Here is a 40,849-nt window from a genome sequence, read left to right as displayed (position 1 = left end):
AGCGAGCGCAGGACCTCGTCGGTGTGTTCCGCGAACTGCGGTGCCCTGGTGAGCTCGGCCGGGGTCTCGTCTAACTGGACCGGACTGGCGACGAGACGCGGGAGGGCCATTGTGTCGTCCTCCGCGGTGAGATCGACGGTGATCCCGTCAGAGCCACCCTTGCGGACGGGCTGCAGCGACGGCCGGGAGCGCACGGGCAGCGGTTCCGGCGCCGGTATGGCGGGCTCCGCGGTGGTCTGGCCGGAGGCCCGCTCCAGGGCCTGCGGCTCCGGCCGGCCGCCCCGGCCGACGAACCCGCGGTGGCCCCGGCTGATCGCCTTGAGCTGGGCACGCTCCAGACGGTCGGCCTCCCGGCGGCGCAGGCGGTCCTGCTCCTTCTGCCGCTTGTCCTCGCGCACCTCGTCGACCGCCTCGTCCAGGCTGCGCACGTTCTCCAGGAGCATGAGCGACCAGGCCTTGTAGGTCTCGCGGGGAGCCCGCAGCCAGCGCACGATCCGGATCTGCGGCAGCGGACGCGGCACCAGACCCTGCTCGCGCAGGGCGGCCCGGCGGGTCTGCTTCAGCGCGCGGTCGAACAGCACGGCGGCGGACAGGGACATGCCGGAGAAGAACTGCGGGGCGCCCGCGTGGTCGATACCCCTGGGCGCGTGCACCCAGTTGAACCAGGCCGCCGCACCCGCGAACGTCCACACCAGTATCCGGGAGCCGAGCGCCGCGTCACCGTGGCTGGCCTCGCGCACCGCGAGCACGGAGCAGAACATGGCGGCGCCGTCCAGGCCGAACGGCACCAGGTACTCCCAGCCGTCGGTGAGGCCGAGGTTCTGCTGGCCGAAGCCGACCAGGCCGTGGAAGGAGAGGGCGGCGGCCACCGCCGCACAGCAGAACAGCAGCACATAGGAGGCGGTGCCGTATATGGCCTCCTTGCGCCTACGGCGCTCCTCGCTGCGCTCCCACGAGTCGTCCTTCGCGTGCTCCCCGCCGGACCGCTTGCTGCGCGCGAGCACCGCCACCGCCGCCAGCATGCCCAGGAGCAGTACGGCGCCCGGAAGCAGCCAGTTCAGCGATATGTCGGTCAGTCTCATCTAGGGGTCCCTTGCATTGGGATAGGGCGTAACGCCCGCCATAGTGGCCCAATCCCAACGGCCCTCAGGCGTTTTCGGGGCAAGAGGCCGCCAAGGAAGTGCAAGGGGATGCCCAGGGCGGCGTTCTGCTCGAACTGCCGCTTGAGGGGCGGGAGTTGAGTTCGAATAAGAGTACCCGTACGGGTGGTTCTTCGGAAAGTTCCTGCGACGCGTGAGGAAGTTGTGAAGCAACCGTAACCAAGGGCGGTCCCTTTCGCCAGTGATCTTACGGGACGGCTTTTCGGGCCCGCGCGCGAGGGTCCCTCAACTGGCGGCACCGGCCAGCAGCTTGGCCACCCGGTCCGCGGCACAGGTGCGCGGGCAGGTGGCGCAGGTGTCCTCGGGGCGCACCGTGTAGAACATGCAGCAGCTGGCCCGGTCCCGGGTGGGCAGCGACTCCCCGTCCGGACCGGTGAGCTCCCGGAAGGCGGCCGACCCGACGTACGGCCGGGTGGCCCCCGGCAGCAGCAGCTCCAATTCCCGCGTCGCGCGCCGCTGTTCGCCGAGCAGATGGGCGACGTACCAGAGCCCTTCCACCAGTTCGTCGGTCGCCATGCCCCACAGCGCCCGCCCGCGCCGCCGCATGCGCGGCCCGAACCCGCCGAGCACGGGCTCGAGATGCTCGGCGACGGCGGCCCGCACCTGGGCCCGCAGCGCCTCCTCGTCGTCGACCACGCGAGCGCCGGGCAGCGCGGCGGCCGGGTCGCCCGGCAGGCAGGCGAAACCCGCGGGCCGCACGGCCAGGCGGCCGAGGGAGAGACCGGGGACCGTGCGGTCGTAGGCGACGTGGCTCACGGGGAAGCGGGGGACGCGCCGGTGCAGGAACCAGGGGACGGTGATGAGCAGACAGGCGGGCCAGGCGTACCGGTGCAGCCCGAAACTCGCGACGACGTCCGGGCGGGCCCGGTGTCCGTAGTCGCGCAGGACCTGGGCGTCGTCCCAGGAGAGAAACGACTCGAGCTCCGGCCCGTCCTCCGCCAGTGAGGCGGCACGGACCCAGCCGCCGGTGTGGGGAAACGGTTCCCGGGCGTCGATCTCCGTGATCTCCAGACCGGGAAACACCTCGGTGAGACGGGTGTAAGCGTCTTCCAGGGGCGAGCGGGGCACGGGTATGTGCGCGGGCATACGGGTACCGCCGATCCGGGCTCGATTGAAGGTAAGGCTAACCTTACCCAAGATTATCGGGATTTGAACTGACGGCTTATCCGCTTATGGTGCTTGACGGGCGAGTAACAACCCGCCGTAATGACCCCAAGTACCGACACGTCCGGAGGAGGACCCGTGAGGCAGAGCGCGCACGGCTCGGCGGAGACGGGGATTCCTCAGGTGCGGCCGACGGCGTCGCGGGTGCCGCCGCAGCCGGTGGCGGCGGACGTCGACCGGGAGCGGGGTGTCGCCGCGGGCGGCGCCACGCGGGGCGAGCACACCCACAGTGAGCAGCCGATCCCGGGCCCGCGCCCGGTCCAGCGGGCCTCGGTGCGGGGTCAGATCCTAGCGGCGCTGCGGACCGCCCTGGTGGCGGGCGAGCTCAAGCCCGGCGAGGTGTACTCGGCGCCGGCGCTGGGCGACCGCTTCGGGGTCTCGGCGACCCCGGTGCGGGAGGCCATGCAGCAGCTGGCGCTGGAGGGCGCGGTCGAGGTCGTTCCCAACAGGGGCTTCCGGGTGGTGGAGCGCGGAACCCGTGAACTGGCCGAACTGTCCGAGGTGCGGGCGCTGATCGAGGTGCCGGTGATGCTGCGCCTGGCGCGCGCGGTCCCGGTCGAACGCTGGGCGGAGCTCAGGCCGTCGGCGGAGGCGACGGTGCGTGCCGCGTCGACGGGCTGCCGGGCGACGTACGCCGAGTCGGACCGGGCGTTCCACCGGGCGATGCTGTCCCTCTCCGGCAACGAGCAACTCGTCCGCATTTCCGACGACCTCCACCGCCGCGCCCAGTGGCCCCTGGTCGGCGGGGCGGCCGGCCGGGGCGAGCTGATGGCGGACGCGGCCGAGCACACGGCGCTGCTGGACGCGCTGGTCGCGCACGACCTGGACCTGGTGCGGGCGCTGGTGGGGCGGCACTTCGCGGGCGCGTCCTGAGCTTGTGACGGCGGTCACAGAATCGTAGGTTCCCGGTGACGGTTCCCGACGCCGGGAACGCCCGCCGCCCGCCTCCGCGTGGCATCCCGTACGAATCCGGCACACCACGGTGCCGTACGTCGGAGGTGACACCGATGCCCGACCCGTCCTTCATGGCGCAGCAGCAGGCCCAGCAGGCCGCCCAACAGGCCCACCGCGCCCACCAGCAGGCCCATCACCAGGCCATGCGGCACCACATGAACCACGTCCACCAGGCCGGTCACCGCCCGCCCCCGCCGCACGCCGGCACGTCCCACCGGGGCCGCGGCGGAGGCGTCGTCTCCTTCCTGGTGGTCGCCGTGGTGGCGCTCGCCCTGGCCCGCGACACGGCGCTGCGCGACTCCATACTGGGTTCGATCGAGCACCTGTGGACCAGCGTCCGCAAGAACTAGCGCAGTTGCGTCCACCCGCCGCCTGCCCCCCCGTCAGTTGCCGCTCGCCGCTCGCCGCCCGAGGGGCGCGGTCCGCGGGGCCGGCAGCCTCGGTCCGGGGCCGCAAGACCGTCCGCGGGCCGGGGCGGAGTGGGAGCGTGGTGCGCAGGCCCGGGGCGGGAGCGCCGTGCGCAGGCACGGAGGCGGGATGCGCGAGATCATGCGCGGGCCCCGGGGCGGGAGCACAAGACGGAACGCGGGCCTGGCGCGGCAGCAAGGGCGTGCGGACCCGGTGCGCGGTGGGCAGGACCGTCCGCGGGCCCGGAAGTGAGCCCCCGTGGCGCCTCACGGCCGGGTCGGCACCCGGCGGAGGGCTAGGCCGTCGCGGCGTCCGGGGTCGGGGGGCTCAGTTGGCGGGAGAGCCAGGTGGGGACTCCTCCGAGGAGGCGGAACAGACGGCGTGCCTCCTCGCGCAGCCGAGAGGCCTCCGGTTCCGTCTCCGCGTCCGCCAGGGACGCCAGAGCCGGGGCCGTACCCACCAGGTACCCCAACTCCTCCCGGATCCGCAGCGATTCGGTGAACCCGTGCCGCGCCTCCGCCAACTCCCCGTCCCGCAGCGCGAGTCCGGCGAGATGCCGCCAGGTGAAGGAGAGCAGCAGCGGGTCCGACTGCGCCGTCGCCCCCGCGTGCGCCCGCCGATAGGCGGCCCGGGCCGCCTGCGGGGAGCGGGTCAGGTTCTCGGCGAGCAGCCCGCGCCGGAAGTCCAGCAGGGCCCGCCCCGCGGCCCCCGGAGGGATCAGCGCGGCCGCCCGCCCGAGCGCGGCCCGCGCCTCGTCGGCCCGGTCGCGCACGCCGTGCAGGGTCGCCGCGTAGGCAAGCTGCCCGCGTTCACAAGCGGCCGCTCCGCGCTCCTCGTCGTCGTGGGCGAGCGCCTCCGCCGTGCGCAGCGCGTCCTCCGCCTCCTCCCACCCCTGCTCCGTGTACAGGCATTTCTCGACGAGGAGAGCCGTCCGTTGCAGCGCGAACGCGGCCGTAACCGGTTCCAGCAGCGCGGCCGCGTCGGTCCAGCAGGCGCGTGAGCGCAGCCGCCACACCGCGGTCTGGAGGGGATCGTCACCTGCGGTCGTTCCGGTACCAGACATGGCGGTATGCGCCACGTTGCCCTCCCCGAGCACGCCATCGAGCTATGAGTGGTGGCCGCATCTCAGCACGAATCTCCGCGCCCGGCCAAGGGGGTGGGTGAAGGATTTCACAAAGTCGTGGGACCCGGGGCCTCAGCTCATGCGCAACGCCAGGAAGAAATCCAGCTTGTCCTCCAGTCGGGACAGGTCACGACTCGTCAACTGCTCGATTCGCCCCACGCGGTAGCGCAGCGTGTTGACGTGCAGGTGCAGCCGGGTCGCGCACCGCGTCCAGGAGCCGTCGCAGTCCAGGAAGGCCTCCAGGGTCGGGATCAGCTCGGCGCGGTGCCGGCGGTCGTAGTCGCGCAGCGGGTCGAGCAGACGCGCGGTGAACGCCCGCCGTACGTCGTCCGGGACGAAGGGGAGCAGCAGCACGTGCGAGGCCAGCTCCTGATGCCCCGCCGCGCTGACCCGCCCCGGCCGCGCGGCGGCGACCCGCCGGGCGTGCCGAGCCTCCTCCAGCGCCCCGCGCAGCCCCTCCGCCGAGTGCACCGCCGCGCTCACGCCCAGCGTGATCTGCCCGTCGTCGTCGAGACCGGCCGACAGCGGGTCCCGTACGGACTCCAGGAGCGCGTCGGCGAGGATCCCGGACTCGGAGCCGTCGTGCTCGGAGGAGACCGCGGGAAGCGGTACCAGGGCGATCGCCTCGTCCCCCGTGTGCGCGACAGCGATCCGGTCGGAGGGCTCCGGACCGGTCGCGAGGGGGTCGACCAGGATCTCCTCCAGCAGCGACTGCGCGACCGGCCCCGCCTCGATGTCGGCGCCCCGCCAGTCGACCCGGGCGACGACCACCTGCCAGTGCGGGGCCGCGCCGAGACCCGGCAGCAGCACCGGGGCGGCCACCCTCAGGCGCGCCGCGATCTCGGCGGGCGCCGCGCCCGTCTGGACCAGTTCGAGGACCTCCTGGGCGAGCCGGCGGCGGACCGTGCGGGAGGCGTCCCGGCGGTCCCGCTCGACGGAGATCAGCTGGGTGACGCCCTGGAGGAGGTCGAGCCGCTCGGCGGGCCAGTCGCCCGCGTCCGCCTCCACGGCCAGCAGCCAGTCCGACAGGACCGTCTCCCGCACGTCCCGGGAGGCCTGCGCGGAGCGGCCGCTGCTGCGGATCGGGAAGAGGCTGTACGTCGTCGGGCCGAGCGCCGGCCGGTGCGGGCCCCGGCGTCCGGAGCGGGCGGCGGAGAGGTGCTCGGCGGCCAGCCGGGCGCAGATGTCGGCGGGAAGGGCGGGGCCCGCGACCTTGGAGCCGGCGATGAGCCGTCCGGTGGGGGAGAGCACCCAGGCCCGCAGGTCCAGGTCGGAGCCGAGCAGGTCCAGGACCACGTCCGGGCCGCCGCCCGCCGGGCCCGAGGTCATCATCCGCCGGTGCCGGTCGACCACGGCCGCGAGGTCCCCGGCGCGCTCGCCGCTGACCTGCCGTACGACATGCTCGGTGATCGTCGCGAACGCCACCGACTCGTGCACCGCGAACAGCGGGAGGCGGTTGCGGGCGCAGGCCAGCACGATGTCGTCCGGGATGTCCCCGAGCTCCGCCTCGCCGGCCGCCAGCGCGGCCACCCCGGCCTGCACCAGGATCCGTACGAAAGGCTCCGAGTCGTCGGCGTCCCGGCGCCAGGCCAGACCCGTGAGCACCAGCTCGCCGCCCGAGAGATAGCGGCTGGGATCGCGGAGGTCGGTGGTCATCACACCCCGCACGGTGCGGTCCAGCTCGTCCTCGCCACCGAGCAGCCTGAGGCCCAGCGCATCGGTGTCCAGAAGTGCGCGCAGCCGCATTCTCGTCGCCGCCGTTCTTTGTCTCGAAATCTACGATGAGTCCTGAGGGTGCTCTCAGGCAGGAGCCCGCCGGACGGTGCGGGAGCCGCACTCTTCTACTGCCAGGCTGTTTCCCGCGTTTCTACAGGAAAACAGGGAGGTTACTGATGACCTCCGTTCATACGAATCTACAAGATGCCGGGCCTGGCCAGCCAACTCCTTCATGGTTTCGGTGACTGACCCCGGTGGAGTACGGCGCTGTGTACTGACCTCACTCCGCGTAAACAGCACATGAACGAGCCGGTCCCGCCGCACCCGATCTGGCTCGATCCGTACCACTCACGAGACGAAGAAGAGAGCCGGTCATGGACTTCCTTCGCCCCGCCAGCTGGGAGGAGGCGCTCGCCGCCAAGGCCGAGCACCCCACCGCTGTGCCCATTGCGGGCGGCACCGACGTGATGGTCGAGATCAACTTCGACCACCGGCGGCCCGAGTACCTGCTCGACCTGAACCGCGTCACCGAACTGACCGAATGGGAGATCGGCCAGGAAACGGTGCGCCTGGGCGCCTCCGTCCCGTACACGAAGATCATGGAGAACCTCCGTGCCGAGCTGCCGGGTCTCGCCCTGGCCTCGCACACCGTGGCCTCCCCGCAGATCCGCAACCGCGGCGGCGTCGGCGGCAACCTGGGAACCGCTTCCCCGGCCGGTGACGCCCACCCCGCCCTGCTGGCCGCCGGCGCCGAGGTCGAGGTCGAGTCGGTGCGCGGCACCCGCCTGATCCCGATCGACACGTTCTACACCGGCGTGAAGCGCAACGCGCTCGCCGCCGACGAACTCATCAAGAGCGTGCACATCAAGAAGGCGGACGGCCCCCAGCAGTACTCCAAGGTCGGCACGCGCAACGCGATGGTGATCGCCGTGTGCGCCTTCGGCCTCGCGCTGCACCCCGAGACCCGTACGGTCCGCACCGGCATCGGCTCGGCGGCCCCCACCCCCGTCCGGGCGAAGACCGCGGAGGAGTTCCTGAACGCCGCGCTGGAAGAAGGCGGGTTCTGGGACAGCGGAAAGATCATCACCCCGTCGGTCGCCAAGCAGTTCGCCGAGCTGTGCTCCGGCGCCTGCAACCCGATCGACGACGTCCGGGGCACCGCGAGCTACCGCCGCCACGCGGTGGGCGTCATGGCCCGCCGCACGCTGACCTGGACCTGGGAGTCGTACCGCGGCGCCCGCCGCCTCACGGAGGGAGCCGCGTAATGCGCGTCAACTTCACTGTCAACGGACGTCCGCAGGAGGCCGACGACGTGTGGGAGGGCGAGTCCCTGCTGTACGTGCTGCGCGAGCGGCTCGGTCTTCCCGGCTCCAAGAACGCCTGCGAACAGGGCGAGTGCGGGTCGTGCACGGTCCGTCTGGACGGTGTGCCGGTGTGTTCCTGCCTGGTCGCCGCAGGCCAGGTGGAGGGCCGCGAGGTCGTCACCGTCGAGGGGCTGGCCGACTACGCCGAGCAGCGCGCACAACAGGGGGGCTGTGCCACCGGCGCCTGCGGCACCTCGCTCCAGGACGCCCGGAAGTGGGCCGCCGCGGGACAGGACTCGCAGACCGGCGAGGGCACCCGACTCGCCCCCGTCCAGCAGGCGTTCATCGACGCCGGCGCCGTCCAGTGCGGCTTCTGCACCCCGGGTCTCCTGGTCGCCGCCGACGAGATGCTGGAGCGCAACCCGAACCCGAGCGACGCGGACATCCGCGAGGCCCTCTCGGGCAACCTGTGCCGCTGCACGGGCTACGAGAAGATCATGGACGCGGTCCGCCTGGCGGCCGCCCGGCAGGGAGAGGCGGTCTGACGATGCCAAGCAACGGCGCTCCCCTCGGCACCCCCGCCAAGGTCACCCAGGGTTCGCAGACCAAGGGCGGCATCGGCGAGTCCACGCTCCGCCCGGACGGCACCCTCAAGGTCACCGGCGAGTTCGCGTACTCGTCCGACATGTGGCACGAGGACATGCTGTGGGGCCAGATCCTGCGCTCCACCGTCGCGCACGCGGAGATCGTCTCCATCGACACGGCCGAGGCGCTGAAGACCCCCGGGGTCTACGCGGTCCTCACCTACGACGACCTGCCGACCGACGTGAAGAACTACGGCCTGGAGATCCAGGACACCCCGGTCCTCGCCCACGGCAAGGTGCGCCACCACGGCGAACCGGTCGCGCTGGTGGCCGCCGACCATCCGGAGACCGCGCGCCGCGCGGCCGCCAAGATCAGGGTCGAGTACCGCGAACTGCCCGTCATCACCGACGAGGCCTCCGCGACCGCGCCGGACGCGATCCTCGTCCACGAGAACCGCGACGACCACCACATCGGGCACGTCCCGCACCCGAACATCGTCCACCGCCAGCCGATCGTCCGCGGCGACGTGGCGGCGGCCCGCGCGCGGGCGGACGTGATCGTGACGGGCGAGTACACCTTCGGCATGCAGGACCAGGCGTTCCTCGGCCCCGAGTCGGGCCTCGCCGTGCCGGAGGAGGACGGCGGTGTCCACCTGTACATCGCCACCCAGTGGCTCCACTCCGACCTGCGCCAGATCGCACCCGTCCTCGGCCTGCCCGAGGAGAAGGTCCGTATGACGCTCTCCGGCGTCGGCGGCGCCTTCGGCGGCCGCGAGGACCTGTCGATGCAGATCCACGCCTGTCTGCTCGCCCTGCGCACCGGCAAGCCGGTGAAGATCGTCTACAACCGTTTCGAGTCCTTCTTCGGTCACGTCCACCGCCACCCGGCCAAGCTCCACTACGAGCACGGCGCCACCAAGGACGGCAGGCTCACCCACCTGAAGTGCCGGATCGTCCTGGACGGCGGCGCCTACGCCTCCGCCTCCCCGGCGGTCGTCGGCAACGCCTCCTCCCTCTCCGTCGGCCCCTACGTCGTCGAGGACGTCGACATCGAGGCCATCGCCCTCTACACCAACAACCCGCCCTGCGGCGCGATGCGCGGCTTCGGCGCGGTCCAGGCCTGCTTCGCCTACGAGGCGCAGATGGACAAGCTGGCGAAGAGGCTGGGCATGGACCCGGTGGAGTTCAGGCAGCTCAACGCCATGGAGCAGGGCACGATCATGCCGACCGGGCAACCGGTCGACTCGCCGGCCCCGGTCGCCGAACTCCTGCGCCGCGTCAAGGCGATGCCCCTGCCACCGGAGCGCCAGTGGGAGTCCAGCGAGGGCGCGGACGTACGGCAGCTGCCGGGCGGTCTGTCCAACACCACCCACGGCGAAGGCGTCGTGCGCGGTGTCGGCTACGCGGTCGGCATCAAGAACGTCGGCTTCTCCGAGGGCTTCGACGACTACTCCACGGCCAGGGTGCGCATGGAGGTCGTCGGCGGCGAGCCCGTCGCCACCGTCCACACCGCGATGGCGGAGGTCGGCCAGGGTGGTGTCACCGTCCACGCGCAGATCGCCCGCACCGAGCTCGGCGTGGCGCAGGTGACGATCCACCCGGCCGACACCCAGGTGGGTTCGGCGGGTTCGACCTCGGCCTCCCGACAGACGTACGTCACCGGTGGCGCCGTCAAGAACGCCTGCGAACTCGTCCGGGAGCGGGTGCTGGAGATCGGCCGCCGCAAGTTCGGCACCTACCACCCCGCCTGGGCCGGCGCGGAGCTGCTCCTGGAGGGCGGCAAGGTCGTCACCGACGGCGGCGAGGTCCTCGCCGACCTGGTGGACGTGCTGGAGGGCGAGGCGGTCGAGGTGGAGGAGGAGTGGCGGCACCGGCCGACCGAGGCCTTCGACCTGCGCACCGGTCAGGGCAACGGCCATGTCCAGTACTCGTTCGCCGCGCACCGCGCCGTCGTCGAGGTCGACACCGAGCTCGGCCTGGTCAAGGTCATCGAACTGGCCTGCGCCCAGGACGTCGGCAAGGCGCTCAACCCGCTCTCCGTGGTCGGCCAGATCCAGGGCGGCACGACCCAGGGCCTGGGCATCGCGGTGATGGAGGAGATCATCGTCGACCCGAAGACGGCGAAGGTCAGAAACCCCTCGTTCACCGACTATCTGATCCCCACGATCCTCGACACGCCGACCATCCCCGTCGACGTGCTCGAACTCGCCGACGACCACGCACCCTACGGGCTGCGCGGCATCGGTGAGGCGCCCACCCTGTCGTCGACCCCGGCCGTCCTCGCGGCGATCCGGGAGGCGACCGGGCTGGAACTCGACCGCACGCCGGTCCGTCCGGAACACCTCACCGGCATGTGACCCGCGCGGGTCTCCACCGGCGAAGCGTCCGGGGGGAGTTCACCCCCCCCGGACCCCCGATTGTTCGTCTCGGGCCGTCCCCCGGGTCGTCCATTCCCAAATCCCGCACCTCGCCGCAGGCGATGGCGGGTGTCCCTTTGAACCTTGGGAGATGGCCCCATGACCCAGCAGTCAGTGGAGCCGAGGACCACGGCCGAGGACGCGGGCGAAGGAACCCGCGTCCCGGCCGGCAGGTCCTGGCTCGACCGGTACTTCCACATATCCCGGCGGGGATCCACGCTCGCGCGCGAGGTGCGCGGAGGCGTCACCACCTTCATGGCGATGGCGTACATCCTCCTGCTCAACCCCCTGATCCTGTCCGGCAAGGACGCGGCGGGGGACACGCTCGGCCAGAAGGCCCTCATCACGGCGACCGCCTTCGCCGCGGCCTTCACCACCCTGCTGATGGGCTTCGTCGGCAAGGTCCCGCTCGCGCTCGCCGCCGGCCTCTCGGTCTCCGGCGTGCTGTCCTCGCAGGTCGCCCCGCAGATGACCTGGCCGCAGGCGATGGGCATGTGTGTGATGTACGGCGTGGTGATCATGCTGCTCGTCGTCACCGGCCTGCGCGAGATGATCATGAACGCGATTCCACTGGCGCTCAAGCACGGCATCACGATGGGCATCGGCCTGTTCATCGCGCTCATCGGTTTCTACAAGTCCGGCTTCGTGCACCAGGGCAGGGCCACCCCGGTCACCCTCGGCCCCGCGGGCGAACTCGCCGGCTGGCCGGTGCTGTTGTTCGCCGGCACACTGCTGCTGATCTTCATGCTCCAGGCCCGGGGCATCCCCGGAGCGATCCTGATCGGAATCATCAGCGGAACCGTTGTCGCCGCGATCCTCAACACCGCCGGCGTCATCGACCCCAAGGCCTGGGCGAACGGCGCTCCCGAACTGCACGGCAGCGCGGTCTCGATGCCCGACTTCTCCCTCATGGGCCATGTCGAGTTCGGGGGCTGGGGCAAGGTCGGCGCGATGACCGTCGGCATGATCGTCTTCACACTCGTGCTGGCCGGCTTCTTCGACGCGATGGCCACCATCATCGGCGTCGGCACCGAGGCCCGACTGGCCGACGACAAGGGCCGGATGCCGGGCCTGTCCAAGGCGCTGTTCATCGACGGCGCGGGCGGCGCGATCGGCGGGGTGGCCGGCGGCTCCGGCCAGACGGTGTTCATCGAGTCGGCGACCGGCGTAGGCGAGGGCGCCCGTACCGGACTCGCGTCGGTCGTCACCGGCCTCTTCTTCGCCGCCTGTCTCTTCTTCACGCCGCTGACGGCGATCGTGCCGCAGGAGGTCGCGTCCGCCGCCCTGGTGGTCATCGGCGCCATGATGCTGATGAACGCCCGGCACGTGGACTGGGCCGACCGCGCCACCGCCATCCCGGTCTTCCTGACGGTCGTCCTGATGCCCTTCACCTACACCATCACCACGGGGGTCGCGGCCGGTGTCGTCTCCTACGTCGCCATCAAGGCCGCGCAGGGCAGGGCGCGGGAGATCGGTGCCTTCATGTGGGGCCTGACGGTGATCTTCCTGATCTACTTCGCGCTCCACCCCGTCGAGAGCTGGCTGGGCGTCCACTAGCCAGCGCCGTATCCAACCGCTGTGAGGAGACCGAGAGATGCTGGACATCGCCGAGGAGCTGAACCGGTGGGCCGGGCAGGGGCGCGACTTCGCCGTGGCCACCGTGGTGGCCGTCGGCGGCAGCGCCCCGCGTCAGCCGGGAGCCGCCCTCGCGGTGGACGCCGACGGCACGGCGATCGGCTCGGTCTCCGGCGGCTGTGTGGAGGGCGCCGTGTACGAGCTGTGCCGGCAGGCGCTCGAGGACGGCGAAACCGTTCTCGAGCGTTTCGGCTACAGCGATGAGGACGCCTTCGCCGTCGGTCTGACCTGCGGCGGCATCATCGACATCCTCGTCACTCCGGTGCGGGCCGGTGACCCCGCCCGCCCGGTGCTCGCGTCCGCGCTGACCGCCGCCGCCCGGGGGGAGGCGGCGGCGGTGGCGCGGATCGTGTCGGGACCGGCCGAACTGCTGGGCCGCGCCCTGCTGGTGAGCCCCGAGGGCTCCCACGAGGGTGGCTTCGGCGCCCACCCGGAACTGGACCGTGCGGTCGCCGCCGAGGCCCGCGCCTACCTGGACGCCGGCCGTACCGGCACCCTGGAGATCGGAGAGCAGGGCTCTCGTTGCGGAGCGCCGCTCACGATCCTGGTCGAGTCCTCCGTCCCCCCGCCCCGGATGATCGTCTTCGGCGCGATCGACTTCGCGTCGGCCCTGGTCCGGATGGGAAAGTTCCTCAACTACCACGTGACGGTGTGCGACGCCCGCCCCGTCTTCGCGACGAGGGCCCGCTTCCCGGACGCGGACGAGATCGTCGTCGAGTGGCCGCACACCTACCTGGAGCGCACCCAGGTCGACGCCCGGACCGTCCTGTGCGTCCTCACCCACGACGCCAAGTTCGACGTCCCCCTGCTCCAGCGGGCCCTGCGCCTCCCGGTCGCCTACGTCGGCGCCATGGGCTCCCGCCGCACCCACCTCGACCGCAACGAGCGCCTGCGCGAAGTCGGCGTCACAGAGCTGGAGCTGGCCCGGCTGCGCTCCCCGATCGGCCTGGACCTCGGTGCCCGTACCCCCGAGGAGACGGCGCTGTCGATCGCCTCGGAGATCGTCGCGGGCCGCCGCGGCGGCAGCGGGGTCTCCCTCACCGGCGCCCACACCCCGATCCACCACGACGCGGCCTCGCTCCCGGCCCGGCGCATCGGTTCGGTGGCCTGAGAGGTACGACGGCCATCAGCCCGAGGCCGGGTCCGCGGCCGGCGTCGGCACCACGGTCCCCGCGCCCGACGACTTCCCCGTCCCGCCCGAGCCGGGCGAGGAGCCCGGCGTGGTCGAGACCGAGGCGCCGTCGCTCGTACCGGAGCCGGGCGACTCGTCGCTCGTGCCCGGACCCGGTGACTTGTCGGTCGCGCCCGAGCCGCCCGGCGCCACGACCGCGGGCCGGTCCGGACGCACCGAGAAAGCGGTGTCGCCCGCGACCGCCACGATCGCGTCCCGGACCCGCACCACGAAGGGCACCGTCTGGGAGGCCGAGTCGCCCGGGTCGGGGAGCGCGGCCGTGCGCCAGCGCACCGCCCCCGTCGCCCGGTCGAGGGCCAGCAGACGGCCGTACTCGTTCGACAGGTACAGCGTGTCGAACGTCGCGGACCCCACCGGCGTCGACAGGTTCTCGACGTCCGTGGTGCGCTGCCACAGCCGCGCGCCGTCGGTTCCACGGACGGCGGTGACCGTGCCGTTGGGCCGGACGAAGTAGACGACCCCGTCGATCAGGGTGGCCGTGCCGCGCGCCCCGTCCCGCAGCGGCAGCCGCTGCACCCGGCCGGTGCCGGGGTCCACACGCAGCAGCGCCGAGAACGGACGGTCGCCGTCCGGGGCCGACTGGTACCGCTGCGCGTCCGGTGCGGCGAGCAGCGGTCGTCCGCCCACCACGCCCAACGCCTGGGCACGCACCGGGAGATGGGCGATCTCCTCGGCGGTGCCGTGCGCCGGGTCGAGACGCAGCAGGCTGTCCGTGCCGGAGCCGGGGTCGTCGGCGTCCGAACACAGGCCGTACGGGGCGCCGCCGAACACGGCGGGGACGCAGTAGGTCCCGGACGACGACTTCGACGGCGCGGTCCACAGCTGCCGGCCCGTCCCGTCGTAGGCGACGAACTCCGTCTTGTCGTTGTTCAGCGTCAGGATTCCCCTGCCGAACAGCAGGGCCGGCTCGTCCTCGGTGACCGGGCGGGCCCACAGCTCCTTGCCGGTGGCCGCGTCCAGGGCGACCAGCCGGCGGGCGACGTAGGTCTCGGTCGAGTCCGGTTTGCGGTAGGTGTAGACGTGGCCGTCCCGGACGCCGATGGGCCGCGAGGTCTCCGGGCTGGTGCCATGACGCCAGACCACGCGGCCGGACGAGGCGTCGAGCCTGGCGACCGTGAAACCGGTTCCGGCGCAGTACACGGCGGTCGAACCGCTCGGCACACAGCCGGACTCCAGATAGTCCAGCGGATCGCCCCGCTTGTCGGTGAGCAGGCTCGTCCGCCAGGGTTTCCAGCCGGCCGGCAGGCCGGGTGCGGGGGCGCCGGTGGAGCTCGTGTGCGGAGAGGGCGACGCCTCGGACGGGGTGGCCCGGGAGATGTAGTGCAGCGTCGTGAGGCCGCCGAGACCCACGGCCAGGGCCGTACCGACGCCGACGAGGATCCGCCGTACCCGCCGGCCGCCGCCGCTGCCGCGTCCTGCCCCGTTCGCCGGCGGTGCGCCGCGCGGGCCCGAACGCGGTTTGCGGGACCGCCCGTCGCCCGCCCCAGTGAGGCCGGGCACGGTGTGGGCGCTCGCGTACTCGGGCACGGCGAAGGAGCCGGCGTCGTCCGGCAGCGTCCGCAACAGCTCGTGCAACTCGGCCAGTCGGGGACGCGCCTCGGGGTCCTTGTCGAGACAGCGCGCGGCGATACCGCGCAGCGGCTGGGCGACCCCGTCCAGTTTCGGCTGCTCGTGCATGACCTGATAGCCCGTCATATACGGGCTCCCGCCGTCGAAGGGACGGTTCCCGGTCGCCGCGTACACCAGCAGCGAGCCCAGCGAGAACACGTCCGAGGCGCCGGTCACCTCCTTCGGCGCCGCGAACTGCTCGGGGGACATGAAGGGCGGGGTGCCGATGAGCCGGCCGGTGACCGTGAGGTCCTCGTTGTCGGCGGCGCGCGAGATGCCGAAGTCGATGACGCGCGGCCCGTCCTCGGCCATCAGGACGTTGCTCGGCTTCAGGTCCCGGTGGACCATGCCGACCCGGTGGATGTCCCGCAGCGCCTCGACGAGCCCCAGCGCCAGGGTGCGCAACGCCCGCCCGCCGAGCGGCCCCTCCTCGGCCACCAGCTCGGCCAGCGTCCGCCCCGGCACGTACAGCGTCGCCATCCACGGCTGCTCGGCATCCGGATCGGCGTCCACCACCGGCGCGGTGAACGCCCCGCTCACCCGCCGCGCCGCCGCGACCTCCTGCCGGAACCGCGCCCGGAACTCCTCGTCCAGCGCGTACTGCGCGTGCACGACCTTGATCGCGACCTGCCGCCCGGAGGCGGAGAGCCCGAGGTGTACGACGCCCATGCCGCCGCTGCCGAGCCGGTCGAGCAGCCTGTAGCCGCCTATGGACCCAGCGTCCCCGGAGCTCAGCGACATACGGCCGGTCACCTTCCCGAATAGCGGTGCCTGGACGGAGAGTTCAGGGACCTCACCCTAGCCCGCGGCCCTCACCCCCTCCTCAGCAGCCGGTTCACCGCCCGCCCGAACACCAGCCGCGCCGCCCGCTCCAGCACCGGATCGAACAGCCCCGGCAGCCACCGGACCCCCAGCTCCTCCCGCCACACCACCCGGCTGCGCCCGCCCGGCCCCGGCCGCACCTCGATCTCCGCCCAGCCCCGCACCACGCGCCCCCGCTTCTCCAGACGGCACATGCCGGGCCCGTCGTCCGTCGGTGGACGCCAGACGGTGACCTCCATCCGGTCGTCGAAGGCGAACGGACCGAGCCCCGAGCGGGCGACGACGACGGTGCCCTCGCCGGTGGGCGGAGGCGTGAGCACGGTGACCCGGGTGAGCGGGACCACCTCGCCGTGGCGGTGCCACTCGGTGAGGCGGCGCCAGGCCTCGGCCAGGGGGAGCGGCACCGTGCGTTCGAGGAGGAAGTTGACCACGTGACGAATCGTAGGGAATCCGGGCCGCTCGGAACCGTTTTCATGTAGCTGTCACGCAGTTGGCGCAGTGGTGTGACCGGCGGGACCTCTTCCGCCCCGGACGGGGCCCCGGGCCGGTGTGTGAAGACACCTACCGCATGCGCGCATCCGTACGGCACCATGAGCGCGACCCGCACCACCGCCGGCCGGAGGGCGCTCATGGACCGTCAACTGCACGGCTCACTCGACGAGTTGCAGCGCGATCCGTACCCGCACTACGAACGGGCCCGGGCCGCCGACGGCCTGACCCATGTCGCCGAGCTGGACGCCTGGCTGGTGGCCCGCGACGCCGACGTACGCGAGGTCCTGCGCCGACCGGAGGACTTCTCGTCGGCGAACGCCCTCGTCCCCGACGTCATGCCCGCGCCGGCCGCGCTCGCCGTTCTCGGCGGCGGGTTCGGCGGGCGGCCGGTCGTCGTCACCTCCGACGGCTCCCACCACCAGCGGCTGCGCGCGCCGATCGTGCGCGGGCTCTCGCCGGCGAGGGTCGCGGCCGTCCTGCCGTACGCAGCCGAGCGGGCCGCCGCTCTGGTCGACGGGTTCGTGAAGGACGGGCACGTCGAGCTGATGTCCGCGTACGCCCGCAGACTCCCGGGCGAGGTCATCGGTCGGATCGCCGGTCTCGACCCCGCCGATGTGCCGGTCGTCGTGCACGGCGGTCATCGCGCCGAGGAACTGCTCTTCCGCCCGCTGGAGGAGGCCGAGCAGATCGCCGCGGCCGAGGACGCGGTCGCGATGCAGCTCGTCCTGGACCGGTACGCCCGTGAACGGCACGCCGACCCCCGCGACGACCTGTGCACGGAACTCGTCCACTCGGTCGTCGGCGAGGGCGAGTTGACCCTGGAACACCGCCATGAACTCGTCGCCCACCTCCAGAACCTGTTCATCGCCGGGCATCTGACCACCACCGCCCTGATCGGCACGACCGTCCTGCACCTCCTCAGGCACCCGTCCCAGTGGGAGCTGCTCCGTGCCGAACCCGAGCGGATTCCCGCCGCCGTCGAGGAGGCCGCCCGCTACGACGGCGCCCTGCAGGGCTTCCGCCGGGTCACCACCCGTCCCCTCACCCTGGCGGGCACCGAACTCCCGGCCGGTGCAACGCTGTTCCTGGCCTTCGGCGGCGCCAACCGGGACCCGGCCCGGCATCCCCGCCCCGACGAGTTCGACATCACCCGGCCTCCGGTGCGCCACCTCGCCTTCGGTCTCGGCGTCCACGGCTGCCCCGGCTCACAACTGGCCCGCGAGCAACTCCGCCTCACCCTGGAGGAGTTGACCCGCCGCCTCCCGGGCCTGCGGCTCGCGGCAAACCGTCCGGTCGTCATGCGGCCCACGATGATCCACCGCTCGCCGGAGGAACTGCATCTGACCTGGTGAGTCGCCGGACGGCCGGTGGTGTGTCCGGGCGCTACGGCCGGTACACCTTTCCGGGCTCGGGCTTCCCGGGCGCGAGCAGCTGGGGCACGGTCACGAACACGTACCCGCGCTCCTTGAGCGCGTCGATGATGCCCGGTACCGCGGGCACGGTGCCCCGGTAGATGTCGTGCAGCAGGATGATCCCGTCCCGGGAGGCCTGCGCCAGGACGCGCCGGGTGATGAGGGCGGAGTCGGTGGTCGTGTAGTCCTTGGCGGTCACGCTCCACAGCACCTCGGACATGCCCAGCTCCTTGCAGATCTTCTGCACGGTGGCGTCCGTACGGCCCTGCGGCGGGCGCATGAGGGTGGGGCGGTGTCCGATGAGGCGCTCTATCGCCTCGTTCGGGCGCTCCAGCTCGTCGCGTATCTGCTCGGGTCCTATCCGGGTCAGGATCTTGTGGTCCCAGGTGTGGCTGGCCACCTCGTGGCCCTCGGCCGCCATCCGTCTGACCAGCTCCGGGTACTTCTCGATGTGGCGCTTGCCGAGGAGGAAGAAGGTCGCGGGAACGTGTTTCTCCTTCAGGATGTCGAGCAGCCGTGCCGAGTTCTCGCTGGGCCCCGCGTCGAAGGTCAGCGCGATGCACTTGGCCTCACGGCAGTCCACGGTCCCGAACCGCGCCTGCGCCGAGACATGGGAGCGGGCGGCGCTGGGCGCGGTGGTGTCGACCTTCGCGCACCCCGTGATCGCCAGGGAGGCGGCGGCGGAAATCACGGCGACGGCACGCAACCCGTGCGCCCTTTTCCTCATCTTGTTGGTCAGAGACATGTCAGGACTATACATAGCGATTATACATACTATGTATAGCTGATGGCCATGCCGTCGGCGGCCGGCCGGCGCGGCTTTACACCCGCTTGGCCCTCCGCCGGGGTGGCCTGACGCGCAGGTGGCGGGAACCTCGCTGTCATGGGCCTCATGTCCACGAACGACTCCGTCCCCGGCCTCGGCGAGCCGCTCGGCTACCGCCTCAAGCGCCTGCTGCTGGGCCCGCCGCTGGCGAGCGCGCGCATCCGTCACGAGAAACTCGGCAACCGCACCGCCCTCGGCGTCCTGGCCTCCGACTGCATCAGCTCCTCGGCGTACGGCAGCGAGGAGATGCTGCGCGTGCTGGTCCCGGTCGTCGGGGTCGCCGCGTTCACGCTGCTGATGCCGGTGACGGGCGCCGTGCTGTGCGTCCTCGTACTGCTGACGCTCTGTTACAGCGATGTCGTCATGATCTACACCCGGGCCGGCGGCTCGTACGTGGTCGCCCGGGAGAACCTGGGCCCCGACATCGCCCAGGTCGCGGCCGTCGCGCTGCTCGTCGACTACGTCGTCACGGTCGCCGTCCAGGTCTCGGCCGGCACCAACGCGCTGATCTCCCTCGCACATCTGGCCGGCGGCGGCTGGACCGGCCTCGACCACCTCCAACTCCCGGTCAGCGCGGTGGTCGTGGTGTTTCTGGCGTACGGCAATCTGCGCGGGCTGCGGGAGGCGGGCCGGATGTTCGCGGCGCCCGCGTATCTGTTCATCGGCTCGGTCGGCCTGGTGCTCGCCGTCGGTGTCGCCCGCTGGGCGTTCGGCGATCTTCCGCGGGCCGACGTGCACGCCGCCGGGGCCGTCCCCCTCGGCACCGAGGGCAACGGCTGGCTCTACGGCGCCTCCCTCTTCATGGTGCTGCGCGCGTTCGCCAACGGCGGCTCCTCGCTCACCGGTCTGGAAGCGATTTCCAACGGGATTTCCGTCTTCCGTGAACCCCAGGGCCGTAACGCCCGCCGGACTCTCGTCGCCATGAGCTGCGCCCTCGGCGTCCTGGTCCTCGGTGTCTCCGGCCTCGCCCGCCTCACCCACGCGATCCCGTACACCGACGGCACCCCGACCGTGCTCGCCCAGGAGGCCCACCTGGTCTTCGGGCAGTCCTGGGCGGGCACGGCCGGACTGACCCTGGTCCAGCTGGCCACCGCGCTGATCCTCTACACCGGCGCCAACACGCCCTTCACGGGCTTTCCCCACCTGGCCAGCTTCGTCGCCGAAGACCGTTTCCTGCCCCGGCAGCTGACCCGCCGCGGCCACCGCCTCGCCTTCTCCAACGGCATCATCACCCTCTCCGTGGTGGCCCTCGCCCTGCTCCTGGTCACCGACGCCAACGTGGACCGGCTGGTCGCGCTGTACGCCATCGGCGTGTTCACCGCGTTCACCATGGCGGGCGCCGGTCTGACGGCCTATCACCTACGGCGCCGGGAGCCGGGCCGCGCCTGGAAGATCGCCGTCAACATCTCGGCCGCGACGGTCTCGGCGGCCGTCGTCCTGATCTTCGCCGTCACCAAGTTCGCCGAGGGCGCCTGGCTGGTCGTCGTGGTCTTCCCGCTCGGCGTGTGGACACTGATCCGCATCAACCGCGAGTACCGCGCCGAGACCACAGCCCTCCAGTCCCTGCCGCCCGCCCGGGAGAGCGACCGCGCCCACTGGCGCCGGCACATCGTCCTGGTCCTGGTCGACACCTTCGACCCGGCGGTCTTCCAGGCCCTGCGCTACGCCCACGAACTGCGGCCGGGCGAGGTCAGGGCCGTGCATGTCGCCGTGGACGCCTCGCGCGCCGCGCGCCTCGCGGCCCGCTGGCAGGCGACGGACGCGACCGACGTCCCTCTGGAGCTCGTCGACTGTCCCGACCGCCGTCTCGTCCGCACCCTGACCGACCTGGCCCGCGCGACCACGGCCGACGGCGACACCGCCCTCACCCTGCTCCTCCCGCACCGCGCCTACCCGACCCTCCTAGGCCGTCTGCTGCACCGCGGCACGGCCGAGAACCTCGCCCACGCTCTCGGCAACCTCCCCGCGGTGGCGGTCACCGTCCTGCCGTACGCCGTGGGAACGGACCGCCCCGCCTGACACACCCGCACCCCCGCCCAGGGCAGGCCCACCCACATCACCCCGCCCCCAAGCGCAGGCCGCCGGGCCGCGCAATGGGCCCGGCGGCGCGAGGGGCAGGGCGCGCGGGGCGAACGTGATCGTGAAGACGATCACCAGGACGGACATCAGGTACGGGGTGCAGCGCACCGGCGGCCTCCTCGGCGGGCCGGCGTCCGCCCAGGGCAGGGTGGCGGGCCAAGAGGGCAAGAGGCCAACAGGCCGACGGACAGCGCCTGTGCCGTGAACGGCGCGGCCAGGAGCCGGGCCGCAGATCATGGCGATCCCTTTGCCCCCGGGGTCGAGTCGGGTGACGGGGCGGCTGTGATACTGGCGTGATGCCGCCGACCGTGCCGCCGCAGCCGCAGCCCCCGGTACCCGCCGAGCCCATCACGGCCGACGCGCCCGGAGTCATACGGCGCGCCCTGCTCACCCAGTCCTGGCTCGATCTCGCCTTCCTCCACTGGGCCGCCGACCCGGCCGACGTGGCACCGCTCCTGCCGCCCGGGACCGTGCCCGACACCCTGGACGGCGTCACCTACATCGGCCTGGTGGCGTTCCGGATGCACCGGGTGGGCTGGCTGCACCTCCCCGGCGTGCCGTATCTCGGCACCTTCCCCGAAACCAACGTGCGCCTCTACTCGGTGGACGCCAACGGGCGCCGCGGCGTCGTGTTCCGCTCGCTCGACGCCTCCCGGCTGATCCCGGTCGCGGTGGGGCGGATCGGTTTCCGCATTCCGTACATCTGGGCCCGTATGGAGATCGAGAGGCGGGCCGACGCGGACGGGGAAACCGTCACCTACAGCAGTGTCCGCCGCTGGCCCGGCCCCCGCGGCGCGCACAGCCGTATCACCGTCCGGGTCGGCGAACGCATCGCGGAACCAACGGAGTTGGAGCACTTCCTCACCGCGCGCTGGGGCATGCACAGCGCCTTCTTCGGCCGTCAGATGTATCTGCCCAACGCCCATCCGCGCTGGCCCCTGCACCGGGCCGAACTCCTCGAGTGCGACGAGGAGCTGGTGGTCGCGGCCGGGCTCCCCGAGCCGGTGGGGGACCCGGTGAGCGTCCTGTACTCACCCGGCGTCCCGGTCCGCTTCGGCCGCCCCGCCCGCCCGGCGGGCATTCCGACCCCTTAGCCGTACGACATGCCGTGGCCGGCGTCCTTGAGCGAGCCGCTTATGTCCGATTTCCGCCAGACCCGCACCCGGACGACCAGGCCGGCCATCTCCCCATCTGGATGGGGTGCCACGAATGATGCGCTTGATGCGTCCGCGGCGGACGATGGAGGTGCTGAGCGGACTCATTCCTAGGGGGCCGACATGGCTGTGGAAATCCCTCCCCTGGTGAAACCCTCCAGGCTCAGGCGCCGCGGAGGGCTCTGGGGTGAATGCATCGCAGAGTTCCTGGGGACCTTCGTCCTCATCTCTTTCGGCTGCGGTGTCGTGGCGATGGCGGTCGCGGCACTGCCCGGATCCGGCCGTACGTCCGGACCCACGACGATCTTCGTCGGGGTGGGCGACTGGCTCCTGATCACCTGGGGCTGGGCCATGGCGGTCGTCTTCGGCGTGTACGTCGCGGGCGGCGTCAGCGGGGCCCACATCAACCCCGCCGTGACCCTGGCGATGGCGGTGCGCCGCAAGTTCCCGTGGGTCAAGGTCCTGCCGTACTGGGCGTCCCAGCTGATCGGGGCGTTCGCGGGCGCCGCGCTGGTCTTCGCCGTCTACCACGACGCGATCAACACCTTCGACCATGTGGCGAAGGGCCCGAAGACGAACGGCCACACGCTCGCGACGTTCTCCATCTTCGCCACCTTCCCCGCGCCGTACTTCCACGGCGGGATCTGGGGCCCGCTGATCGACCAGATCGTCGGTACCGCTTTCCTGGTGATGCTGGTCGTCGCACTGATCGACCTGCGCAACACGGCGGTGAAGGCGAACCTCGCCCCACTGCTGGTCGGCTTCGCGGTCGCCGCCATCGGCATGTCCTTCGGCGCGAACGCCGGCTACGCCATCAATCCCGCCCGCGACCTCGGACCGCGCCTGTTCACCTGGGCGGCGGGCTGGCAGGACCTGGCGATGCCCGGCACCCTATCGGGTGCCTTCAGCAACTACTTCTGGATACCCATCGTCGGGCCGCTGGTCGGCGGCGTGATCGGGGTCCTGGTGTACGACCTGTTCATCGGCGACGTCCTGTACATCCGGGCCCAGGAGGGCGAGCTGCCGGAGCCCGGCCGGACCCGTCCGGTGACCACGGCGGACGAGGAGTGACCCTTTCCGGGCGGCCGACCCCGGCCGCCCGGAGCCCGGTTCCGATCAGTGCTCGGACGGCGTGACGGCATCCCATGCCAGAATGGGGCGCCGACCGTTCCGCTCCACCGCGCCCTCGCGCCGCTCCGACCCATCGAGGTTCTCTTCGTGTCCAAGCCCGTCGCCCGCGAGCCGCAGCGACGCAACTCGCGTTCCAACCGGGCACGCATCCTGGCCACCGCCCGGCGCGAACTGGGCGGGAACCCCGAGATCACCCTCGAGGAGCTGGCCCGCGCCTCCGGTGTCGTACGGCGGACGCTGTTCGGGCACTTCCCCGGACGCGCGGCGCTGCTGGAGGCGCTCGCGGACGAGGCCGCCGAGAGCCTGCGGGGCGCGATCGCGGCAGGGGAGGAGCCCGAGGAGTCCGCCGACCGTGCCCTCGTCCGCTTCCTGCTCTCCATCTGGCCCGTCGGCGACCGCTACCGCATGCTCCTCGCCCTGGCCCGGCACGACCTGGGCACCGAACGCGTCGCCGAGATCCTGGCGCCGGCCCGTGACCGCGTCACCGCCGTCCTGGACCGTGGTCAGGCGGACGGGCTCTTCCACACCCACCTGCCGCCCGCCGTCCTCAGCGCCGGCCTCGAAGCGATGACGGTCGCCCTCCTGGAGGAGGTCAACACCGGCGCCCTGGAGGACGACGGTACCCGCGTCGCCGTAGCCACCCTCATCGCGGCCGGTGTGCCGGAGAAGCGGGCGTGCGCGGCCGTGGACGAGGTCGCTCAGTCCGGGCCCGAACCCGGACCCGGATCCGGACCCCGTTCCGAGACGACTGCGTAGGAGCGGGGCCCGTAACCCACCCCACCCGTCGCGTCACGGATGGAAGCGCCAACTGCCCTCGGAGACGACGGTCGTCTTGTCGTCCTGGACGCGGACGGCCGTCTCGTCGTCGATGAAGTAGATCGGGAAGTCCGCGCGCGCGACGATGCGATCGGCCCAGGCGTCGTCCCGCTCGGGGAAGTGCGGCGAGTGGAGATGGGGCTTGAGGTACCAGTCGAAGAGGCCGAACGGCGGCTGCACGGTCGTCGCGCCGAGCGCGTGCAGGTCCGCGGTGTCCCCGATGACGTCCGCAGAGTGTTCGGTGAGATTCCGACTGAAGATCATCGATCCCGCGCTGACTCCCACGTAGACCCGGCTTTCCAGCGCCGCCAGGAATCCGTCGGCCAGGTCGTTGCCGGTGATGCTGCGCGCCAGGTGGTAGTGATTGCCACCCTCCACATAGATCACATCGGCGTGGAGCAACCGGTCGAGCACCATCCGCCGGGGCAGGCCGTTCAGCTCCAGGACGTCGAACTCCCGCCAGCCGAGGCCGTGCAGCCGGCTCATGTCCTCGACGAGCCATCCGTGGTCCCCGGCCTCGGCGACCGACGCCGTCGGTACGAACACGACGTTCGCCGCCTCGAACGGCTTTCCCAGCATGTCCCGCAGTGCCTCCCGCAGTGTCTCGTTGCGCAGGCCGCTCGCGGTCAACAGAAGATCCATCGGGTGAGCCAACCACGGCTGACAGGCGCGCGCAACGAGCCCGCGATCACCCCTCGGAGCCAGTCCCGCCGTGCCCTGTCACGGCGCCGTCACACGAACTGGGGTGCGACGGTCCGGTTCGCCAGACGCCGGACGAACACGGAGTCCTCCCCGTCGGGGAGGTCGGGGAAGGGCGAGCGCAACCACAGTTTCCCGCCGGTAGCAGAGGCTCTGGCCCGCGAACCAGCGGTGGAGCCGGGGTGGCCATGTGAAGCGCCAGGCCCGGCCCCCGACGGGTCGTGGTAGAGCAGGCTCGTCATGCCGCACAGATCGGCCCGCCCCGACTCCAGTTAGAGCGCCCGAGGCCATCTCGCAGGCGAGATTGCGGGCCGTGCCCACCGTCATGCGTTCGGTGACCCGGTGGTACCGGACGGACGGCAGCCGCGGTACGAGGTCCTCGACGTCGTCCGTTCCGTTGTCGATGACCACGAGCTCTATGGCGGGCTGTTCCTGGCGGAGGAAGTAGGCGATCGCACGCGGTACGAACCGGCGCCGGTCGCGGGTCGGCATGATGCAACTCACCAGCGGCGGCGCTGTCATCGGCCGGTTTCCGTCCGGATCGGCAGTGGACAGGACGCGCCGGTGCGGCGGTACTCCCGACGCACCGCCGCGACGACGTCCTCGTCCCTGACGGCCGTGCCGCTGTCCAGAGCGCGCAGCACGGCGTGCAGCGCGGCGTTGCGGATCTGGCCGCCGGTCAGATCACACCGGCGTGCGATGTCGGACAGTACGGCCGGGCCGACCTGGTGGCCGCCGGGCAGGTGAGCCGACCACAGCCGTCGGCGCAGCTCGGCGTCGGGCGGGACGAAGTCGACGGTCACGTCCATGCGGCGCAGGAACGCCGAAGCGGGCGGTCTCCCGTTGCGGATCAGCACGCCGACGGCGTCCGGCACGGTGTTCGAAGGGCTGGGGGTCGAGCATCGCATCCGCCTGTCCGACAACCCGTGGCGTTACAACGACGCGGACAACCTGATCGTCACCGACGCGCCGCAGAACGAACGGTACCTGGAAGCCCTTCGGCGCCACGGTTTCGTGTGGCCGACCGATCCCACCGAGGACTTCGTGATCCGCAACGATCTCAACGACCAGCAGCGCAGCTTCCAGCCGGGGCCCCGCGAACCGGACGAGGACCAGGGTTCGTTCAGGCCCTCGTCGACCGGTTGCTCAGAGCCAGTCCCGCCGTTTGAAGATGATGTACAGGCTGGTGCACACGGCCGCCATCAGGGCGATCGCGAAGGGGTAGCCGAGCAGCCAGTGCAGCTCCGGCATGTGCGTGAAGTTCATGCCGTAGATGGTCCCGACGAGCGTCGGAGCGAAGAGAATCGCCGCCCACGACGAGATCCGTTTGATCTCCTCGTTCTGTTCGAAGCCCGCCTCCGCCAACGCCCGCATCTCCGCGTTCTGTTGCTGGGTGACCAGGGTCGCGTTGACGGTGAGGATCTCGGTGAGGGCCTGACGGAAGCCGTCGACGCGCTCGCTGGTGTGGGTGACGTGGTCGGCGACGTCCCGGAGGTAGCGCTGGAGCTCCTCGTCGGTCTCGTACTTGGCGAAGCCGGCCATCAGGCTGTGCAGCATGCCGACCAGGGGGCGGGTGGCGCGCTGGAACTCGACCATCTCGCGGGAGAGTTCGTAGATACGGCGGGAGACCTCCGGGTCGCCGCGGAAGACCTCCGTCTCGATCTCGTCGATGTCGTTCTGGACGCCGGCGACGACCGGGGCGTAGCCGTCGACCACCGCGTCGAGGATGGCGTAGAGCACGGCCTCGGGGCCGAGTGCCAGCAGTTCCGGTGACTCCTCCATACGGCGGCGGACCGCGGAGAGGTCGGGGGCGGCGCCGTGGCGGACGGTGATCACGAAGTCGGGGCCGACGAAGACATGCAGCTCGCCGAAGTCGACCTCCTCGGGGGCGTCGAGGTAGCGGGCCGCGCGCAGGACGACGAAGAGCGTGTCGCCGTAGCGCTCCAGCTTCGGGCGCTGGTGGGCCTCCATCGCGTCCTCGACCGACAGCGGGTGGAGGTCGAACTCCTCTGCCAGGGAGAGGAGTTCGCCCTCCGTCGGTCGCGCGAGGCCGATCCAGGCCATACCGTCCGGCTCCTCGCGCAGCTCGCGGTAGGTGTCGGCGAGGGTGGCGGGGGAGGAGACACGGACGCCGTCCCGGTACAGCGCCGCCTGGACTACGCTCGCCACCTCCGACGGCTCTGCCGGGGCGGGGGCGGCCGGTGGGGAAGCGGTGTCGGCCGAGGGCGGCTGCGGGGTCGTCAGGGCGCGGCGCAGAACGGACTTCACCGAGTTCCTCGGCGCCGGACGGGCGGGTCGCTCGGACATGCGGCTGCCTCCCGGATCGAGCCTGTGGCTGCGTGATCCCGGGCAGGATATACGGGGCAAACGAGACCGGGGTGGCGGCCGGAGCCGGGATTCGGTGAGAGTTGCGGACAGCGGCTGACCGCGAGGGCGGTTAGCGTGCGGGACATGACGAAGGAGACGGGATTCCGTGGGGCGGGTGGGGCAGGTGGGTCTGGTGGGGCAAGCGGGGTGAGGGTGATGAGCTTCCGTGGGCAGGCCGCGACGACCGGGACCGACTTTCGGGGCGAGGGCGCGATGACGGTGGCGGTCTCTCAAGGCCACGGCAGGGCAGAAAGCGCGGCTCGTGGAGGCGACGAATGACCGGGACGAGCGGCCCACGTGGGCAGCGCGGCGCCCCGGCCTCCGGCGCCCCCGTCGACGGCTCCGGCAGGCAGCGCAGCACCCCTGCCTCCGGCGCCCCCGTTTCCGGCGCCCGTGGGGAGCGCGGCACCTCTGCGTCCGGCGCCCCCGTTTCCGGCGCCCGTGGGGAGCGCGGCACCTCTGCGTCCGGCGCCCCCGTTTCCGGCGCCCGTGGGGAGCGCGGCACCCCTGCCTCCGGCGCCCCCGCTTCCGGCGCCCGTGGGGAGCGCGGCACCTCTGCGTCCGGGGCCCCCGTTTCCGGCGCCCGTGGGGAGCGCGGCGCCCCTGCGTCCGGCGCCCCCGTCGGCGGGCGCCGGGCTTCCGCTGCCTCTGCCCCCGTACTCGATCGCCGCGCTCTCAACCGCGCCACTCTCGACCGGCAGCTGCTCCTTCGCCGGGCCCCGCTCTCCGTCGAGGCCGCCGTCGAGCATCTCCTCGGGCTTCAGGCGCAGAACGTCAAGCCGCCGTACTACGCGCTCGCCGCTCGTCTCGACGGCTTCGTGCCCGAGCGGCTCTCCGCGCCGATGGCGGACCGAACGACGGTGCGGATCGTCACCATGCGGTCGACCATCCACACCCACACCGCCGCCGACGCCCGCACCCTCCGCCCCCTGGTCCAGCCGGCCCGCGATCGCGAACTCACCAACTTCCGCAAGGGACTTGCCGGCGTCGACCTCGGCCGCCTCGCCGTCCTCGCCCGCGATCTCGTCGAGGCCGAGCCCCGCACCATGAAGGAACTGCGCGAGGCCCTCGCCGTCGAATGGCCCGACGCCGACCCCCAGGCCCTCGGGATCGCCGCCCGCTGCACACTGCCCCTCGTCCAGGTCACCCCACGCGGCCTGTGGGGCCGCAGCGGCCAGGTCGCCCTGACGACACTGGACCACTGGCTCGACGGCCACCCCGCAGCCCGCCCGACCCCGCCGACCACTCCCACCCCCAGTTCCAGTCCTTCCGCCGCCGCCCCCGCCCCCGCCCCTGCCCCCGCCCCTGACTCCACCGTCCTCCGCTACCTCGCCGCCTTCGGCCCCGCCTCGGTCAAGGACATGCAGACCTGGGCCGGACTCACCCGCCTCCGGGACGCGTTCGAGCGGCTTCGGCCCCGGCTGCTCACCTTCCGGGACGAGAACGGCACCGAGCTCTTCGACCTTCCCGACGCTCCCCGCCCCGGCCCCGACACACCCGCCCCACCCCGTTTCCTCCCCGAGTTCGACAACCTGCTCCTCTCCCACGCCGACCGCACCCGCGTCGTGCCGCCCGAGTACTGGGGTCGCAACTGGGTCGGAAACATGGCCTACTGCACCCTCCTCGTCGACGGCTTCCTCGCCGGGGTGTGGAAACTGCGCGAGGACGGACTCGTCATCGAACCCTTCGGAAGACTCACCAGGGCCCAGCGGGAGGACGTGACCGCGCAGGGGGAGCGGATGCTGGCGGACATGCATCCGGGAGCCTCGTACGACATCCGTTTCGGCAGCGTGATCCGGTAGCCGTTTCCGACGCCGGCCGTGAGCCGGCAGCCCGTGAACGGGTGGTTCGCGGGTCGCCCCCCCCGTCCCCCGTCCCCCTCTAGAGTCGAGTTCATGGAACTCCGGCAGATCAGCTACTTCGTCGCCGCCGCCGAGCGCCTGCACATCGCTGGGCGCACGGAAACCGCGTACGAAACACCGAAACACCGCGCACGGAAACACACGCATGGAAAGGGGGCGCTGCGGGCTGCTCGTGGTAGCCCGCAACGCCCCCTTGTCTCTCACCTGAGGGATACTCAGGAGACCTTCTGGGGCTAGGAGTTGACCTGCGCGGTCACCAGGCTGGAGAAGGTGGTCAGCCGGGTGTAGACACCCGGGTAACCGGCTTCCGCGCAGCCTTCGCCCCAAGAAGTGATCCCTGCCAGGACGCCCCCGATGAGCAGGGGACCGCCGCTGTCGCCCTGGCAGGTGTCTGTGCCGCCGGAGGTGTATCCGGCGCAAACCATGTCGGACTTGACGTAGTCCGAACCGTAGGAGCTCGCACAGCTGGAGTCGGACACGATCGGGACGGTCGCGGTCCGCAGCTGGTTGGAGGAGCTGCCGTTCTCCGAGGTGGTGCCCCAGCCGAGGATGCGGGCCGTGGTGCCGGCCGCGTACACACCGGTCTGGGACGGGGAGACGTACGACGCCGGGGTGTACGACATCGACGTGGAGAGCGTGAGGACGGCGACGTCGTCGCCGTTGGTGGCGTCGGTGTAGTCGGGGTTGATCCAGATCTTGCTGACCCTGCTGACCGTGCCGTTGGTGCCGTTGAGGTAGGTGCGGCCGCCGATGACCCGGACGCTGCTGGTGGTCTCACCCACCATGCAGTGCGCGGCCGTCACGACTTTGGTGGCCGAGACGAGCGTGCCGCCGCAGAACTGGTTCTGCGAGGCGTCGGTAATCTGCATCATGAACGGGTACGCGGTCGTCGTGGTCGTCGTGCCGCCCACGACGGGTTGGGGGGCGGCCACAGCGGTGGGGGCGCTGAGCAGTGCGGTCGCTGCGGTGGCAGCGGTCGCCGCGACGACGGCGGCGGTTCTCCTTGCGCGGTCGATCCCGAACATGCGTCTCCTCGTGGGGATTGCCGGTGGGGGGTCGCGCGGGTGTGGGGGGTTGTGCACGGGGGTCGCGGGACCGACCCCCGTATGCCCGGGCGAGCGGCACGTTCATAAGCTAGAGCGCGGAAGTTCCCGTTCCCAATGAGGGAACCCCCTAGGGGAATGGGGCAGGGAAAACCCTCGGTCGTCGGCTAGTTAACCCGGACAAACCTCACTTTGTGCGACGCCCCGCCGCCAGTCGGACGATATCCACCCGAGAGCGGATGCCGAGCTTGCGGTAGACCCGTGTGAGGGTCGCCTCGACCGTCTTGACGCTGATGAACAGACGTGCCGCGATCTCGCGGTTGGTCGCGCCCTCCATGACGAGCGCGGCGACCTGACGCTCCATCGAGGCGAGGCCCTCCAGGCCCTCTGACGCGGGAGTGGGGGGATTCGGTTCCACCCGGCTCGCGGCGGTGGCCGCCTCGACCTGCCGCAGCCACGGCAGGGCCCGGCAGCGGCGGAAGAGCCGGGCGGCTTCGTCGTACGACGCCGGGCCCGGCCGCCCGGTGTGCAGCGCGGCCTGCGCGAAGGCGGCGCGGGCGGCCTCCAGTCCGTATCCCAGCTTGGCGAGGCGGTCCTGAGCCGACGTCAGCTGGGCGAGGGCCGCGTCGTGCTCGCCGTGCGCGGCCCGCACCAGCGCCTCGGCGCGGTCGAGTACGGCGAGCATGCTCTCGCGGCCCAGCCGCAGCGCGTGCGCGCGGGTCTCGTCGACGACCTGCTGGGCCTCGTCGAGTTCCCCGGTGCGTACGAGGGCCTCGGCGAGGTCGCCGTGCCAGCGGCCGCGGGCAGGATCGGTGATGCCGAAACCGTTCTCCAGCTCTCGTACGCGGCGCAGCGAGCCCGCCGCCCCCTCCGCGTCGCCCGCCACCAGCTGGGCGTGGCCGAGCGCGGTCAGGGCCCGGGAGATGTACATCTGGTCCCCGGCCCGCTCGGCGAGTTCCACCGCCTCCCGGCTCAGCTCCAGCGCCCGCTCCGGGGCCCCGCCGGCGGCCTCCGCGAGGGAGAGGAGCACCGCCGAGGCGATCTCGCCGATCCCGGAGTCCCGGGCGAGCCGCATGCTCTCGCGGGCGAGGTCGAGGGCGCGTCCGCAGTGCCCGGTGCGCAGTTCGGTCTCGGCGAGCAGACGCACGAAGTGCACCTCGCTCTCGACCATGCCCCGCCGACGCACCTCGCGGAGCAGCCCGCTGACGGTGGAGCGGGCCTCGGGGAGCTCGTCGCTCATGATCAGCCAGCGGTAGCGGGCCATGCCCGCGCCGTTGTGATGACAGGCCACCTGCGGGTCCTGAGGCTCCTTCAGCGCCCGCAGAATCGTCGTCGGGGAGTCCGGATGGCCCATCAGGGTCTCGGTCTGCGCCTGGAAGGAGAGCGCGAGGAGCTCGGTGCGCCGGTCACCGGCCTTCGCCGCGAGCTCCGCCGCGTGCGCGGCCTCCTCCCGGCCCTTGGCGAAGTCGCCCTCGACGACCAGGCCGCGCCAGGCCAGCTGGTAGTGGACCAGGGCGAGCAGCCTGGGGTCGTCGCCGGCGTCGGCGAGCACCTGCGGGTAGACGGTGTCGACCTCGCCGAGCGCCTGTCCGGCCGCCTCGATCACCACCATCCAGGCCCGCACCCGCTGACCCGGGTCGGTGGCCCGGGTCAGCACCTCACGTGCGATGTCCCGGGCGAGGTCCACCTCCCCGGCGGTGATCGCGTCCTCGGTGGCCTGCAGCCGCCGCTCGTCCGGACCGGGGTCGCCGTCGGCCGGTGTGTGGAGCGCGGCGAGCAGCCCGAGCGAGGCGGCGGCCGACGGCGCGCCGCGGTCGCGGGCAACGGCGGCGGCCTCGGACAGCCGGGCCGCGGTCTCCGGATCGGTGCCGGTGGTGGCCAGGGCGAGGTGGCGGGCCCGCTCGATCGGGTCGGAGGCGGCCGTGGACAGCGCGGCATGGGCGGCCCGCCGCTCCTGCGCGGGCGCCTCCGCGTAGAGGGCGGCCGAGATCAGCGGGTGTGCGAACCGTACGGCGGGACCCTCGGGGTCGGTGGCCAGCAGCCCGAGTTCGGCCGCCCGCGCGGTCTCCGCCTCGGCGTTCTCCCGGCCGGCCGCGTGCAGCAGGGCGAGGGTGGGGCGGGCGCCCGCGCTGGCGACGAGAAGGGTGCGGCGGGCCTCGTCGGACAGCGCCTCCAGGCGGTTGAGGACCAGGGCGCGCAGCGAGGTCGGCACGGGCAGGGGCTCGCCCGGCCTGGGCGGGGCGGGCATCTCGGCGAGGGCGCGGCCGAGTTCCAGGGCGAAGAGCGGGTTGCCCGCGCTGGTGCGGTGGATGTCGCGGACCGTGGAGCGGGGCAGACCGGTGTAGCCGCGGTCGTCGAGCAGTGCGGAGACCTGGGCGCGGGAGAGCGCGCCGAGCCGGACGGCGAGGGTGTCGGGCGGTGACGCGCGCAGGTGACGGTCGTACTCCTGGCCCTCCGTGCGCACGGCGCACAGCAGCTGGACGGGTGTGTCGCCGAGGCGGCGGGCGGCGAAGCCGAGGAGCTCGGCGCTCGCGGAGTCCAGCCACTGGAGGTCGTCGGCGACGACGAGCACGGGGCCCTTCGCGGCGAGGGCGCGCAGGGTGGAGAGCACGGCGAGGCGCAGGGCGAGCCCGTCCTGCTGCAGGGTGGACTCGCCGCGGCCGGTGAGCGCCGACTCCAGGGCCGTGCGCTGGGCCGTGGGCAGCAGGTCGGAGACCTCGTCGAGGACCAGACCGAGCAGGTCGGCCAGGGCCAGGAACGGAAGATGCGATTCGGACTCGGTCGCCGAGCAGCGCAACACGGTGTGGTCCGCTGTCCCATATTCGGATGCCAATGCCCGCAGGACGGTCGACTTTCCTATTCCGGCGGGGCCGTGGAGCAGCACACTGCCGCCGCGGGCGAGCTGCTCACGCGCCGCGCCGAACAGCTCCTCCCGGCCGATGACCTGGTCGGGGCGGCATCTGGCAGGCTCCTTGAAGTCCCGTCGCACGGTCACCGCTCCCCTCCGTGTGTCGTGTTCGAGCCAAATTCTAGGCAACGCTTCTTAGTAATTCGGACGGACCACGTGGTGAGGGACATAACAATGGCGCAGCAGAACCAAATTCAAAGCGCCGATGAATGAATAGCCGCTCGTCCAGCCGGTTACCGAGGGCTACGGCAGCAGCCCCGAGCGGCGCGCCGCGGCGACCGCCTCACCCCGGGTGTGCGCACCCAGTTTCCGCATCGCGGAGCGCAGATAGCTCTTGACCGTCTCCGGCCGCAGCGCCAGCCGCTCGGAGGCGGCGGCGTTCGTCGCACCGGCCGCGAGACAGGCCAGGACGTCCAGCTCGCGGGGCGTCAGCCGGGCCGCGGCCGGGGGAGTCGAGGGGGTCAGCAGCCGGCACGCGTCGAGCAGCTCCGCCCGCAGCGCCGGGTCGGCGATCCGCGGGGCCAGCGCCCGCAGCGCCGCGTGCGCCTCCCGCACCTGCTCCCAGGCGGCGCCCGCCGCCTCCCGCGCCGGCTCGGAGCGGGCGATCTCCGTCAGCAGCCCGCGCACCTCGTCCTGCACCACCAGCGCCTGCTCGACGTCCCGGGCGGCCTCCATCGCCGCGTCCAGCGTGCGGTCGCCCAGCGGCTGGGGAGTGCGCAGGGCGCCGTAGAGGACACCGCGCACCCGGCGTCGTACCACCACCGGGACCGCGAGGATCGAGTGCAGGCCCTCCCTCGCGACCGGGATGTCGTACTCGTGGCTGATCTGCCGCGACGAGGTGTAGTCCGTCACGGCGCACGGGCGGGCGAACGCGACCGCCCGGCCGCCGAGGCCGTTGCCGGAGGTCACCGGGAGTCCGCTGAGCGCGGAGGTCGTGTTGCCGTTCAGTTCGCTGATGCGCACATGCTGCCGCCCCGGCTCCACCAGTCCGCCGAAGGCGACCGGCAGCCCGGTCGCGCGCCGCAGCCGCACCAGCGCACCGCGAATCTCCACGGCTGTGGCCGTGTCTGCTGTCACCTGCTCGCCCTTTCCCGCAGTGTGGACCCTGTCCCGGGGCCCGTTTCCCACGACGCACCCCCGTTCGGGGGTAGTGAGACCTGCATCACGGATTACACGATGGCAGAGAGCCGCACGGCAATGGTCCGGTACCGCGGAGTGAGCCGGAGGCGAAGGACCGAGGAAGCGTGGAGGACGACGATGACTACGGCTACGGAAGGTTTCCGGAGCGCGCGGGACTTCCTGCTGGAGCACCGCGAGGACTACGCGAAGGCGTACGAGGGATTCGGCTGGCCCCGGCCCGAGCGCTTCAACTGGGCGCTCGACTGGTTCGACGTCGTCGCCGACGGCAATGACCGGACCGCTCTGCACATCGTCGAGGAGGACGGCACCGAGGTCCGGGTCTCCTTCGCCGAGATGTCCGAGCGCTCGGACCGCGTGGCGAACTGGCTGAAGGACCGCGGCGTGCGCGCCGAGGAGCGCATCCTCGTCATGCTCGGCAACCAGGTCGAGCTGTGGGAGACCGCCCTGGCCGCGATGAAGCTGCGCGCGGTCGTCATCCCGGCCACCCCGCTGCTCGGCCCCGCCGACCTGCGGGACCGGGTCGAGCGCGGGCGAGTCAGGCATGTGGTCGTACGGGCCGAGGACACCGCCAAGTTCGACGACGTGCCCGGCGCCTACACCCGGATCTCCGTCGGCGGTCTGCCGGAGGAGGGCTGGGAGCCGTACGAGGACGCGTACGCCGCCCCCGCCGAGTTCCTCCCGGACGGCCCCACCCTCGCCGACGACCCGCTGATGCTGTACTTCACCTCGGGTACGACGGCCCGCCCCAAGCTGGTCGAGCACACCCACACCTCGTACCCGATCGGGCATCTGGCGACGATGTACTGGGTCGGCCTCAAACCCGGCGACGTGCACCTGAACATCTCCTCGCCCGGCTGGGCCAAGCACGCCTGGTCCAACCTCTTCGCCCCGTGGAACGCCGAGGCAACCGTTTTCATCCACAACTACACGCGCTTCGACGCGGGCCGGCTGATGGCCGAGATGGACCGGGCCGGTGTCACCACCTTCTGCGCCCCGCCCACCGTGTGGCGCATGCTCATCCAGGCCGATCTGACCCAGCTGCGCAACAAGCCGCGCGAGGCGGTGGCCGCCGGGGAGCCGCTCAACCCCGAGGTCATCGAGCAGGTGCGGCGCGCCTGGGGCGTGACCGTCCGGGACGGTTTCGGGCAGACGGAGACGGCGGTGCAGATCGCCAACAGCCCGGGCCAGCGCCTGAAGACCGGCTCGATGGGACGGCCGAGCCCGGGCTACGCGGTCGAGCTCCTGGACCCGGTGACCGGTGCGCCCGGCGCCACCGAGGGCGAGATCGCCCTCGACCTGTCCGCCCGTCCCGTCGGTCTGATGACCGGCTACCACGGCGACCCGGACCGTACGGCGGAGGCGATGGCGGGCGGTTACTACCGCACCGGCGACATCGGCTCGCGCGACGAGGACGGTTACATCACCTATGTCGGCCGCGCGGACGACGTCTTCAAGGCGAGCGACTACAAGATCTCCCCGTTCGAGCTGGAGAGCGCCCTGCTGGAGCACGAGGCGGTGGCCGAGGCGGCCGTCGTCCCCGCCCCGGACGAGCTGCGGCTGGCCGTGCCCAAGGCGTACATCGTGCTGGCCGAGGGCTGGCAGCCGGGCGCCGACACCGCCAAGGTGCTCTTCGAGCACTCGCGTGAGGTCCTCGCCCCCTACAAGCGCATCCGCCGTCTGGAGTTCGGCGCCCTGCCCAAGACCGTCTCCGGCAAGATCCGCCGCATCGAGCTGCGGGAGGCCACGGCGGCCGGCTCGGACGCCGAGTACCGCGAGGAGGACTTCCGATGACGGGGCTGTCGTACACCCACGGGACCGGCACCACGCCCCTGCTCGGCGACACGATCGGCGCCAACCTCGACCGGGCCGTCGCCGCCTGGCCGGAGCGCGAGGCGCTGGTCGACGTGCCGTCCGGGCGGCGCTGGACGTACGCCCGGTTCGCCGCCGACGTCGACGAGCTGGCGTACGCGCTGCTCGCGAGCGGGGTGGCCAAGGGCGACCGGGTGGGCATCTGGGCGGTCAACTGCCCCGAGTGGGTGCTGGTCCAGTACGCCACCGCCCGCATCGGCGCGATCATGGTGAACATCAACCCGGCGTACCGGACGCACGAGGTGGAGTACGTCCTGCGCCAGGCCGGAATCTCCCTGCTGTTCGCGTCGCTCAGCCACAAGTCCAGCGACTACCGGGCGATGATCGAGCAAGTGCGCGGAAAGTGCCCGGAGTTGAGGGAGGCCGTCTACATCGGCGACCCGAGCTGGGACGCGCTGATCGCCCGCGGGACCCCGGCGCCGTACCCGGAGCTGTCCTGCGACGACCCGATCAACATCCAGTACACCTCGGGCACCACGGGCTTCCCCAAGGGGGCGACCCTCTCCCACCACAACATCCTCAACAACGGTTACTTCGTCGGGGAGATGATCGCCTACGGCGAGCAGGACCGGATCTGCATCCCGGTCCCCTTCTACCACTGCTTCGGCATGGTCATGGGCAACCTGGCGGCCACCTCGCACGGCGCCTGCATGGTCATCCCGGCCCCGTCCTTCGAACCGAGGGCCACCCTCGAAGCGGTCCAGCAGGAGCGCTGCACCTCGCTGTACGGCGTACCGACCATGTTCATCGCGGAGTTGAACCTCCCCGACTTCGCGACGTACGACCTCACCTCGCTGCGGACCGGCATCATGGCGGGCTCGCCCTGCCCGGTGGAGGTGATGAAGCGGGTCGTCGCCGAGATGAACATGTCCGAGGTGTCGATCTGCTACGGCATGACGGAGACCTCGCCGGTCTCCACCCAGACCCGCCGCGAGGACGACCTGGAACACCGCACCGGCACGGTCGGCCGCGTCCTGCCGCACATCGAGGTCAAGGTCGTCGACCCGGCCACCGGCGTCACCCAGCCCCGGGGAGTCGCGGGCGAGTTGTGCACCCGTGGATACAGCGTGATGCTCGGTTACTGGAACGAGCCCGGGAAGACCGCGGAGGCCGTCGACCCCGGCCGCTGGATGCACACCGGCGACCTCGCCCTGATGCGGGACGACGGCTATGTCGAGATCGTCGGCCGTATCAAGGACATGATCATCCGGGGCGGCGAGAACATCTACCCCCGCGAGATCGAGGAGTTCCTCTACGGCCATCCGAAGATCCAGGACGTCCAGGTGGTGGGCGTCCCGGACGAGCGGTACGGCGAGGAGGTCCTGGCCTGTGTGATCCCGCGGGACCCGGTCGACCCGCCCACCCTGGAGGAGGTGCGGGCCTTCTGCCAGGGACGGCTCGCGCACTACAAGGTGCCCAGCAGGCTGAGCATCCTGGAGGCCTTCCCGATGACGGTGTCGGGGAAGGTGCGGAAGATTGAGCTGAGGGAGAAGTACGGGGTCTGAGACAGGCGTCGTACCGGACGCCGCCGGGGTTCACGCCCCGGCGGCGTCCATCTCGTCGGCCACACCGTTCACCGGCTGGGGCGTCCCCGTCAGATCCAGGACGAACAACGGCACGCCCAGGTCGTCCGCCCGGGCGCGGGCGTCGCCCGCGTACCCGGCGAGCGAGAAGTAGACGCATCCGGCCGACTCCGTCATGGCCGTCAGCCACAGGCACTCCACGTCCCGCACCGAGGCCGGCCGCACGGTCGGATCGACCTGCGCCAAAAGCCCACGGGCCGCGATACCGATACCGGACGGCGGTCGCTGATCGGCGCGGCGGATGTCCTTGTAACCGAGCCAGCGCAGATAGATCGCGGCGGCGGTGACCGCGTCACGGGCCGTGCGGATGGTGACGGGCTGGAAGCGGGGGCGATGCCGGTCGGGACGCTCCGGGGCCGGGGCCGACCCGGTGCCGACGTCCGGCAGTCCGGCGCCCGTCGGGCCGGGCAGGCCGACGTCCGTCAGCCCGGCGCCCGTGGCACCGGCGTCCCTCACCTCGGCGCCCGTCACCTCGGTGCCCGTCACGGCGGCGTCCCCCGCAGCGGTGTCCCTCGCGCCGGTGTCTCCCGCATCGGTGTCTCCCACATCTGCGTCTCCCGCTTCGGCGTCCCGCGCCACCGGTACCCGCAGCACCGTTCCGCAGGGGCACCCCAGTTCCGGGTGCGGCCACTCGCCCCGGCGCCCGCAGGCGCCGCAGCGCACGGTGATCCAGTCCTCTTCCCAGACGGCGTGGGTGACGGCCGTCGCGGTCGCGCGGTGGTCCAGCGGCGGGACGACGGGGGCCCCGCACGCGCACGGATACGACGGCGCCGTGTAGAGGTGCTCGCGCCGGCAGGCCGGGCAGCGCACCCGGACGCTCTCGGACATGGCCCTCATCGTGCACCTGTTGACCCCCGCTTGTCCCTCTCTTGACTGCCTTCCCCCACCCACTTACATTGCTTCCAGATAGCAGAAAATAATTTCCGCAATGTGGAATAAACGCAGACGGACGAACTCTCCGCGGGGCGCGACGGGAGTGCGCATTCCGACAGCCGAGGCAGGAGAACTCGATGGCACGTATGACCGCTGCCCGCGCGGCAGTTGAGATCCTCAGGCGCGAGGGCGTCAGCGACGCGTTCGGTGTGCCCGGCGCGGCGATCAACCCCTTCTACGCGGCGCTCAAGGCCTCCGGCGGCATCCGTCACACCCTCGCCCGCCATGTGGAGGGCGCCTCGCACATGGCCGAGGGGTACACCCGCACCCGCGCGGGCAACATCGGTGTCTGCATAGGGACTTCCGGTCCCGCCGGCACCGACATGATCACCGGCCTGTACTCCGCCATCGGCGACTCCGTCCCGATCCTGTGCATCACGGGCCAGGCCCCGACCGCGGTGATCCACAAGGAGGACTTCCAGGCCGTCGACATCGCCTCCATCGCGAAGCCGGTCACCAAGATGGCCGTGACCGTCCTGGAGGCCGCCCAGGTTCCCGGCGTCTTCCAGCAGGCCTTTCATCTCATGCGCTCCGGGCGTCCGGGCCCGGTCCTGATCGACCTGCCGATCGACGTCCAGCTCACCGAGATCGAGTTCGATCCCGAGACGTACGAGCCGCTCCAGGCCTACAAGCCGGCCGCGACCCGTGCCCAGATCGAGAAGGCGATCGGGCTGCTGAACGAGTCCGAGCGGCCGCTGATCGTCGCCGGCGGCGGGGTCATCAACGCCGACGCGGCCGAACTCCTCGTCGAGTTCGCCGAGTTGACGGGCGTCCCGGTCGTCCCGACCCTGATGGGCTGGGGCCTGCTCCCCGACGACCACGAGCTGAACGCCGGCATGGTCGGCCTGCAGACCTCGCACCGCTACGGCAACGCGACCTTCCTGGAGTCGGACTTCGTCCTCGGCATCGGAAACCGCTGGGCCAACCGCCACACCGGCAGGCTGGACGTCTACACGGCGGGCCGCAGGTTCGTCCACGTCGACATCGAGCCGACCCAGATCGGCAGGATCTTCGCACCCGACTACGGCATCGCGTCCGACGCCAAGGTCGCTCTGGAGCTGTTCGTCGAGGTGGCAAGGGAGTTGCGGGCCGAGGGCCGGCTCCCCGACCGTTCGGCGTGGGCGGCCTCGGCGCAGGAGAGGAAGGCGACCCTCCAGCGCCGTACGCACTTCGACGACATCCCGATCAAGCCGCAGCGTGTCTACGAGGAGATGAACAAGGCGTTCGGCCCCGAGACCCGGTATGTCTCGACGATCGGGCTCTCGCAGATCGCCGGCGCCCAGATGCTGCACGTCTTCAGGCCCCGCCACTGGATCAACTGCGGCCAGGCGGGCCCGCTGGGCTGGACCGTCCCGGCCGCGTTGGGCGTGGCCAAGGCCGACCCGGAGGCACAGGTCGTCGCCCTGTCCGGCGACTACGACTTCCAGTTCATGATCGAGGAGCTGGCGGTCGGGGCGCAGCACCGGATCCCGTACGTCCATGTCCTGGTGAACAACGCCTATCTGGGCCTGATCCGCCAGGCGCAGCGGGCGTTCGACATCGACTTCCAGGTCAAGCTGGAGTTCGAGAACGTCAACTCGCCCGAGCTGGGCGTCTACGGCGTCGACCACGTCAAGGTCGCCGAGGGCCTGGGCTGCAAGGCGATCCGGGTGACGGACCCGGCGGAGCTGGGCGCGGCCCTGGAGCAGGCGAAGAAGCTCGCGCAGGAGTACCGGGTCCCGGTCGTCGTCGAGGCGATCCTGGAGCGCGTCACCAACATCTCCATGTCGACCACCAACGACATCGGCAGTGTCGTGGAGTTCGAGGAGATCGCGACCGAGCCGGGGCACGCGCCGACGTCGATCAGGACGCTGGAGGTCTGAGCGGAGTCCGACGCCGCCGGCAGCCAAAGGGGCGGTCCGACCATCTGGTCGGACCGCCCCTTTGGCGTGCCCGGCTCCCAGGAGCCGTCCCCCGTTCCCCCGGTCGCGTGGCCCGCCGCCCCCGTGCCGGCGGGCCTCGCGTGACGAGAATGTGCCCACGCCCGGGGTCGGTTGAAGCCTCTTGAACCATGTTCAGAGCAGGATTTGAGGTTTGCGTAGACGTCCTACGTCTCCAGGTGTACGCGCGTAGTCAGGTCTCCTCATGGTGTTCGGAGAGTCCCGGCCATTCGTCGGGGCCGCCTCCCTGCCACTCGATGAGGTCGCTTCCCCCGACATCGGTGACGTACAGGTCGGCCAGCCGCAGGATCTCGCCCACGTCGTCGACGTGCGTCGCGATCCCCAGCGTCTCCTCGCCCTCCGTGACCCGCCGTGAGCCGTCCAGGGCCGGCGGGTGCACCACGATGTGCGGATGTTCCCTCGGATGTGCCATGCCTTCAGCGTCCTGCGCGCGGGGCCGGTCCGCACCCCCGTGAACGCCGAGCGGCGCCGGCGACCGAGCTGGAAGTGAATCCGAACACGGTCGCCT

The 40,849-nt window shown here is 71.7% G+C and carries 31 protein-coding genes and 1 pseudogene; 16 read left to right on the top strand and 16 right to left on the bottom strand.

The window, feature by feature from the left end; all coding sequences use genetic code 11:
* On the bottom strand, nucleotides 1–1,082 hold a 1,082-nt coding region (locus ABZT17_RS36210; protein WP_356355499.1), incomplete at its 3' end, for a DUF2637 domain-containing protein.
* Between the two features lie 303 nt (nucleotides 1,083–1,385).
* Nucleotides 1,386–2,234 carry a (2Fe-2S)-binding protein gene (locus tag ABZT17_RS36205; RefSeq protein ID WP_356355503.1) on the bottom strand — a complete coding sequence of 283 codons (849 nt, stop codon included), beginning with the start codon at nucleotides 2,232–2,234 and terminating at the stop codon, nucleotides 1,386–1,388.
* Between the two features lie 168 nt (nucleotides 2,235–2,402).
* Here ABZT17_RS36205 and ABZT17_RS36200 point away from each other — a divergent pair, with 168 nt between their 5' ends.
* A complete protein-coding gene (locus tag ABZT17_RS36200; protein ID WP_356355497.1) occupies nucleotides 2,403–3,197 on the top strand; it encodes a GntR family transcriptional regulator in 795 nt (264 codons plus the stop codon).
* Nucleotides 3,198–3,331: 134 nt separating this feature from the next.
* A complete protein-coding gene (locus tag ABZT17_RS36195; protein WP_356355495.1) occupies nucleotides 3,332–3,628 on the top strand; it encodes a hypothetical protein in 297 nt (98 codons plus the stop codon).
* Between the two features lie 353 nt (nucleotides 3,629–3,981).
* Here ABZT17_RS36195 and ABZT17_RS36190 read toward each other — a convergent pair whose 3' ends face one another.
* Both ABZT17_RS36190 and ABZT17_RS36185 read right to left on the bottom strand, forming a co-directional pair.
* On the bottom strand, nucleotides 3,982–4,764 hold the full coding sequence (locus ABZT17_RS36190) for a hypothetical protein (protein ID WP_356355494.1): 783 nt from the start codon (nucleotides 4,762–4,764) through the stop codon (nucleotides 3,982–3,984).
* A gap of 117 nt (nucleotides 4,765–4,881) precedes the next feature.
* Nucleotides 4,882–6,555, bottom strand: coding sequence for a PucR family transcriptional regulator ligand-binding domain-containing protein (locus tag ABZT17_RS36185; RefSeq protein WP_356355493.1), 1,674 nt, complete (start codon nucleotides 6,553–6,555; stop codon nucleotides 4,882–4,884).
* A 344-nt stretch (nucleotides 6,556–6,899) separates the two neighbouring features.
* Between ABZT17_RS36185 and ABZT17_RS36180 the strand changes: the two genes are divergently transcribed.
* The 5 genes from ABZT17_RS36180 (at nucleotide 6,900) to ABZT17_RS36160 (ending at nucleotide 13,576) form a co-directional block, all read left to right on the top strand.
* Nucleotides 6,900–7,790, top strand: a complete 891-nt coding sequence (locus tag ABZT17_RS36180; RefSeq protein ID WP_356355492.1) for a xanthine dehydrogenase family protein subunit M — start codon at nucleotides 6,900–6,902, stop codon at nucleotides 7,788–7,790.
* Nucleotides 7,790–8,374, top strand: coding sequence for a (2Fe-2S)-binding protein (locus ABZT17_RS36175; RefSeq protein WP_356355490.1), 585 nt, complete (start codon nucleotides 7,790–7,792; stop codon nucleotides 8,372–8,374). Before ABZT17_RS36180 ends, ABZT17_RS36175 begins: the two co-directional genes overlap by 1 nt.
* Nucleotides 8,375–8,376: 2 nt before the next feature.
* Nucleotides 8,377–10,770 carry a molybdopterin cofactor-binding domain-containing protein gene (locus ABZT17_RS36170; RefSeq protein WP_356355488.1) on the top strand — a complete coding sequence of 798 codons (2,394 nt, stop codon included), beginning with the start codon at nucleotides 8,377–8,379 and terminating at the stop codon, nucleotides 10,768–10,770.
* Nucleotides 10,771–10,929: 159 nt separating this feature from the next.
* Entirely contained in the window at nucleotides 10,930–12,387 is a 1,458-nt protein-coding gene (locus ABZT17_RS36165; RefSeq protein WP_356355486.1) for an NCS2 family permease, read from the top strand.
* Between the two features lie 37 nt (nucleotides 12,388–12,424).
* Nucleotides 12,425–13,576, top strand: coding sequence for an XdhC/CoxI family protein (locus tag ABZT17_RS36160; RefSeq protein ID WP_356355485.1), 1,152 nt, complete (start codon nucleotides 12,425–12,427; stop codon nucleotides 13,574–13,576).
* Nucleotides 13,577–13,591: 15 nt separating this feature from the next.
* Here ABZT17_RS36160 and ABZT17_RS36155 read toward each other — a convergent pair whose 3' ends face one another.
* Both ABZT17_RS36155 and ABZT17_RS36150 read right to left on the bottom strand, forming a co-directional pair.
* Nucleotides 13,592–16,006, bottom strand: a complete 2,415-nt coding sequence (locus ABZT17_RS36155) for a serine/threonine-protein kinase (RefSeq protein ID WP_356355483.1) — start codon at nucleotides 16,004–16,006, stop codon at nucleotides 13,592–13,594.
* Nucleotides 16,007–16,077: 71 nt separating this feature from the next.
* Nucleotides 16,078–16,518: an SRPBCC family protein gene (locus ABZT17_RS36150; protein ID WP_356355482.1), complete on the bottom strand. Its 441-nt coding sequence runs from the start codon at nucleotides 16,516–16,518 to the stop codon at nucleotides 16,078–16,080.
* A 198-nt stretch (nucleotides 16,519–16,716) separates the two neighbouring features.
* Here ABZT17_RS36150 and ABZT17_RS36145 point away from each other — a divergent pair, with 198 nt between their 5' ends.
* On the top strand, nucleotides 16,717–17,931 hold the full coding sequence (locus ABZT17_RS36145) for a cytochrome P450 (RefSeq protein WP_356355501.1): 1,215 nt from the start codon (nucleotides 16,717–16,719) through the stop codon (nucleotides 17,929–17,931).
* A 31-nt stretch (nucleotides 17,932–17,962) separates the two neighbouring features.
* Here the strand turns inward: ABZT17_RS36145 and ABZT17_RS36140 are convergent, their stop codons facing one another.
* Nucleotides 17,963–18,736, bottom strand: coding sequence for a polysaccharide deacetylase family protein (locus ABZT17_RS36140; RefSeq protein WP_356355481.1), 774 nt, complete (start codon nucleotides 18,734–18,736; stop codon nucleotides 17,963–17,965).
* Between the two features lie 147 nt (nucleotides 18,737–18,883).
* Between ABZT17_RS36140 and ABZT17_RS36135 the strand changes: the two genes are divergently transcribed.
* From ABZT17_RS36135 to ABZT17_RS36120, 4 genes are all read left to right on the top strand, one after another.
* Nucleotides 18,884–20,836 carry an APC family permease gene (locus tag ABZT17_RS36135; protein WP_356355479.1) on the top strand — a complete coding sequence of 651 codons (1,953 nt, stop codon included), beginning with the start codon at nucleotides 18,884–18,886 and terminating at the stop codon, nucleotides 20,834–20,836.
* A 356-nt stretch (nucleotides 20,837–21,192) separates the two neighbouring features.
* Nucleotides 21,193–21,990, top strand: a complete 798-nt coding sequence (locus ABZT17_RS36130) for a DUF2071 domain-containing protein (RefSeq protein WP_356355477.1) — start codon at nucleotides 21,193–21,195, stop codon at nucleotides 21,988–21,990.
* Between the two features lie 183 nt (nucleotides 21,991–22,173).
* Nucleotides 22,174–23,121: an MIP/aquaporin family protein gene (locus ABZT17_RS36125; protein ID WP_356355476.1), complete on the top strand. Its 948-nt coding sequence runs from the start codon at nucleotides 22,174–22,176 to the stop codon at nucleotides 23,119–23,121.
* Between the two features lie 147 nt (nucleotides 23,122–23,268).
* Nucleotides 23,269–23,937, top strand: coding sequence for a helix-turn-helix domain-containing protein (locus ABZT17_RS36120; RefSeq protein WP_356355474.1), 669 nt, complete (start codon nucleotides 23,269–23,271; stop codon nucleotides 23,935–23,937).
* Nucleotides 23,938–23,970: 33 nt separating this feature from the next.
* On the opposite strand, the gene ABZT17_RS36115 is transcribed toward ABZT17_RS36120, so the two are convergent.
* The 4 genes from ABZT17_RS36115 to ABZT17_RS36100 form a co-directional block, all read right to left on the bottom strand.
* Nucleotides 23,971–24,639, bottom strand: a complete 669-nt coding sequence (locus ABZT17_RS36115) for a Type 1 glutamine amidotransferase-like domain-containing protein (RefSeq protein ID WP_356355472.1) — start codon at nucleotides 24,637–24,639, stop codon at nucleotides 23,971–23,973.
* 78 nt (nucleotides 24,640–24,717) lie between these two features.
* Complete coding sequence (locus tag ABZT17_RS36110) at nucleotides 24,718–25,188, bottom strand: glycosyltransferase family A protein (protein ID WP_356355470.1); 471 nt, start codon at nucleotides 25,186–25,188, stop codon at nucleotides 24,718–24,720.
* 26 nt (nucleotides 25,189–25,214) lie between these two features.
* On the bottom strand, nucleotides 25,215–25,604 hold the full coding sequence (locus tag ABZT17_RS36105; protein WP_356355468.1) for a hypothetical protein: 390 nt from the start codon (nucleotides 25,602–25,604) through the stop codon (nucleotides 25,215–25,217).
* A 238-nt stretch (nucleotides 25,605–25,842) separates the two neighbouring features.
* The gene (locus ABZT17_RS36100) at nucleotides 25,843–27,003 is read right to left on the bottom strand and encodes a magnesium and cobalt transport protein CorA (protein ID WP_356355467.1); all 1,161 of its coding nucleotides are present in this window, start codon (nucleotides 27,001–27,003) and stop codon (nucleotides 25,843–25,845) included.
* 707 nt (nucleotides 27,004–27,710) lie between these two features.
* On the opposite strand from ABZT17_RS36100, the pseudogene ABZT17_RS36095 reads away from it, so the two are divergent.
* Nucleotides 27,711–28,865 (top strand): annotated as a pseudogene (locus ABZT17_RS36095) (winged helix DNA-binding domain-containing protein); the annotation flags it as partial.
* A 293-nt stretch (nucleotides 28,866–29,158) separates the two neighbouring features.
* Here ABZT17_RS36095 and ABZT17_RS36090 read toward each other — a convergent pair.
* The 3 genes from ABZT17_RS36090 to ABZT17_RS36080 form a co-directional block, all read right to left on the bottom strand.
* Entirely contained in the window at nucleotides 29,159–29,950 is a 792-nt protein-coding gene (locus tag ABZT17_RS36090; RefSeq protein ID WP_356355465.1) for a serine protease, read from the bottom strand.
* Nucleotides 29,951–30,155: 205 nt separating this feature from the next.
* On the bottom strand, nucleotides 30,156–32,963 hold the full coding sequence (locus ABZT17_RS36085) for an AAA family ATPase (protein WP_356355463.1): 2,808 nt from the start codon (nucleotides 32,961–32,963) through the stop codon (nucleotides 30,156–30,158).
* Between the two features lie 156 nt (nucleotides 32,964–33,119).
* The gene (locus ABZT17_RS36080; RefSeq protein ID WP_356355461.1) at nucleotides 33,120–33,953 is read right to left on the bottom strand and encodes a LuxR C-terminal-related transcriptional regulator; all 834 of its coding nucleotides are present in this window, start codon (nucleotides 33,951–33,953) and stop codon (nucleotides 33,120–33,122) included.
* A 180-nt stretch (nucleotides 33,954–34,133) separates the two neighbouring features.
* Between ABZT17_RS36080 and ABZT17_RS36075 the strand changes: the two genes are divergently transcribed.
* On the top strand, nucleotides 34,134–35,807 hold the full coding sequence (locus ABZT17_RS36075) for an AMP-binding protein (RefSeq protein ID WP_356355460.1): 1,674 nt from the start codon (nucleotides 34,134–34,136) through the stop codon (nucleotides 35,805–35,807).
* Nucleotides 35,804–37,390, top strand: coding sequence for an AMP-binding protein (locus ABZT17_RS36070; RefSeq protein ID WP_356355458.1), 1,587 nt, complete (start codon nucleotides 35,804–35,806; stop codon nucleotides 37,388–37,390). The genes ABZT17_RS36075 and ABZT17_RS36070 overlap by 4 nt, the downstream gene beginning before the upstream one ends.
* A gap of 30 nt (nucleotides 37,391–37,420) precedes the next feature.
* Here ABZT17_RS36070 and ABZT17_RS36065 read toward each other — a convergent pair whose 3' ends face one another.
* Entirely contained in the window at nucleotides 37,421–38,296 is an 876-nt protein-coding gene (locus tag ABZT17_RS36065; RefSeq protein WP_356355456.1) for a hypothetical protein, read from the bottom strand.
* 182 nt (nucleotides 38,297–38,478) lie between these two features.
* Between ABZT17_RS36065 and gcl the strand changes: the two genes are divergently transcribed.
* Nucleotides 38,479–40,263, top strand: a complete 1,785-nt coding sequence (gcl, locus tag ABZT17_RS36060) for a glyoxylate carboligase (protein ID WP_356355454.1) — start codon at nucleotides 38,479–38,481, stop codon at nucleotides 40,261–40,263.
* A 250-nt stretch (nucleotides 40,264–40,513) separates the two neighbouring features.
* Here gcl and ABZT17_RS36055 read toward each other — a convergent pair whose 3' ends face one another.
* The gene (locus tag ABZT17_RS36055; RefSeq protein ID WP_356355452.1) at nucleotides 40,514–40,753 is read right to left on the bottom strand and encodes a hypothetical protein; all 240 of its coding nucleotides are present in this window, start codon (nucleotides 40,751–40,753) and stop codon (nucleotides 40,514–40,516) included.
* Between the last annotated feature and the right edge of the window lie 96 nt (nucleotides 40,754–40,849).

The sequence above is a fragment of the Streptomyces sp. NPDC005648 genome (genome assembly GCF_040605395.1).
GTDB lineage: Bacteria > Actinomycetota > Actinomycetes > Streptomycetales > Streptomycetaceae > Streptomyces.
Note: the sequence above shows the minus strand (reverse complement) of the source record. Positions and strands in the feature narration are given on the sequence as shown.

Excerpts from the sequence above, each read along its gene's own strand:
- ABZT17_RS36170 (WP_356355488.1), top strand. The coding sequence starts at position 8,377 with ATGCCAAGCAACGGCGCTCCCCTCGGCACCCCCGCCAAGGTCACCCAG.
- ABZT17_RS36125 (WP_356355476.1), top strand. The coding sequence starts at position 22,174 with ATGGCTGTGGAAATCCCTCCCCTGGTGAAACCCTCCAGGCTCAGGCGC.
- ABZT17_RS36140 (WP_356355481.1), bottom strand. The coding sequence starts at position 18,736 with ATGTCTCTGACCAACAAGATGAGGAAAAGGGCGCACGGGTTGCGTGCC.
- ABZT17_RS36115 (WP_356355472.1), bottom strand. The coding sequence starts at position 24,639 with ATGGATCTTCTGTTGACCGCGAGCGGCCTGCGCAACGAGACACTGCGG.
- ABZT17_RS36195 (WP_356355495.1), top strand. The coding sequence starts at position 3,332 with ATGCCCGACCCGTCCTTCATGGCGCAGCAGCAGGCCCAGCAGGCCGCC.
- ABZT17_RS36070 (WP_356355458.1), top strand. The coding sequence starts at position 35,804 with ATGACGGGGCTGTCGTACACCCACGGGACCGGCACCACGCCCCTGCTC.
- ABZT17_RS36055 (WP_356355452.1), bottom strand. The coding sequence starts at position 40,753 with ATGGCACATCCGAGGGAACATCCGCACATCGTGGTGCACCCGCCGGCC.
- ABZT17_RS36185 (WP_356355493.1), bottom strand. The coding sequence starts at position 6,555 with ATGCGGCTGCGCGCACTTCTGGACACCGATGCGCTGGGCCTCAGGCTG.
- gcl (WP_356355454.1), top strand. The coding sequence starts at position 38,479 with ATGGCACGTATGACCGCTGCCCGCGCGGCAGTTGAGATCCTCAGGCGC.
- ABZT17_RS36075 (WP_356355460.1), top strand. The coding sequence starts at position 34,134 with ATGACTACGGCTACGGAAGGTTTCCGGAGCGCGCGGGACTTCCTGCTG.
- ABZT17_RS36135 (WP_356355479.1), top strand. The coding sequence starts at position 18,884 with ATGTCCACGAACGACTCCGTCCCCGGCCTCGGCGAGCCGCTCGGCTAC.
- ABZT17_RS36160 (WP_356355485.1), top strand. The coding sequence starts at position 12,425 with ATGCTGGACATCGCCGAGGAGCTGAACCGGTGGGCCGGGCAGGGGCGC.
- ABZT17_RS36175 (WP_356355490.1), top strand. The coding sequence starts at position 7,790 with ATGCGCGTCAACTTCACTGTCAACGGACGTCCGCAGGAGGCCGACGAC.
- ABZT17_RS36145 (WP_356355501.1), top strand. The coding sequence starts at position 16,717 with ATGGACCGTCAACTGCACGGCTCACTCGACGAGTTGCAGCGCGATCCG.
- ABZT17_RS36090 (WP_356355465.1), bottom strand. The coding sequence starts at position 29,950 with ATGTTCGGGATCGACCGCGCAAGGAGAACCGCCGCCGTCGTCGCGGCG.
- ABZT17_RS36100 (WP_356355467.1), bottom strand. The coding sequence starts at position 27,003 with ATGTCCGAGCGACCCGCCCGTCCGGCGCCGAGGAACTCGGTGAAGTCC.
- ABZT17_RS36110 (WP_356355470.1), bottom strand. The coding sequence starts at position 25,188 with ATGCCGACCCGCGACCGGCGCCGGTTCGTACCGCGTGCGATCGCCTAC.
- ABZT17_RS36155 (WP_356355483.1), bottom strand. The coding sequence starts at position 16,006 with ATGTCGCTGAGCTCCGGGGACGCTGGGTCCATAGGCGGCTACAGGCTG.
- ABZT17_RS36130 (WP_356355477.1), top strand. The coding sequence starts at position 21,193 with ATGCCGCCGACCGTGCCGCCGCAGCCGCAGCCCCCGGTACCCGCCGAG.
- ABZT17_RS36180 (WP_356355492.1), top strand. The coding sequence starts at position 6,900 with ATGGACTTCCTTCGCCCCGCCAGCTGGGAGGAGGCGCTCGCCGCCAAG.
- ABZT17_RS36105 (WP_356355468.1), bottom strand. The coding sequence starts at position 25,604 with ATGCGATGCTCGACCCCCAGCCCTTCGAACACCGTGCCGGACGCCGTC.
- ABZT17_RS36165 (WP_356355486.1), top strand. The coding sequence starts at position 10,930 with ATGACCCAGCAGTCAGTGGAGCCGAGGACCACGGCCGAGGACGCGGGC.
- ABZT17_RS36065 (WP_356355456.1), bottom strand. The coding sequence starts at position 38,296 with ATGTCCGAGAGCGTCCGGGTGCGCTGCCCGGCCTGCCGGCGCGAGCAC.